Annotated in this window: 47 protein-coding genes (2 of these 47 cut by a window edge); 16 read left to right on the top strand and 31 right to left on the bottom strand. The window is 44.1% G+C overall.

Annotated features, from left to right (window positions below):
• From htpG to FRZ54_RS16600, 4 genes are all read left to right on the top strand, one after another.
• Window positions 1–1,241: the 3' portion of a molecular chaperone HtpG gene (gene htpG, locus FRZ54_RS16615; protein ID WP_147032703.1), read on the top strand. Its footprint begins 643 nt before the window's first position; 1,241 of the gene's 1,884 nt are visible here — the last part of the coding sequence; its start codon lies off the left edge, out of view; the stop codon is at window positions 1,239–1,241.
• 105 nt (window positions 1,242–1,346) lie between these two features.
• On the top strand, window positions 1,347–1,817 hold the full coding sequence (locus tag FRZ54_RS16610; protein ID WP_147032702.1) for a DUF4251 domain-containing protein: 471 nt from the start codon (window positions 1,347–1,349) through the stop codon (window positions 1,815–1,817).
• A 112-nt stretch (window positions 1,818–1,929) separates the two neighbouring features.
• Window positions 1,930–2,409, top strand: coding sequence for a DUF4251 domain-containing protein (locus FRZ54_RS16605; protein WP_147032701.1), 480 nt, complete (start codon window positions 1,930–1,932; stop codon window positions 2,407–2,409).
• Window positions 2,410–2,558: 149 nt separating this feature from the next.
• Entirely contained in the window at window positions 2,559–3,089 is a 531-nt protein-coding gene (locus FRZ54_RS16600; RefSeq protein WP_187359644.1) for a DUF4251 domain-containing protein, read from the top strand.
• 5 nt (window positions 3,090–3,094) lie between these two features.
• Here FRZ54_RS16600 and eutC read toward each other — a convergent pair whose 3' ends face one another.
• From eutC to eat, 3 genes are read right to left on the bottom strand one after another with little or no spacing between them, the layout of a single operon-like run.
• Window positions 3,095–3,865, bottom strand: coding sequence for an ethanolamine ammonia-lyase subunit EutC (eutC, locus tag FRZ54_RS16595; protein ID WP_147032699.1), 771 nt, complete (start codon window positions 3,863–3,865; stop codon window positions 3,095–3,097).
• A complete protein-coding gene (locus FRZ54_RS16590; RefSeq protein ID WP_147032698.1) occupies window positions 3,853–5,241 on the bottom strand; it encodes an ethanolamine ammonia-lyase subunit EutB in 1,389 nt (462 codons plus the stop codon). The genes eutC and FRZ54_RS16590 overlap by 13 nt, the downstream gene beginning before the upstream one ends.
• A gap of 3 nt (window positions 5,242–5,244) precedes the next feature.
• Window positions 5,245–6,597, bottom strand: coding sequence for an ethanolamine permease (gene eat / locus FRZ54_RS16585; protein ID WP_147032697.1), 1,353 nt, complete (start codon window positions 6,595–6,597; stop codon window positions 5,245–5,247).
• Window positions 6,598–6,751: 154 nt separating this feature from the next.
• On the opposite strand from eat, the gene FRZ54_RS16580 reads away from it, so the two are divergent.
• Window positions 6,752–7,033, top strand: a complete 282-nt coding sequence (locus tag FRZ54_RS16580; protein WP_147032696.1) for a hypothetical protein — start codon at window positions 6,752–6,754, stop codon at window positions 7,031–7,033.
• 9 nt (window positions 7,034–7,042) lie between these two features.
• On the opposite strand, the gene FRZ54_RS16575 is transcribed toward FRZ54_RS16580, so the two are convergent.
• From FRZ54_RS16575 to FRZ54_RS16515, 13 genes are all read right to left on the bottom strand, one after another.
• Entirely contained in the window at window positions 7,043–8,011 is a 969-nt protein-coding gene (locus FRZ54_RS16575) for a ketoacyl-ACP synthase III (protein ID WP_147032695.1), read from the bottom strand.
• Window positions 8,012–8,080: 69 nt separating this feature from the next.
• Window positions 8,081–10,681: an MGH1-like glycoside hydrolase domain-containing protein gene (locus FRZ54_RS16570; RefSeq protein ID WP_147032694.1), complete on the bottom strand. Its 2,601-nt coding sequence runs from the start codon at window positions 10,679–10,681 to the stop codon at window positions 8,081–8,083.
• On the bottom strand, window positions 10,681–11,751 hold the full coding sequence (locus tag FRZ54_RS16565) for a dipeptidase (protein WP_147032693.1): 1,071 nt from the start codon (window positions 11,749–11,751) through the stop codon (window positions 10,681–10,683). Before FRZ54_RS16565 ends, FRZ54_RS16570 begins: the two co-directional genes overlap by 1 nt.
• A gap of 50 nt (window positions 11,752–11,801) precedes the next feature.
• Window positions 11,802–12,914 (bottom strand): D-TA family PLP-dependent enzyme, encoded by a 1,113-nt coding sequence (locus FRZ54_RS16560; protein ID WP_147032692.1) that lies wholly within the window; start codon window positions 12,912–12,914, stop codon window positions 11,802–11,804.
• A gap of 18 nt (window positions 12,915–12,932) precedes the next feature.
• The gene (locus FRZ54_RS16555) at window positions 12,933–13,397 is read right to left on the bottom strand and encodes a RidA family protein (protein ID WP_147032691.1); all 465 of its coding nucleotides are present in this window, start codon (window positions 13,395–13,397) and stop codon (window positions 12,933–12,935) included.
• Window positions 13,398–13,562: 165 nt separating this feature from the next.
• On the bottom strand, window positions 13,563–14,654 hold the full coding sequence (locus FRZ54_RS16550; RefSeq protein ID WP_228462520.1) for a transporter: 1,092 nt from the start codon (window positions 14,652–14,654) through the stop codon (window positions 13,563–13,565).
• Window positions 14,655–14,688: 34 nt separating this feature from the next.
• The gene (locus tag FRZ54_RS16545; RefSeq protein WP_147032690.1) at window positions 14,689–15,510 is read right to left on the bottom strand and encodes a DoxX family protein; all 822 of its coding nucleotides are present in this window, start codon (window positions 15,508–15,510) and stop codon (window positions 14,689–14,691) included.
• A 7-nt stretch (window positions 15,511–15,517) separates the two neighbouring features.
• Entirely contained in the window at window positions 15,518–16,831 is a 1,314-nt protein-coding gene (locus tag FRZ54_RS16540) for a vanadium-dependent haloperoxidase (protein ID WP_147032689.1), read from the bottom strand.
• 14 nt (window positions 16,832–16,845) lie between these two features.
• The gene (locus FRZ54_RS16535) at window positions 16,846–18,411 is read right to left on the bottom strand and encodes a phosphatase PAP2 family protein (RefSeq protein WP_147032688.1); all 1,566 of its coding nucleotides are present in this window, start codon (window positions 18,409–18,411) and stop codon (window positions 16,846–16,848) included.
• Window positions 18,412–18,415: 4 nt separating this feature from the next.
• Window positions 18,416–19,270 carry a hypothetical protein gene (locus FRZ54_RS16530; RefSeq protein WP_147032687.1) on the bottom strand — a complete coding sequence of 285 codons (855 nt, stop codon included), beginning with the start codon at window positions 19,268–19,270 and terminating at the stop codon, window positions 18,416–18,418.
• A gap of 297 nt (window positions 19,271–19,567) precedes the next feature.
• Complete coding sequence (locus tag FRZ54_RS16525) at window positions 19,568–20,119, bottom strand: hypothetical protein (RefSeq protein WP_147032686.1); 552 nt, start codon at window positions 20,117–20,119, stop codon at window positions 19,568–19,570.
• 126 nt (window positions 20,120–20,245) lie between these two features.
• Window positions 20,246–21,352 carry a DNA polymerase IV gene (gene dinB, locus FRZ54_RS16520; protein WP_147032685.1) on the bottom strand — a complete coding sequence of 369 codons (1,107 nt, stop codon included), beginning with the start codon at window positions 21,350–21,352 and terminating at the stop codon, window positions 20,246–20,248.
• 70 nt (window positions 21,353–21,422) lie between these two features.
• Window positions 21,423–22,985 (bottom strand): alpha-amylase family protein, encoded by a 1,563-nt coding sequence (locus tag FRZ54_RS16515; protein ID WP_147032684.1) that lies wholly within the window; start codon window positions 22,983–22,985, stop codon window positions 21,423–21,425.
• Window positions 22,986–23,276: 291 nt separating this feature from the next.
• On the opposite strand from FRZ54_RS16515, the gene FRZ54_RS16510 reads away from it, so the two are divergent.
• The 3 genes from FRZ54_RS16510 to FRZ54_RS16500 all read left to right on the top strand — a co-directional run bounded on the left by FRZ54_RS16510 (window position 23,277) and on the right by FRZ54_RS16500 (window position 27,565).
• Window positions 23,277–24,668 carry a Gfo/Idh/MocA family oxidoreductase gene (locus tag FRZ54_RS16510; protein WP_147032683.1) on the top strand — a complete coding sequence of 464 codons (1,392 nt, stop codon included), beginning with the start codon at window positions 23,277–23,279 and terminating at the stop codon, window positions 24,666–24,668.
• Window positions 24,669–24,888: 220 nt separating this feature from the next.
• A complete protein-coding gene (locus tag FRZ54_RS16505) occupies window positions 24,889–25,275 on the top strand; it encodes a response regulator (protein WP_147032682.1) in 387 nt (128 codons plus the stop codon).
• A 154-nt stretch (window positions 25,276–25,429) separates the two neighbouring features.
• Window positions 25,430–27,565: a glycoside hydrolase family 97 protein gene (locus tag FRZ54_RS16500; RefSeq protein WP_147032681.1), complete on the top strand. Its 2,136-nt coding sequence runs from the start codon at window positions 25,430–25,432 to the stop codon at window positions 27,563–27,565.
• Between the two features lie 126 nt (window positions 27,566–27,691).
• Here the strand turns inward: FRZ54_RS16500 and FRZ54_RS16495 are convergent, their stop codons facing one another.
• The 6 genes from FRZ54_RS16495 to FRZ54_RS16470 form a co-directional block, all read right to left on the bottom strand.
• Entirely contained in the window at window positions 27,692–29,044 is a 1,353-nt protein-coding gene (locus FRZ54_RS16495) for a vanadium-dependent haloperoxidase (protein WP_147032680.1), read from the bottom strand.
• Complete coding sequence (locus FRZ54_RS16490; protein WP_228462519.1) at window positions 29,041–32,355, bottom strand: VCBS repeat-containing protein; 3,315 nt, start codon at window positions 32,353–32,355, stop codon at window positions 29,041–29,043. Before FRZ54_RS16490 ends, FRZ54_RS16495 begins: the two co-directional genes overlap by 4 nt.
• Window positions 32,356–32,452: 97 nt before the next feature.
• Entirely contained in the window at window positions 32,453–34,057 is a 1,605-nt protein-coding gene (locus FRZ54_RS16485; protein ID WP_147032679.1) for a SusD/RagB family nutrient-binding outer membrane lipoprotein, read from the bottom strand.
• A gap of 5 nt (window positions 34,058–34,062) precedes the next feature.
• Complete coding sequence (locus FRZ54_RS16480) at window positions 34,063–37,446, bottom strand: SusC/RagA family TonB-linked outer membrane protein (RefSeq protein WP_147032678.1); 3,384 nt, start codon at window positions 37,444–37,446, stop codon at window positions 34,063–34,065.
• Between the two features lie 164 nt (window positions 37,447–37,610).
• A complete protein-coding gene (locus FRZ54_RS16475) occupies window positions 37,611–38,687 on the bottom strand; it encodes a FecR family protein (RefSeq protein ID WP_147032677.1) in 1,077 nt (358 codons plus the stop codon).
• Between the two features lie 97 nt (window positions 38,688–38,784).
• Window positions 38,785–39,402 carry an RNA polymerase sigma-70 factor gene (locus FRZ54_RS16470; protein ID WP_147032676.1) on the bottom strand — a complete coding sequence of 206 codons (618 nt, stop codon included), beginning with the start codon at window positions 39,400–39,402 and terminating at the stop codon, window positions 38,785–38,787.
• 458 nt (window positions 39,403–39,860) lie between these two features.
• Here FRZ54_RS16470 and FRZ54_RS16465 point away from each other — a divergent pair, with 458 nt between their 5' ends.
• Both FRZ54_RS16465 and FRZ54_RS16460 read left to right on the top strand, forming a co-directional pair.
• Window positions 39,861–42,518: a glycoside hydrolase family 2 protein gene (locus tag FRZ54_RS16465; protein WP_147032675.1), complete on the top strand. Its 2,658-nt coding sequence runs from the start codon at window positions 39,861–39,863 to the stop codon at window positions 42,516–42,518.
• A gap of 45 nt (window positions 42,519–42,563) precedes the next feature.
• Window positions 42,564–44,879, top strand: a complete 2,316-nt coding sequence (locus tag FRZ54_RS16460; protein WP_147032674.1) for a family 20 glycosylhydrolase — start codon at window positions 42,564–42,566, stop codon at window positions 44,877–44,879.
• A gap of 16 nt (window positions 44,880–44,895) precedes the next feature.
• On the opposite strand, the gene mnmE is transcribed toward FRZ54_RS16460, so the two are convergent.
• On the bottom strand, window positions 44,896–46,260 hold the full coding sequence (gene mnmE / locus FRZ54_RS16455; RefSeq protein ID WP_147032673.1) for a tRNA uridine-5-carboxymethylaminomethyl(34) synthesis GTPase MnmE: 1,365 nt from the start codon (window positions 46,258–46,260) through the stop codon (window positions 44,896–44,898).
• Window positions 46,261–46,335: 75 nt separating this feature from the next.
• On the opposite strand from mnmE, the gene FRZ54_RS16450 reads away from it, so the two are divergent.
• Together FRZ54_RS16450 and FRZ54_RS16445 are read left to right on the top strand one after the other, a co-directional pair.
• Window positions 46,336–46,704 carry a hypothetical protein gene (locus tag FRZ54_RS16450; RefSeq protein WP_147032672.1) on the top strand — a complete coding sequence of 123 codons (369 nt, stop codon included), beginning with the start codon at window positions 46,336–46,338 and terminating at the stop codon, window positions 46,702–46,704.
• Between the two features lie 33 nt (window positions 46,705–46,737).
• A complete protein-coding gene (locus FRZ54_RS16445) occupies window positions 46,738–47,796 on the top strand; it encodes a nucleoid-associated protein (RefSeq protein ID WP_147032671.1) in 1,059 nt (352 codons plus the stop codon).
• 38 nt (window positions 47,797–47,834) lie between these two features.
• Here the strand turns inward: FRZ54_RS16445 and FRZ54_RS16440 are convergent, their stop codons facing one another.
• The 4 genes from FRZ54_RS16440 to proS form a co-directional block, all read right to left on the bottom strand.
• Entirely contained in the window at window positions 47,835–48,212 is a 378-nt protein-coding gene (locus FRZ54_RS16440; protein WP_147032670.1) for a DUF5655 domain-containing protein, read from the bottom strand.
• 9 nt (window positions 48,213–48,221) lie between these two features.
• Complete coding sequence (locus tag FRZ54_RS16435) at window positions 48,222–49,016, bottom strand: TIGR02757 family protein (protein WP_147032669.1); 795 nt, start codon at window positions 49,014–49,016, stop codon at window positions 48,222–48,224.
• Between the two features lie 117 nt (window positions 49,017–49,133).
• On the bottom strand, window positions 49,134–50,273 hold the full coding sequence (locus tag FRZ54_RS16430; RefSeq protein ID WP_147032668.1) for a cystathionine gamma-synthase: 1,140 nt from the start codon (window positions 50,271–50,273) through the stop codon (window positions 49,134–49,136).
• A 102-nt stretch (window positions 50,274–50,375) separates the two neighbouring features.
• Complete coding sequence (gene proS / locus FRZ54_RS16425) at window positions 50,376–51,848, bottom strand: proline--tRNA ligase (RefSeq protein ID WP_147032667.1); 1,473 nt, start codon at window positions 51,846–51,848, stop codon at window positions 50,376–50,378.
• Window positions 51,849–51,947: 99 nt separating this feature from the next.
• Between proS and FRZ54_RS16420 the strand changes: the two genes are divergently transcribed.
• The 3 genes from FRZ54_RS16420 to FRZ54_RS16410 are packed head-to-tail and all read left to right on the top strand — an operon-like array spanning window position 51,948 to window position 54,397.
• The gene (locus tag FRZ54_RS16420) at window positions 51,948–52,703 is read left to right on the top strand and encodes a DUF4905 domain-containing protein (RefSeq protein WP_147032666.1); all 756 of its coding nucleotides are present in this window, start codon (window positions 51,948–51,950) and stop codon (window positions 52,701–52,703) included.
• A gap of 17 nt (window positions 52,704–52,720) precedes the next feature.
• Window positions 52,721–53,746 (top strand): LysM peptidoglycan-binding domain-containing protein, encoded by a 1,026-nt coding sequence (locus FRZ54_RS16415; RefSeq protein WP_147032665.1) that lies wholly within the window; start codon window positions 52,721–52,723, stop codon window positions 53,744–53,746.
• A 6-nt stretch (window positions 53,747–53,752) separates the two neighbouring features.
• Window positions 53,753–54,397: a uridine kinase family protein gene (locus FRZ54_RS16410; protein ID WP_147032664.1), complete on the top strand. Its 645-nt coding sequence runs from the start codon at window positions 53,753–53,755 to the stop codon at window positions 54,395–54,397.
• Between the two features lie 21 nt (window positions 54,398–54,418).
• Here the strand turns inward: FRZ54_RS16410 and FRZ54_RS16405 are convergent, their stop codons facing one another.
• Both FRZ54_RS16405 and FRZ54_RS16400 read right to left on the bottom strand, forming a co-directional pair.
• Window positions 54,419–55,075 (bottom strand): 3-oxoacid CoA-transferase subunit B, encoded by a 657-nt coding sequence (locus FRZ54_RS16405; protein ID WP_147032663.1) that lies wholly within the window; start codon window positions 55,073–55,075, stop codon window positions 54,419–54,421.
• Complete coding sequence (locus FRZ54_RS16400) at window positions 55,068–55,766, bottom strand: CoA transferase subunit A (RefSeq protein WP_147032662.1); 699 nt, start codon at window positions 55,764–55,766, stop codon at window positions 55,068–55,070. Before FRZ54_RS16400 ends, FRZ54_RS16405 begins: the two co-directional genes overlap by 8 nt.
• Before the next feature lie 187 nt (window positions 55,767–55,953).
• Between FRZ54_RS16400 and FRZ54_RS16395 the strand changes: the two genes are divergently transcribed.
• Window positions 55,954–56,427 (top strand): hypothetical protein, encoded by a 474-nt coding sequence (locus tag FRZ54_RS16395; protein WP_147032661.1) that lies wholly within the window; start codon window positions 55,954–55,956, stop codon window positions 56,425–56,427.
• Window positions 56,428–56,480: 53 nt separating this feature from the next.
• Here the strand turns inward: FRZ54_RS16395 and FRZ54_RS16390 are convergent, their stop codons facing one another.
• Both FRZ54_RS16390 and FRZ54_RS16385 read right to left on the bottom strand, forming a co-directional pair.
• Entirely contained in the window at window positions 56,481–57,560 is a 1,080-nt protein-coding gene (locus tag FRZ54_RS16390; protein WP_147032660.1) for an SGNH/GDSL hydrolase family protein, read from the bottom strand.
• 10 nt (window positions 57,561–57,570) lie between these two features.
• Window positions 57,571–57,671, bottom strand: partial view of an endonuclease MutS2 gene (locus tag FRZ54_RS16385; RefSeq protein ID WP_147032659.1) — the final stretch only. It continues 2,260 nt past the right edge of the window; 101 of the gene's 2,361 nt are visible here — the last part of the coding sequence; its start codon lies beyond the right edge, outside the window; it ends in the stop codon at window positions 57,571–57,573.

The following is a 57,671-nucleotide window of genomic DNA, read 5'->3' as shown; positions in this document are numbered from 1 at the left end:
GAGAGGATGAAGAAGGCAAACCAAAATTCAAATCGGTCGAGGTTCCTAATATCGTCAACGATACCAACCCGATCTGGACCAAATCGCCAAACGATCTGAAAGAAGAAGATTACCTCGATTTTTACAAGCAGCTTTACCCGTTCTCGGAGGATCCTTTGTTCTGGATTCACCTCAATGTCGATTATCCGTTCAACCTTACCGGGGTTCTTTACTTCCCGAAGGTGAAGAACGATTTTGATTTCCAAAGAAACAAGATCAAATTATTCTCGCGCCAGGTGTTCATTACCGATGAAGTGAAAGACATCGTACCCGAGTTTCTGATGTTATTGCATGGCGTTATCGACTCGCCGGATATCCCGCTGAACGTATCGCGCAGTTTTTTGCAGGCCGATAGCAATGTGAAGAAGATCAACAGCTACATCACCAAAAAAGTAGCCGATAAATTGGCAGAACTGTTCAAAAACGATCGCCCGGCGTACGAGGAAAAATGGCCCGATATAGGTCTCTTTGTAAAATACGGCATGGTAAGTGAAGATAAATTCTATGATAAAGCAAAAGAATTTGTTCTGCTGACCAATACTGAAAAGAAGAATTTCACATTGGAAGAATACAAAGAGAAGGTTGCCCCTGCCCAGACGGATAAGGACGGTCGACTGGTTTATATCTACACCAACGACCCGCAAAAGCAGGATGCGTTTATTCAGTCGGCTAACAAAAAGGGTTACGATGTGTTGGTGATGAACTCGCCTATCGATAATCATTTTATCAGCAGCCTGGAGCAGAAACTTGAGAAGACCTCGTTAAAACGTGTCGATTCGGATGTAGCTGACAAGCTGATCAAAAAAGACGAAAACCCTGCCCATATCCTTACCGAGGAACAATCGGCCCAGGTAAAAACCATTTTTGACAAAGCGATCAATAAACCCGCTTACAAAGTCGAGTTGGAAAGCCTTAACCCAGACGAGTTGCCTGTTACGGTCACCATGGATGAGTTTATGCGGCGCATGAAAGAAATGGCCGCTATGGGTGGTGGAATGGGCTTTTATGGTAACATGCCCGACAATTATAAGGTGATTGTCAATGCCAACCACAAATTGGTAAGCAAGATATTGGAGCAGGAAAATGAAGAAACGCAGGCACAACTGGCCAAACAGGCGTTTGATCTGGCGCTGCTTTCGCAGGGATTACTTACCGGTGCTGAATTGACAGAATTCGTTAACAGGAGTGTAAACCTGATATAAATATCATTTTCATAAATATTTCGGGCCCTGGTTAAACCGGGGCCTTTCTTTTTTTGTCTAACCAACAGCATTGATTATCTTTAACTATAAATTCTAAACCTTACCATGAAGTCTGTCAAAATTTTACTCATTTTATTATTGGGTACTAGCGGCGTACCTGTTTATGCTCAGTCCACAAAAGCTGAAAAGGCTGCGGCATTAAAATTTGCCATCCTGAAAAGCGTTGATAGTATTGAATATACATTTGTGACATTCCAGGGAGGGCAAACTTATCACCTGCAGGTCACCAGGGACAGTCTTACATCTGTACTGCCATTCACTGGTAGTTCTATATCAGGTAATGGTTATGTAGACCAAACTGCCAACCTGAACCTAAGGTCTTTAGATTTTGGATATACTGTTAAAGCTTTGAAAAAGAACGGCAGGCAGGTTACTATTACGCTTAACGATGTGGATGACATCAATAAAATAACACTTGAGATTTATGAAAATGGCAATGCTACCCTTATCATAAACAGTGTGCGGCGTTCGCGAATGATATACCAAGGGTATCTTTATCCCGGCCGCGCAAATTAATACTAAACAGTTTCTGCAGTTGATTATAAAAAACGTTGGATAACTTGGTCAATATGGAATAAATTTTGTATAATTTTGTGGAAAAGTTCTCCGTTATTCATCTTATGAACGTATGAAAACTTTAAGAAACCTATTGATCCTGGTGCTGATAGTTGGTATAGGATCTTCTGTAGCTGTTGCTCAAAATAAAAAAGAGAAAAAAAGAGCAACCATTAAAAATAACATCGAGAACAAACACTACACCTTTAACGCTAACAATGCGATACCGCTTAGCGGCGGAACTATCCAGCTTACTTCGGAATATGATCTGAAGATAACCCCCGATAGCATAGTTTCCTTTTTACCCTATTACGGCGTGGCCCATTTCGATGTGCCCTACGGCAGTACCGATCTTGGTATAAAATTCACTTCCACAAAATTCGAATACAAAGCGGTACAAAAAAAGAAAGGTGGGTGGGAGATCATTATCAAACCAAAGGATGTCAAAAACCTGCAGTCGATGACGTTGTTTATATCTGCAGACGGTTACGGGTCATTGGCGGTAAATAGCGTTAACCGGGATAACATCAGTTTTGACGGATACCTCGAATAATCTTTAATTATGCCCTCATCATATATGATTTTGTACCCTTTTGGGTACAAAATGTTCTCTTTTTGCCCCCTTTTTTAACAATCACGTAAGCACATGTAGCGTGGTATAGTGTTTGAATGATTCTAAGCATCTATAAAAAGTTAATTATTATGAAAAGCCTAGGTAAAATAATTTTTGCATTCGCCCTGGTTTTATGGGGATCGGGTGCAGTTTTTGCACAATCATTAAAACAGGAAAAGGCTAAAAAAGCGGCAGAGGTAAAGAGCCTTGTAACCAGTGGCCGTTACACTTTTGAAGCCTCAAAAAAAGTTATGAATAACGGCGACAGCAAGTACCTCCGTCACGGTGGTGATATGGACGTTTCAAAAGATACGTTGATCGTTTATTTACCAGAGGAAGGCAAGGAACCGGGAACTCCGGTGAAGGCCATTAATGCCGGAATAACCAGCACAAATTTTAGCTATCAAATGAATGATGCCGCAAATGGAGGCTGGAACATCGACGTAACTCCGAAAGGCGATCATGCAGCCGAAATCAGAGAGATCACCCTGGCCATTTCGCCCGAGGGATATGCAACGTTGGACCTTATGCGGCCAGGGAAAAAGTCCCTGATATTTTATGGATATATTAAACAGCATATTGCCGAGTTTCCGCCGTTAAGTGCTGCACTCGTAAAATAACAAACTTAATGAAGGGCGGTAGCCTGGTAACCGGGCAGCCCTTCATTATCCTTCAGCCCCACTCCCGATATCTTTCTTCTAAAAGCCTCCTGAACCAGGTAAAATATTTTTTTCGACGCTTGTTTAACACTCAAGCCATGCGTCCTGATGTTCGAGATACAGTTACGCGATTCGTCAGTAAGTCCCGGTTTAGGGCCAAACGTCAGGTACGCCCCCATACTGTCGGCCGCACTTAACCCCGGCCGCTCACCTATAAAGATGATAGAAAGCCCTGCCCGTAGCTGTGATCCGATATCGTCGGCTATCGCTACCCTGCCCTGTTTAACCAGGCATATCGGGGCAATTTTAAACCCGGCCGCAAACAACTGAGGTATCAATATCTTCAGTAAATTTACAGCGTTGTTATTGACTGCGGTGGCCGAAAGACCGTCGGCGATGACGATCACTATGTCACTGGCGCTGCTATATTCGGCTAACAGGGTTGCCGATTCATCGCCCAATTGCCTGCCCAGGTCGGGCCGCTGAAGATATTGCTCGCGATAAGCTGCCTTGCTATGTAACTGCAGCACAGGCAAATCAAATTCCTTCAGTTCATCCGGTAACTTATCCTGGTCAAGTTCAGAATATACCGCATCGCGCGCATGGGCATGCGCCAGGTTAAACGCCAGCGATTGTTTCAACGGAATGCTGGCCCCCGTCCGTCCCAAACCTATCCTGGCGGCTGTAAATTCTTTCAAGGGCTCTAAAAAGTCGTTATCTCCGTCTATCTGATCCATAGCCTTTTCATTTCTTTCACCAGTTCAGCACTTCTGCGGCTCACCAGTTTTCCTTCCATATCCATTATCCCCTGCTTGACCAGCCACTGCTCAAATTCAGGTGCAGGCCGTAATCCCAACACCTTGCGTAAGTAAACAGCATCATGAAACGAAGTGGATTGGTAATTGAGCATGATGTCGTCCGAACCAGGAACGCCCATGATAAAATTGCACCCCGCCACACCCAATAGTACCAGCAGGTTGTCTATATCGTCCTGGTCAGCCTCGGCATGGTTGGTGTAACAAATATCAGCGCCCATAGGCAGGCCCAGCAATTTACCGCAAAAATGGTCCTCCAAAGCTGCGCGAATGATCTGTTTACCATCGTACAGATATTCCGGGCCAATAAAGCCTACCACTGTATTTACGAGGAATGGGTTGTATCTGCGTGCCACAGCGTAAGCCCTTGCCTCACAAGTCTGCTGGTCGACACCATGACTCGCGTTAGCCGAAAGCTCGCTTCCCTGCCCCGTCTCAAAATACATAACATTTCGACCAACCGTGCCGCGCTCTAATGATAGCGTTGCCTCATAGGCCTCATCCAGCAAACTTAAACTGATACCAAAACTTGAATTGCTTTTCTCTGTACCCCCTATCGACTGAAAGCACAAATCGACAGGTGCCCCTTTATTGATGAGTTCTATCGTTGTTGTAACGTGACTCAAAACGCATGATTGTGTAGGAATATCAAACTGGTACCGTAGGGTATCCATCAGCAGCAATAGGTTGTTCACCTCGGTCAGGCTGTCCGTTGCGGGGTTGATACCGATGACGGCGTCACCGCTACCATATAATAAACCGTCGATAATACTGGCTGCTATTCCTTTTGGATCATCGGTGGGGTGATTAGGCTGTAAGCGTGTTGAGAAGTGTCCCTTTAAACCGATTGTATTTCTGAACCGGGTAACTGCTTCGCACTTCCGGGCCACGGCTACCAGGTCCTGGTTACGCATTAATTTTGATACCGCTGCCGCCATTTCAGGAGTTATCCCCGCTGATGCGACCTTCAATATCTCACCCGTAACATCATCGCTTAAAAGCCAATCTCTTAACTCACCAACAGTTAAAGTATCTATTAACCTAAATGACGTAATATTATGACTATCAATAATTAATCTTGTTATTTCATCCTCTTCATAAGGTATCACTGTTTCTTCAAGAAAAGTTTTTAAGGGAATATCAGCCAGCGTTATCTGAGCTGCTACCCGCTCCTCGTAACTTTCGGCAGACAGACCAGCCAACACATCGCCCGACCGGTGTGGGGAGGCCTTGGCAAGGAGGGTTTTCAGATCTTTAAACTTGTATGTTTTTCTGCCGATGGTATGCTGGTATGACATGGCTTATAATTGGTTGATCATTACTTCGGCCTGTTCAAGCAGCACATCGTCCTTTATCTTCACCTTGTGCTTGCCCATAAGCATAAACAAGACAATTATGGCAACCAGTCCGCCGAAAAACCAAAGGCTTAGCCATGGATTAAAATAAATTATGGCAAACAGGCATAATGCTGACAAAACTAATGCTATCGCTGGGAAGTAAGGGTAAAACGGCGAAGCAAACGGCCGATCAAGCCCGGGTTCTTTTTTTCTGAGGCGGAACAGGCTTACCATGCTCATCATATACATTAGCGTGGCCCCCATCACCGAAATAATGATGATCTGCGCCGTTGTACCTGTTAAAAGCGCTATAGAACTTACTATTCCAGATGCGATTAATGCCCAATGCGGTGTTTTAAAGCGATGATTTACACTTGCTAATCCCCGTGGCAGGTAGCCGCTCCTGGCCATAGCAAAAACCTGCCGCGATGAGGCAAGTATGATACCATGAAAAGAGGCTATCAACCCAAACAAACCAATACCCGCAAAGACCTTGGTTAAGCGGTTCGATTCTCCCAATACAAGGCTAATAGCTGCAGGCAATGGATAATCCAGCCTGCTTAGTTTTCGCCAGTCTGTAATACCGCCGGTTAATATCATCACTCCCAAAGCCAGGAAAACAAGTGTCAGGATGCCATAAATATAACCTCTCGGAATGTTGCGCTTTGGTTCCTCCACTTCCTCGGCTACCGAAGCAACCCCTTCTATCGCCAGGTAAAACCAAACAGCGAAAGGCAATGCGGCAAACACGCCGCTCCATCCAAATGGCATAGGATTGCTCACATAATTGCTCATTTTGAACGATGGCCCTATAATACCCATAAACAGCAGCAACTCCCCTACAGCCAGGATGGTAATGAATACCGAGAACGCAGCCGATTCCTTTATACCCATGATATTAATGCCAATGAATACAATATTGAATATGATCGCCGAGCCCACCACCGGAATTGCAGGATATAAAAAATGCAGGTAGCTGCCAAGCGCAAAACCAACGGCTGGTGTGGCAAAAAGGAAGTCGATCAAAGTAGCGTAACCCGCTACAAGCCCTGCCACCGGTCCCATTGCACGGTAGGCATAGGCAAACGCCCCTCCGGCATGTGCAATGGAGGCGGTTAGTTCGGTATAACTAAAGACAAAGGCAATGTACATTATCGTAACCACCAGGGTTGCTATCAGCATGCCTATGGTACCTGAAACCGCCCATCCGTTGTTCCAACCGAAATATTCACCCGATATCACCAATCCAACCGCAATGGCCCATAAATGGATCGGTTTAAGTGCTTTTTTTAGTTTTTCGGGCTGCGTATTACTCATGAACGATGAGGTAGAATAATTTCTGCATTAAAATACTTAAAGGTGTCGTTAAATCAAAATTGCCCTTGTTATCATATTGTTAACAGTTAAGCCGGCACTGAATTGAAACATACTTGTGCTAAAGCTGTTACCTTACTGAACAACCATATTTAATATGTTACGAATAGAGGTTTCACCCGGCAGTTTGTCGGAACTTGATTTTACAAAATTAGTCCAGTTTGATATACCAAAACCTGCGGCAGGTGTCGCGCAGGAAATCAATAATAACGCGATCCTAATATTTGAAGATGAACAGGAAGCGATAGATTATGCGCACCTGGTAGATGGTTATGCTGAATCATTGGAAGATCATAATAGCACGGAATACCTGGCAGCTAACGATATCATTAAGGCTATCGGCGACGACGAATTTGTGCAGGCTTACATTCAAAGTTGATGAATTTTGCTAAGCTTCGATAATGACACCTGCAAAGGTTAATCCCCCGCCAAAACCCAACATTAATATTTTATTCCCGGGCTTTATTTTGCCCGCATTTTTAGCAATGTTCCAGGCAAGCGGTATAGATGCTGATGATGTATTGCCAAAATATTCGATACTGCTCAGCATTTTATCCATCGGCGCACCGATTTCAGCAGCGACGCCCTCGATGATACGCATATTGGCGCTGTGTAAAATTATCCAGTCAAGGTCATCCAGCGTAAGCGAATTTTTCGCAAGCAACTCTTTCACTTTCACACTTACTGTTTGAATGGCCCACTTGAATACAACTTTCCCGTTCTGATGGATCTTACCATTGGATTCTATCGCTTCGCCATTGATCACTGAAGCATGCTGCGATAAATAAAGGTCCTTCCCATGGCTTCCGTCCGACCCGGTAACGGCATTGAATATTTTTGACCTTTCTGAAGGTTCAACTAACGCGACTCCTGCCCCATCGCCAAAAAGTATACATGAGGTGCGGTCATGGAAATCAGTGAACTTCGATAAAGCTTCAGCGCCAAACACCAACACCTTTTTGTGCGTGCCGGATGCTATCATCCCTTTAGCTAATATTAGCCCGTATACAAATCCGGCACAAGCTGCCATAATATCGAGGCAGCCGCAATTCTGAATATTTAGACGATTCTGTATCTGGCTGGCCATGCTTGGCATCACCTGGTCGGCGCTGGTGGTGGCCACCAAAATAAAATCAACGTCGTTAAATGATGTTCCCGGGTTTTCTGCTAACAGATTTTGTGCCGCTTTTACGCACAAATCGCTTGTAAATTCATTCTTGTCGGCAAACCTGCGTTCTTTTATCCCCGTCCGCGAGATTATCCATTCATTATTGGTTTCGATAAACTGTTCAAAATATTCATTGGTTATCCTGTTTGAAGGGGTATAAACAGCAATAGCAGTTATTTTGGATTCCATGTTTTAATTTGGTGTTTCTGGTTAAATCAAAGATACTAACTGTTTAATATGATTTAACGAAAAGTGAATTTAAAGTAAACAGTTTGCAACCAAGCCGGTCCAGCCGGTTTGATGTGACGCTCCCAAACCCCGCCCGGTATCTCCGTCAAAATATTCGTGGAAAAGAATATAATCTTTGAAATTCGGGTCATTTTGCAGCTTTTCGTAATCGCCATAAACCGCCCGGCGACCATTCTCTTCCCGCAGGAATATTTTCAAAAGGCGATAATAAAGATAATCGGCTATCTCTTTAAGGTTCATAAAATTGCCCGAATTTGTAGGGCATTCCACTTTATAGGCATCGCCGTAGTATTGATGGAAGCGATGCAGACTGTCTATGATCAGGTAGTTGATCGGCACCCACACCGGTCCGCGCCAATTGCTGTTGCCGCCAAACAAACCGCTGTCACTTTCGGCAGGTGTATATTTAACGCTGAATTGCCTGCCATCTACCGCCACCGTGTATGGGTTGCCAAGATGATATTTTGACAGCGCCCTTATCCCGTGCGGACTAAGAAATTCATTTTCATCAAGCATATATTTCAGCAGCGATTTCATCCGGTGCCCGCGCAGCAAACTCAACAGGTGTTTACCTTCACTATTTTTTTCGTTCCAGCGCGACACCAGCCCGGCGAGGTCAGGCCTGTTGTTCTCGAACCATTTCATACGGTCCTTGAAGACAGGGCTGTTCATAATATACTCGTCGTCAAGCACCTCGGTGGCAAATAGTGGAATCAGACCGACAATACTTCTAACCCGCATTTTCTGAATTGCTCCGTCCGGCGAACGTAACTGGTCGTAAAAAAAGCCATCCTCATTATCCCAAAGACCCTCCTGGTTATTTCCCAGGTTATCCATCGCACCGGCAATATAGATGAAGTGCTCGAAAAACTTGGAAGCAATATCAGCATACGCAATATCGTGCGTTGTCAGTTCCGCGGCTATCCGCACCATATTAAGCGAATACACGGCCATCCAACTGGTGCCGTCTGCCTGCTCCAAATGTTGCCCATACGGCAATTGCGCATTCCGGTCAAACACCCCGATATTATCCAGCCCCAGGAAGCCGCCTTCAAAAATATTGTTCCCCTGTGCATCTTTGCGGTTAACCCACCATGTAAAATAAAGCATCAGCTTATGGAATATCCTTTCGAGGAACATGGTGTCACCTTTGCCTTCATTATCACTTTTGTCCCTGTTGTAAAGCGACCATGTAGCCATTGCAAGCACAGGCGGGTTTACGTCGCCAAAGTCCCATTCATAAGCAGGCAGTTGACCGTTGGGGTGCATATACCAATCGCGGGTCAGTAACAACAATTGTCTCTTTGCAAAACTCATGTCCACGCTACCCAGGGCCAGGCAATGAAACGAAAGATCCCAGGCCGCAAACCAGGGATATTCCCATTTGTCCGGCATCGAAACGATATCGCGCGTATTCAGGTGTTCCCATTTGCTATTGCGCCCGTTCAATCTTTCGACCGGTGGCTTTGGGCCGGCAGGGTCGCCATGCAGCCATTTATGAATATTATAGTGATAAAATTGTTTGCTCCACAACATGCCGGCAAAGGCCTGGCGCTGTATCATACCATGATCTGTAGTATCGCTTGCGTGCTGCTGTAAATTGTTATAAAAGTCGTCAGCCTCAGCCTGCCGGGTCCTAAATATCTCGTCAAAGTCATCGAATGATCTTTTGGCCTCTTTGGTAAGCCGAAGCCGTAACGTCACACTTTGCTTTGCCGGTATTAAGAGATCATATTTTGCGGCGGCCTTGGTGCCGGTTTTCTTTGGGTTGATGGTTTCTGCGCCGTTTACAATAAAATCGTTTATGCCATCCTTGTAATATTGCTTACCATCGTCATAATTGTAAAAACGCTTAGTATTTGTTTCGTTATCACAAAACAGCAGTTCAGGTTCCCCTTCGGCTTTTAACCAGAATTGTCCTAACTCTTTATGGAAGATATCAATGATCCCATGCGAGTCGTCCTCAAGAGCAGGTTTGTAATCATTATTTCCCCAGGCCCACCGGTTGCGGAACCAAACCGTAGGCAGCACAATCAGCGGTCCAGCTTCAGCGCCACGATTATAAATAGTGATCTTGATCAGGATATCATCGGCAGTGTTCTTGGCGTACTCGGTGAATACATCAAAATATTTGTCCTCATTAAATATCCCGGTATCAATCAGTTCAAATTCCCTTTCACTTCTCGACCGGCGCTTGTTCTCATCCAGCAGCCAGGCATAAGGATATTCAGACTGGGGATACTTATAAAGCATTTTCATGTATGAATGTGTCGGAGTGCTATCAAGATAATAGTAGAGCTCCTTTACATCCTCGCCGTGGTTCCCTTCCGGGTTCGACAGGCCAAAATAACGCTCCTTAATAATAGGGTCTTTTTTGTTCCACAAAGCAATGGCAAAGCAAAGCAATTGTTCATCATCGCAAATACCGGCTATACCTTCTTCGCTCCAGCGGTAGGCCTTACTGCGAGCCATGTCGTGGGTGATATAGTTCCACGCATCGCCGTTTGCGCTATAATCTTCCCGCACGGTCCCCCATTGACGATCGCTAACATAAGGCCCCCACTTTTTCCAGCCGTTGCCCTCCTTTAATCTCGCTTTTTCTGCATCCATTATTTTGTCCACACCCTTCTTAAAAATCTCAACCAATTACCATGCATCATGTTTTCTATATCCTGCTCAGTGTATCCCCGGTTTACCAATAATGCAGGCACTTTTTGAAGATCAGCAATGGTTTCGAGATCACACGGGCACTGTTCCCGCCCAAACGCCCCGTCGAGGTCAGACCCAATACCTACGTGCAAAGTATTTCCGGCCACCTGGCAAATATGATCTATATGGTCAATCATGACTTCCAGGTCACAATTCATCTCTTTTGGGGTCGATTTAAACCTCACCCAGTTGGGCACCATCATCCAGGCATCAAGCGCCGCGCCGATCACCGCATCACGGCTCACGAGTTCTTTGATCATCTCATCGCTGAACTGACGGTTGTGATTCACCAAAGCGCGGCAGTTGTTATGGCTGGCCCAAACATGACCGTTAAATTTATCCATGGTCTGCCAAAAGGCATCGTCGCATAAGTGAGTGGCATCCAATATGATGTTAAGGCGTTCTATCTCTTTCAATAGCTCCAATCCCTTTGGCCCCATTTTTCCGGTTGCATCTGTACCATTGGCATACCGCCCCGGCCCGTAGTGCGCAGGGCCGATAGCCCTTAAACCATAATTGTATGCCCTTTCCAAATGGCCGACTGTAACGATCGAATCTGCTCCTTCTAAACTTAGTACATATCCTATCGGCTTCTTTTCCAGTTTATTATTACGCCAAAGTTCAACGTGTGCTTCAAGTGAACGAAGGTCTTTGATCTGCACCATTTCACCGTCGTCTTCCATGGCTTTGTACCAGGCTGCCTGTCCCTGTGTTTGCGCCCAGGCTTGTTCGGGCGAATGCCATCCAGGAAGCGGGTTGTCCGGCGCTACATAGCGGCCTATTTGGGTGGCCACCACCAGCCCGATGTTTCCCTTGCGCAATTCATGCAGCGAAACTGTAGCGTTGCCGCGGTCGGGCTTATCGGTTAATCCGTTTTCGCGTGCATTAATTTCACAGGCCGGCCTGCGTAGGTCGCGGTTCCATTCCAGCGCGTTCATACTCAGATCGAGGTGGGCGTCTATAGTAAACATTGGGATAATTTCTTTTATGTAGAGACGCAAAATTTTGCGTCTCTACGAAGTTAAATATTGATTTTCCTGTCCCTCGCCACATTCATCCACTCCCCGACAATGTAATTGTCTTTAATTGTTATTGCCCGTTCATATAATGCTACTGTAGGGCATACATGATATGGCAGCCCATACAACACATCGCCTGGTTTGTAGGTATGGCCCTCAACTGCTTCCACCACCAAATGCTCTTCGCTATGTGCCACTGGTATAAGCTCTGGTGCGTTTAAAAACCATATACGTTTTGCCAATTCATTTTCAGCAGAAACAGATTTATGTCCCACATCAAGACAAATCTTTGAAGCATCGGGTAACGAGATCGCCCTTGATATAATAACAGCTGCCGGCAAAAACGGCTGCTCAGGGCAGATCAGCAAATATCCCCTGTCCCAATAAATGAATGTTCCCGGGCTGCATTCAATATCTTCCCTTTTTGCATGTATAGGAAAAGTCGGCGACCCACCCGCTACAATAACCGGCTCGGCATAGCCGGCTGATTTGATGTCCTGTTGTAACTGCCGGGCTTTTTCAAATGCCTCATTACATCTTTTGATGCGGGATTCCATTTCAGCGTCATGGATATGCCCATCATACGCGTGCAAACCAACAATCGTTATTCCTTTTAATCGCTGGGATTCGGTATAAAGTGATAACGCTTTACTGGGAACTATCCCTGTTCTATTTTGTCCGACATTCAAATCGATATAAATTGGAATTATAATGCCATTTTCGAGTGCAGCTTTCGAAATATGTTTTGCTGCCGCGATGTTATCAATTAAGCAGGAGTATTGAGTATCGGGATAAGTTTTGATAAGCTTAACAAAGCGCTCAAGCTTCGGCCCGATGGGTTGGTAAGCCAGTAAAGCATCCGGCGCTTTGCATAGGCCAAGCATTTCGGCCTCAGCAATGGTGGCGCATTTGAATTTGGTGATACCTGCATCGATCATCAAAGTACACACCTCGCGGCATTTATTGGTCTTAACATGCGGCCGCAGGCGCGAAACATCATCGATCATACTTTTCAGTATGGATATGTTTTGCTTTACTCTTTCAGGGTAGATTACCAATGCAGGCGTATCCAGCTTGTCGACATCATCAATTATATACCAATTTGAGTCATCCATGGTTTTCGGACTAAAAAACTAAACCAGCTCGAACATCGCCTCTATCTCTACCGGTATATTATCCGGCAGCGAACCCATACCAACAGCGCTTCTTACCCCTATCCCGTTATCTTCGCCCCAAACCTTAGCGAACAACTCGCTGCAGCCATTAATGATAAAAGGGTGTTTCTCGAAATCGGGTGTGCAATTAACCATACCCAAGACTTTTATCACGCGTTTGATCTTGTTCAGGCTGCCTAAATTAGCTTTAAGTGTTGCCAGTATAGCAAGCCCGACCTGTTGCGCTGCCAGTTTGCCTTCCTCAGAAGTAAGGCCATCGCCTATACGCCCTATTATAAGTGTTCCGTCGTCCTTTACCGTTCCGTGTCCTGAAACAAATACGTGTTTTCCGTCAATTAAAAAAGGTTTGTAAACGCCGAGCGGCTTGGGTGCGGGCGGCAGGTTTAGCCCAAGCGCCGCGAAATTTTCATCAGGTGTGTTCATACCGTAAAACTATGAAGTTATGGCAATACAATCTGGATTTTTGCATAAAAATATTCTTATGGAAGATGATTTTGGGGGCTATAAAGATTTTGTCGGCAGCAAAAAAAAGGCCGGGTATCTCACGCCCGGCCTCAGCTAAATCAATCTCAAAGTATGTATGTTCAGTTAAAATTTAAAAGTTAAGCCGATGTTTACCACGTAGTCGGCAAATGCTGCATCGCCGTGGGTATAAGTTCCAGTTAGCTGCGTAGTTCTTATGTCCGGTACGCTTTGGGTACGGTCACGCATAATGGCTATCGGGAAAAAGCCATATATGGCAAAATTCTTAAACCGGTAGGTTACGCCGGGTTCAGCTGACAAAATATAACCGGGCCTCCTGAAACCATCACTATTACCCAAAAGGTCCTTAACTGGTAAACAATCATCGCGCACACCAGCCGAGAAATCAAAACGATTAACTGACCAGCTTGCGCCAATGCGGACCAGGTATTGATCAGGAACACTTTCAACATCACCAGTCGCAGCAATTGTATTAGCGCTTGGTGTACTAAGCGACCTTGGTGTTCCATTGACATCTCTTGGATTCGCCAGGTAGAAAAAATTACCGTAGAAACCGAACTTGTGTGTGATGTTATAATAGGTATTTATTTCGAGGGCTATACCGGTGCCACCGTCACCCAATTGGATCGACTGGTCAACCGGACCCAGTAATTTGGTGGTGCCATCTTTCTGTAAAAAATAGTCCTGCAAGTTATATGCACCTGTTGCAAACTTAGCGCCCAAACCAAGCTGGATATTGAAATTGTGGATCTTTGCAGGATTTAGCAGCCAATAATAACCTGTTACCCGTATATCACCTAAACCGAAGGTATGCGTACTGAAACGGGTCCCAGGCTTATTATTCAATTGTGAGCGGCTGTTATCGGCAAAAGGGATATCTACAGCTAATGCCCAGCGATCATTAAATAAACGGGTAAAAGTAAAATCCTGGGTCACTACTTTATTTATCACGTTGTTCTTGTCGGCAACGCGTTCGGTTTGTTCTGCCTTCCCCACGAAGTGCCGGAACGACTTGTAATAACGAGTGTTGCTGTTGAACAACCAGGCGCCTGTCTTTACGGCGCTGTCGGGGTGTTCGTCCATCGTGCAAAGTCCGCCTGTGCTCCTAATGGCCACACATCCCTGTGCGAAAACGTTGGTTTGATTAAGCAATACGAGAAATACTATTGTGGTTAAGAATTTTAGGGTTGATTTCATGATATTATTTTTAGGTGTCTGTTGTTGTGTGATGTTAAATCATTTTTATACTTGCTGGTACTTTTACTCTTTTACCGGCAAGTAAATTTGATGCGGGCAGCGCAAGCCATAAAGCCAGTATGGCGCCGTAGCTTCCCCCGCGCTCTATAAATTCAAATAGTTCCCAATGAGGGTAGAACAATTCGCTGCCCATTTTCCATACCAGGAAAGCTAATAGCAAAGGACGTAACGGTTTGATGAGCACTGAAATGGCGGCCAAGATTTCGAAGAGGCCAACAATGTGTGCGACATTAACGGGGTTTGAAAAACCAAGTGATGTATATTGCTCAACTATTCCTTTCTTTTCGATAAGATTGAGCCACCCGTGACCAATAAAAAGCAGGCAAACAATTATTCGTAAACAAATGACCATGCGTTTCCGGGTATCGGGGCTTATTTTTACATCCGGACTAACCCTGGTAAACCAGCTTTTGATATCTCTCAGGTTAAAGCCGCTTAATAATAACAGAGTAAACGGAGCGCCGAAATTCCCCGCCCTTTCGATAAACTCGGCAAACGGTTCGCCCGACATTGGCCTGCAAAATGCAGTAACTGCTCCCCAAATCATAAGCCATCCTAAAACGGCTCTGGTAGGATATAGTAATATGGATATTCCCATGAGAATGTCGATAGCGCCAAGCCATGGCATTAACTGTGTCCCTAAGACAGAATTGATCCCGAATACGGCAAAATAGTTCAGCCATATTTTTTTACCGATGATACCAAAAGTTCCATGACCGATAAAACACATGGCCGAAGCAAAGCGCAGGGTGTAGTGTATTTTAGTTTCGTTATGTTGTAATGTTAATTGGTTCATGCTTTTATCAGTTATTCAGTTTTAGTTTTTGCCAAATGAGTTCCCCTACCTGTTTACCTTGTTTGGCCCCCAGCAGCGAACTGTTCAGGTAGTGTATGCCGCCATAGAACCGGCTCATTGCCGTCTCGTCCGAGGCCTTGATGAACGATTTGAAGTCCCGCTGCAGGCCGATGTATTTCAGGTCGCTGGTGTCATGAAAAGCATAGTTGTCGCCAAATTCATGCGTCAGTACCACCGCCGATGCTGCTGATATGGTGCTGTGCCCTGCCGTGTATTCCGGGAAGGGCGGGGTTTGCAGCAGCGGCAGCCAGTTGTGGTCCACCTTTTCGTTGATCACCGTTACCGGCCTTACATAGGCATAGGTGTATTTTACTTCCCAGCAGGTGATGAACGATTCGAACAGGGCGATCGAGGTCAGGGCATAGGCCTGGGCCGTTTTGGTGGCGCTGGCTTTGCTTTGCCTGCACGCTATCGTGGTGATGCCGATCCAGTGGCCTCCCGGGGTGATCTTCTTGTCGGCAAACATCATGTGCCCGTTGTGCATTACCACAAAGGGGTTATCGTCCCAGTAACGGGCTATCGTTTCCTGTTCTTTGGTCAGGTGCTTGTTGGTGTCGTAAACCTGTTTGGCCTGTTTAAAGAAGGCGCTTGTCGTATCCTCGCTGTAGGGCGGCGGCGGTGGCGGCATCAGTATTTTGGATGATTCGACCAGCAGCGGGCGCATATCGCCCCAGCAGTATTCTACCCCATCCATATAATCGGGTGGTGTGGGGCGCCATTTGCCCGGGCTGTTGCTGCCCAGGTATTTGGGTTTGCCACGGGTTTGGGGGTAATCGTCCTTCATGGCCCGTTTCAGTACCGTGTTGCCGATCTGTTCGCCCAGCTGCATCGAATTGGTATAGGTGGAATCGGGCAGGGCGTCTTTATATTCTCCGTATACCTTGTCCTCGTATCTTTTCAGCGTATCGATGGAGAAGGTGACCTTATGAGCAACGGTGAAAAAGGCTTTAGTGGCTGCCAGCACATAGTTGTAGCTTTTGCCTTTCTGTGGTTCGGGCATTTTCTCAAAGTCGCGCAACTGTGCGGTGATCGAGGCCAGTTTCGGGTCGGCATAACGCATGGCTTCGTAGCTGGCCAGGTTGGTATAGCCGTAAATCCGGCTGGCTACAGGCGGGGTGAATACATCGTAGATGATCACCTGTGTCAGCGCATCTTCATTGGCATGCAAAACATCGGCACCCGGCGGTAAGGTGCTCTTGCGGGTGCAGGAGCCCAATACCACACAAATGACTAATAACCCGATCTTATTTAGAAACTTCATTACAAAATAGTTTATTAATTACTGCTTATACCGGCCCCGTCCGACATTCCCCTCTGAACCGCATACTGGCCGACTTCCGCGCCCGTCATCAGGCCCACTTCTATATCCTGGCGTGTATGAATACCACTAACAAATCTTGAAAGTGCTGCCTGCTGCGCCATATTGGTAAATTTGTTACCACGGTCGGGTAATAAATACGTAAGAACGGTAGCCGCAGCAGCGCTAAAATTGGAGTGACCTGAGCTATATGACGGGAAATTGGGTATGCCGGTCAGTGTTTTGATCTGATCATTTATTTGGGTTGGGCGCGGATTAAAATAGAAATACTTGGTGTCCCAGCAAACGATGGCTGCATCCATTTCGGCCATATTCAGCAGGGCAAAATTTCGCGCCCAACGCACTTCGCTGTAATTTTGCTTGACGAATTCATCAGCAGCAATAGCATTCCAATGTCCCGGTGGAGTATAGGTACCTATACCATCGGCCCAGAAAGCTGTCAGGTCTTTATTGGCCCTTGTAGCATTTTTAGTATAACTTAGTACTTCATCATTGTCCTTCTTAAATTCTGCCGAACCAGTAGCATGTGGCGGCCCCGGCCTTAATGCAACAACTGTCAGCGTATCAAACAAAAATGGCTTCACTTTAGTAAACAATGGAAGCATCGGCGGCCTCCTTGGGCTTTCCAAACTTATCCAGGCTATCTCACCTTTTGCTGTAGTTTGTGTTGCCAATTGCGCCCAGTAAGCAGGGGTGCCAATTGCCGCTCCGGCTTTATCCGTACGTGCACGGGCCGTAAATACATCAGCTACCTGTTTTCCCAGTGATTCACCAGCATCCAATTCACCTCTCACATTTGCACCGGCCATAACGCGGTATTGTTTCTCTTCAGCTGCTTTTTGTTCTATATAAGCTATCTCCGTTGGGAAAAGTAATTTCATCATCTCAACAGCTGCGCCAGATACAACAGCGTCCTCGCTTGGATACGAAGGCAGATCGGATTGCGGAATTAATGCCTGGATACCCGCATCATTTTTATAAGGTGCCGGCCTGTTATAAAGTTTCTTGAAATGATAGGCGGCGATCAAAGCGTCATACTGCGCTGCGCTCACATAGGCATACGCCCTGGCTGCAAACGGCGGGTTTGAAAATGGGAATTGCGGGTAATTAAATGGATTAGCCGAGCTTGGAGCCGGGTAGGTACCATCTGGATTTTGATACGGTGCAAGATTGTATTTTGCCACCAATTGGCGCAAAATTTGATTCCACCGTAATACTGCACCGGCGCTCCAATACTTGATTATTGCGCGTTGATCACTCGTCAGGTTTCTCTGGTAACCTTTTATCTCGTTCAGATCGGCGATATATGCTGGTGAATTAACTGCATCTGGCGCAGGAACGCTGAATGCCTCCGGATCGGTTATAAGTACAGGTTTCCATGTATCGGCATTCAGGTCAAGATTTGACGGTGCAAGGGCCGGGTACACAGTGGTCCGGTCGATAATATCCTTTTTGCATGAAGTGAAAAAGGAAGCCACAACCGCAAAAAATAAAATAATAGAATATCGTAAAATTGTTTTCATCGCTTTAGTTTTTATTGTAATTAACCTGCGGTTGTTTTTTTGAAAGACCGAATATGTAAGTGAGGCTACTGTGAATAATATTACTTTGGCCAACATTTCTCCCATTGGTTACATATTGATCGCCTGCGGTCAGCTCGAGCCCATAGAAAGATTTCAATCGAAACCTCAGGTTTATCCCTACACTGGTCATATTCATCCTGTTACTTGGAAAAGGCATATCGTTCTTGCGGATATCAAAGCCACCTAATGAAGTGCTTATATCGCCAACCGCCTCTGCAATAAAATATTTGCTGCGATAACCTGCCCTGAAATTGTAATCGCTCATATTAGGTAATTCTACCTGGTCGCTGTAAATAAGATGCGTAGTATAGTATGAATTCCTGTCGATCGTGATGTTACTCCTTGTTGTATATGCTCCCGAGCCGGTGAAAAATACCTTGCCATGGAGATAGTCGACCACCAACCGGCCGGTGAAGTTTTTACTATGACTGCCCAGCGCAAGCGGAACAAAGTCAGCTTCGTAATTATTGACAGGGATAGAACCTGTCACACTGGCAAAAAAGGTCAATTTATTACTTCCGGATTTAAACTGATAGGCCTTCCATTTTACATTGAGGGACAGATCCTGTATACCTTTTTCGCCATGAAGCGTTCCCGCCGATGCATGTGTTGTAACGTACGGCACGCTTAAGGTGGCTATTACATTGTTGGTAATGCCGTAAGTGGCCCCGATACCGATAGCCTGGGTGTTAAGCGTTCCTATATTGCCGTTGTCTCGTTTAAAAGTTCCCTCCCAGTAGTTTGTCCAATTGGAAGTGCTGTAGGATACTCCGGCGCATATATAATTTTTAGGTATCATTATACCGTCGTTTTCCATTTGAGCCGATGCGGAATAACACCATAATAAAATACAGCTAAAAACTGCGGTGCATTTATAAAAATGCTTGTAAAAAGATTTCATTTATCTTTTAATTAATTATTAAATTTTGATTTTAATGGATGCAAGTTCAAACAGCCACACATGCCGGGTAAAGGCAAGCCACGAAAAGCTGTTGCGTGTAAAAACCGCTATATGCTACATTTCCTATCGTAAATGGAAATACATATCAGTTACCTGAAAAAGGTAAATGAAACATGTTTGAAGCTAACAGCAGTTTCAGCAGGAAGTGTTTGGCGGTTTGCCAGGCGACTCGATATAAGGATGGTCGGGGTGTTGTACTGAATGGTAAGCTATGGGTTTAGCCAGCTCTGTAAATGACCGGTTGTCGTCTTTTAACAGCTGGTAAGGTTCGTTGTATAACTCAATCAATTTTTTAGTGACCGGCGCAGCGCCCTTTTTACTCAAAGGCACATCGTTAATGTCTTTGGCAATAATCAGGTTAGCTTTTACAAGCTTATCTTTAACATGGTTTGGTAAGCAAAGCAACGACATGGTATCCCTTGTCATTTTTATGCCTACGTAATTGTAATAGCCGTCGCTCAGTTGAATCTGACCAGTAATGTGCTCATAATCAGCCCAGTCCTGTATGGTTGGCATATGAACGGGCACTTTTAATTCGATAAGTTTTGCTGAACTTTCCTTGTTGTCGTACATCCGTTTTACGATCTCGACATCCGACCGTTGAATGAAATACTGGAACACCAACGTGTAACCTCCCAACATAAAAAGATGGGCTCCGAGGAGTACTATGGCAACCAGTTTTTTCAAGAAAAGTTTATAATCAATGGTTATTTGACGGTGAAAATATGGAATCAAAAACTTAAATGCAAGTAATTTGTTACAATTTGCCAATATTTATGACGGTCAGGCTGGCCTCAACCCTGTTAATGAAGCTTAGAATAAGCTAAGCTGACCGGGATCTGAGATATTTCTTTCCCTGGTTTGCAGTTCTCCAAAATTAGATAAGGTAACACCCAATAGTCGTATCCTCGCATCTTCGGGTTGTGTATTCAGTAATAGTTTCTTGGCCGTTTCGCCTATGGTGGTCAAATCGCCTATGGGTTCCGCAAATGATTGGTTACGGGTTATCTGCCTGAAATCGTTGTATTTTATCTTAAGGGTGACGGTTCGTCCTTTCAGATTGTATAGCTTAAGCCGGCTTGCAACAGTTTGTGATATCTTGTCTATCTCGTTGTACATCTCATCAATTTCAGTGAGGTCGTACGGAAAAGTGTCCTCTGCCCCTATCGATTTGGTTTCGCGGTTAGGCTGTACTTCACGGCCGTCAATACCACGTGTAATCTGGTAATAAAATCGCCCGGCCTTGCCAAAATGTTTTACCATTTCATCTTCACTTAGCTTTTTCAGATCAGCGCCGGTATGCAGGCCCATCCCTTTCATCTTATCTGCTGTTACCTTACCAACACCAAAGAATTTTTCTACCGGCAACTTCTCCATAAAACTTTCTACGGATGACGGGCCAATAAACGTCATACCGTCGGGTTTATTGATATCAGAAGCGATCTTGGCTACAAACTTATTAATGGATACGCCGGCGGAAGCTGTTAACTGTAATTCATCTTTAATAGCCTGTTTGATCTGCTTCGCAATATCAATGGCCGAGCCAACGCCCTGTTTATCTTCGGTTACATCAAGATAAGCTTCATCAAGTGACAGCGGTTCGATCAGGTCGGTGTGGCGCCTGAATATCTCTCTTATCTTTTGCGATACTTCTTTATACGCCGCAAACCTTGGTTTGACGAAGATAATGTATGGACAAAGCTGCAATGCTTTTTTGGACGACATTGCCGACCGCACGCCAAATTTCCTCGCCTCATAACTGGCAGTGGCAACTACCCCGCCCCGGCCTTCCGGCGAACCGCCGACGGCTATCGGCTTGCCACGATATTCAGGGTTATCCCGCTGCTCCACTGATGCGTAAAACGCATCCATGTCGATGTGGATGATCTTGCGGTATGAAGTATTTTGCCTGGCTTCCATTGTTAATTGATAGCCGAAGATAAATAATCACTTACTGATTAAAACCCGAAACGTAGTCGAAATCTTCTTATTACCACTCAAAATCCACCTCTCTCCCATTCAGCTTCCACTTTGCCGGTAACTGGTTATTCATCCAGTCCAGCGGCTCGCCGGTTGGCTGTACTTTGGCTGCCTGGGTAAAACTTAGTTTGATAAAAGCTTTCTGTTCTTCGTGCAGTGCCGCAGGATCTGGCGAAACAAATAAAGGCGTCCCGCTTTCAGCTACCAATTGCATCCACTGCTTATTCTTTTCCCAGGGGATATCATTGGTAAGGCCCACACAATCGGCATCAGTCGCATAAAAAGCGTTATGCTGCGGTATCCTGAAACCAAGTGTATTTACCCCCATTTTACGCGTTCGCTCCCATTGCTTCCCGCTTGTATCGTCGCCTATACGGTTCAATTCAAACACACCTGCCGACAAATGACTCACCGTATTGCATCCTATAACATACATATCATCGGCCGCCTCGCGAATAGCGCCGTACAGCTCATTCATTATTTCAGCTGTCGTTTTTGTTTTATCATAAAAACTCCATCCCGGCGCAGTAAGTGTGTCCGTCATCTGGAAACCCCACTTGCCCATAATATCATAGGTAGTATAATCATGCTTCACCAGTTTGTAGCCCCATTGTTTGTACAGCGAGATATTATGTTTCACTCGCGCCGTATTTTCAGCAATGGTCGGATCGAGTATAGGCGACTTTGGGTCATCCCTGCCGGGGATGGATGGCAGTAATAAGGTTTTTGGATCATCATGTTTGGCACAAAGCGCCCGGGTCCATAAACCGGGCTGCATACCCAGTTTCTTGATATCATCGGCCATCTTGGTCATATCTCCGAATTTTTCATTCGGTTTGGAAAAATCATCCATAAAACCGCCATCGCCCGGTAACAAAGGCGAGTACGTGGCCCAACCGGCATCGATCACCGAAAAAGGCCGGTTACCGGTATCTGTCGCCAGGTCGGTCATCAACCCAGTTATCTGCTTTATCAGTTCAGCCGAATTATTGCCATAAGCAAAATACCAATCGTTAATACCGTAAACAGGTTTTTGCGTTAATCTCGGGTTTGGGCACATCGTTTTGCAAAAACGCTGCGTTGTTGCAAATGCAGATTCACCATGGGCGCTTTTTGTTGTAATAATATCAGCCGCGTGCAGTTCGCGTTGTCCCAACTGCACCCCCACTCCACCCGAAGCGGTATCCATAACCAGTTCGATCGAATTACCGGTTAGGGCCCACCAGCATATCGTGTTACAGCCGGTCTTCACACCATATCCTGTCGTCGATATCCCGTCATTGATCATCATGTACCACGGGCACTTTTTCATGATATAATTCAATGTCCATTGCAGGTCACCATACGAGCGTTCCCAATGGTCACCAAATATTTTAACCAAAGGAGCCTCTTGATGGCGCCATTTGGCACGTACTGCATTCAATTCCATCGCCGGTGACGAAACAAAGGCTGATAACGCCCCGCTGTTGTGACTGAGTCTAACCCGGATATCCTTATAAGTAAATACCGATCCGTTTGATGATTTAAGCTTAAACCAATTGGTTCCCGATTTCCCCCAAATTTCGTCGGGCATATTGACTACTGGAAGATTAGTATCCGCATAGGAGGTTAAGCGATTAAAAATAAGCACCGCACCTGTGGCTGTGGATAGTTTTACGAAATGACGTCTGTTCATCAGGGGAAAAAATTGGCAGGTGAAATTAACAAAATCGGTAAATCTTTTGCTTGCAAATTAAATTTAATTAATTTGGAAAAGAGCTGATCAAACTTTATATATTGCGTTTGCTTAGCTAAATGCGCCGTTGCTTCACGGTAAAGCATCATCAATTGTAAATTTTACGGGTTTTAATCAAACAAAAAAGTCATGGCATCCGACCGCAGGAAATTCTTGAAACAATTAGGCAGTACAATAGTGCTTACGTCAGCAGGCCTCACCTCTCTGGCCGCGCAGGAAGAGCATGAACGCAGGATATTACAGGCGCAAAAGCGTGTAATGCCTAATGACAAGATCCGTATTGCTACAATTGGCATGGGCATAATGGGTTTTAACGATACCCGTGCTGCTTTAAGTGTACCCGGTGTTGAACTTGCTGCTTGCTGCGACCTGTATACCGGCAGGTTAACGCGCGCCAAAGAGCTTTACGGCAACGACCTGTTTACTACCAGGAATTTTCACGAAATACTCGACCGCAAGGACATCGACGCAGTGGTGATAGCCACAAGCGATAACTGGCACAGCCGTATAGCTGAAGCCGCCATGCGAAAAGGCAAAGCCGTATACAGCGAAAAGCCTATGGTGCATTTGCTTAGCGAAGGGCTTAACGAAATAAAAGTGCAGCAGGAAACAAAAATGGTTTTCCAGGTAGGCAGCCAAAGGGTAAGCAGCCTGGCATTTGCCAAAGCTAAAGAACTTTACCAGGCAGGTGCTATCGGGAAGTTAAACAGTATCCAGGCATCATTTAACCGGCAAAGTGCCCTGGGTGCCTGGCAGTACACCATCCCGCTTGATGCATCTCCGCAAACCGTCGATTGGGATACCTTTCAGGCGCCGGAGGGCACAAAACTTCCGTACGATAGTAACCGGTTCTTCCGCTGGAGAAATTACAGGGAATACGGTACCGGTGTTGCCGGCGACCTTTTTGTGCATTTGATCTCGGGCATCCATTTTATAACAAATTCCAAAGGGCCGGACAAGATCTATTCCGTTGGCGACCTGGTTTACTGGAAAGACGGGCGCAATGTTCCGGATGTAATGAACGCCATCATCCATTATCCCGATAGCCCTGAGCACCCCGCTTTCCAGGTATCACTGCAGGTTAACTTTATAAGCGGCGAAGGCGAGGTTGGTTACACGCGGTTTGTTGGCTCCGAAGGTGTTATCGATATTTCGGATGATACGGGTTTCACCATACATAAAAACAAAATGCCGGTAGCACCTGGTTACGGCGGCTGGGATTCGTTCGATACTTATCCAAAAGCAATGCAGCAGGCTATAGCCGACGATTACAATAAAAAATATTCAGACGCTGATAAACAAACACCAAAATCCGAAACTACGACTTACCATCAACCCGAAGGTTCCGATTCATCCCACGACCATTTCGTGAATTTCTTCGATTCCATGCGCACAGGCAAACCGGTAGTTGAAGATGCAATATTTGGGTTTAGGGCAGCGGCACCTGCACTGGCCTGTAACGAAAGCTATTTCCAGAACAAAGTGATCCATTGGGACCCTGTAAATATGAAACTGGTCTGATACAACTTATTATAGCAAAACAGGATCGCTGCAGGCTAATATTACAGGTATATTATGCATCTTTTACGATATCTTACTTTATATAAGCACTGTAATTCGTTCAGGTTCAATTTTTTCATCAGAGTTAAAAAATGTTGATAAATATTTATTAACTTATTGATGTTTAATTACTTAACTTAGTATCGTATTTTCGTACTTACGCCACCCTATTAAATGAACTATGAGCAAGCTGATTTTGATAGACGACGAACCTATCTTTCATAAGATAGTTCAAATGACGCTTAAACATAGCGAACTTTCAAACAAAGCCACTTATAGCATGGATGGCGAGGCGGTACTTGACTATCTGGAGGAGAAAAGTTCCGAGACTACCTCATTACCTGATTACATTTTCGTCGACCTGTACATGCCCCGTTTCAGCGGCTGGGATTTTTTGAATCGTTTTCAACAGATTTATCAAAGCCTGAAAAAGAATGTCAATATCTACATTGTATCCTCTTCGATAGATCCACGCGACATCGACCGTTCTAAAACCTATCCATTTGCCACCACTTTTATTTCAAAACCTGTGATGAAAGAGGTATTTGAAGGCATCAGCATAGCCTGAACCCAAACCAATTCCTGATTTTTCCCTCTGTTACACGTACTTGCCGGGAGCGACTATTTTTTACTAAATAATTTTATATTTTAGCGGTCCGATAACAAACCAGGCTTACATTTTTTAGTCAACCAAATCCATTTAACTGTTTAACATCTATTTGATGAAACTGATTACTACTTTTTTGTTATCGCTGAGCTTAGTGTATAATGTACAATCACAGGATAACAAATCACTGAAGACGAGTCTGGAAAAGGTAAGCCTCGAATTTTCCCTGAACAACGAGGGAAGGCCCCTTTATTCAGTTTACTATGCCGACAAGATCGTTATTAAACCATCCGCATTGGGCTTTACATTAGCCGATAATAGCGCCTTTGATAAAAACTTTGAAATAACCGGTTCAGAAACGTCATCATTTGACGATACATGGAAACCTGTTTGGGGCGAGGTTAGCAGCATCCGTAACCATTACAACCAGCTTACTATTCACCTGAAACAAAAGGGCTCGAATAAACTAATGAATATCATCTTTCGGGTATTTGCTGATGGCATTGGCTTCAGGTATGAATTTCCGCGACAGACCGGCTTAAAATATTTTATAGTTTCAAACGAGCTTACCTCCTTCAACATGGCCGGCGATCACAAAACCTTTTGGATCCCTGGTGATTATGACAGCAACGAATACTTGTACACCACCTCTAAATTAAGCGAGATTGACAACAAACCTGTTGTCGACGCCGCAACATCCATCGCCGTGCGCGTAGCACCTGATCGTTACGCCGTACAAACCCCTTTGATGATGAAGAGTGCGGATGGTCTTTACATTAATATTCATGAGGCCGCCCTGATCGACTTTCCGGCCATGCAATTGCATGTTGACCGGAGTAATTACAGCCTCACCGCGAATCTCGTTCCTGACGCCGTTGGCAACAAAGCTTATGTACATGCTCCCTTCAAAACGCCCTGGCGAACCATTATTGTAAGCGACAAGGCAGCAGATATACTTTCGTCAAAATTGATACTGAACCTAAACGAGCCATCAAAAATTGAGAACACGTCGTGGATAAAACCCATGAAATTCGTTGGCGTTTGGTGGGAAATGCAGACCGGAAAAAGCACCTGGAATTACGCCAACGATGCCGACACGCTGGATGCGTACGGGCGGTTAATACCAAATGGCAGGCATAGCGCCAACACAACCAATGTAAAAAAATATATAGATTTTGCTGCTGCTAACGGTATAGCCGGCGTTTTGGTAGAAGGCTGGAATACCGGCTGGGAAGATTGGTTTGGCAATTGGAAAGAACATGTGTTCAGCTTCGTGACCCCCTACCCTGATTTTGACGTTAAGGAACTTAGCCGCTATGCGGCATCAAAAGGTGTTAACATCATTATGCATAATGAAACATCAGGTTCGGCAACGGATTATGAACGACAAATGGATACTGCTTATCGCTTCATGAATAAGTTCGGCTATACCTCAGTTAAGACGGGTTACGTAGGAAAGATCATCCCCCGCGGCGAGCATCACGACGGGCAATGGATGATCGAACATTACCTCAGGGTAGCACAAAAGGCGGCCGACCACCATATCATGCTCGACGCCCACGAGCCTGTGCGGCCAACCGGCTTACAGCGTACTTATCCTAACTGGCTGGCAAGTGAAGCAAGCCGCGGTAACGAATACAACGCATTTGCCGAAGGCAATACGCCCGAACATGAGACCATAATGCCGTTTACCCGGTTCATCGGCGGGCCGATGGACTACACACCGGGCATTTTCAAAATAAAAGGTTATTCCAACGTTCCCGGTCGGCAGGTACACACTACATTAGCCAAGCAACTGGCTTTATATGTGGTATTGTACAGTCCACTTCAAATGGCTGCCGACCTGCCAGAGAATTACGCGCAACACATGGATGCATTCCAGTTTATAAAAGATGTAGCTGTTGACTGGGACGATACCAAAATATTAGAGGCCGAACCCGGCGATTACATCACGACGGCACGTAAAGCAAAAGACACACCCGACTGGTACATCGGTGCGTTAATAGATGAGAACAGCAGAAGCAGCACCATATCTCTTAACTTCCTTGATAAAGGCACTAAATATGTTGCCACTGTTTATGCTGATGCAGATAATGCTGACTGGAAGGATAACCCGGAAGCCTATAAGATCACCAAATACCTTGTTGATTCAAATACCAAAGTCAAGCTAACGCTTGCAAAAGGCGGTGGTGCGGCAATAAGTATCAAACCCGTTACTACTACAGATAAGGGGTTGAAAAAGTACAAATAGATACAATATAGTTTTATCATTTGGGAAATGATATAAAAAGAGAGCCCCGGCATTGCCAGGGCTTCTTATCAACTAAACCTCAGGTTATCTCACGACCAGAAGCGTCTTTACGCGGTGATTTTCCGCTTATTTTTTTTCATTTTGCGGCGTAATGCCAGCTTGTTTTATTTTGGAAACCACATAATTTCCAACCATTTGCCCCTCGGTCACACCGCTGTTCACACTTTCTAAATAATGTATACCACCGTAATAACGAGAGACCGAAGCTTCGGCAGCTGCATCGCGGAAAGACTTAAACGAGCGCTGTCCGCTTCCAAAAGGTATTTCGGTAACATCAGTGTACGAAAAATTATCCCCCAATAAATAAGTTAACACTTCCGCCGAGGCATTGGAAATAACAGAATGTGCACTGGTATATTCAGGGAATGGCGGCGTTTGTAAAATCGGGCGCCATTTGACATCCATATACCGGTTGATATAAGTCTCAGGCCTGATGCGGTTGCTGCGATATTTTTCATCCCAACTGCTGATGAAGGCATCCATGATCGTACTGCCTTCAATGGTTAGAGACTCAACGGTCTGATCGAAACTGAGTTTCGCCTGGCGGCAGGTTAGCCCTGTTACATTCATCCAGTGCCCGCCGGGGCTTATCTTTTTAAAACCGATCATCATATGGCCCGATGTGGTTATTGCAAACGGATTACAATCCCAAAACAGGGCTATATTAATTTGTTCGGTTGTTAAGTGCTTTGATATATCATAAACATCTTTGGCATGCTTAAAAAAAACTGAAGCGGTATCTTTACTAAAAGGTGTAAGCGCTGCCGGCCGGAACTGGTTTGCCGAATCGATCAGCATCGGTTTAATGGTTTTCCAGTTAGGTTCAACAGCTTCAAAATATCCCGGAGGAGTCGGATACCAATAGGCATCCCCTTTTAGCGGTGTATACCTTTTAAGCGTGCTCAGTTTATTGTAATGATCTGTTTTCGAAAAATTGACGATAGATACCGTCGCCAGCTTTGCAACCTTTATCGAATTGTCAATAATATCTTGTTTTATCCCCAATCTTTGAAGAAACTCGACAAAACTATCCTGGTCATCCTTTAACATATAGCCTGAAGGCAGCAATTGCCTGCCAATTTCCAATATGCTGTAATATGCAGCTACGCGATAATCATATTTGTAACTTATCGTGTCTAGCGTATTATCGGGATGATAGCTTGTGATAAAACTTTGTAAAGGAGGAATATGTTTATTATTGGCACTTACGATATTGTAGGCCCCCTGCATACAATAGGCATAATAACGCGCAGCAACGGGCGGGCTTGTTACATCATGTATCATCACCATCGTATTGGAGTTGATGGCATGATCGGGCCGCAGATAATCAGGATAAGCGTTCTGATCGTCCTGGGCGAAACAAGGCATAGCCAGTGAGGCCCAAACTGTTATCAAAACTAATTTAAAACAAGTTTTCATTCTTTATAAAATTGTAACGGCCCATCGGTGAGCCCTACCAGTAAATAAATAGCATTACCGATACTGGTTTCAACCGCTGATTTTACATCTCCAATAACCGATAGTCCGGACGCAGGCTGATCAATGTATTTAAACCCTCCCTTTCCGTCTCCTTTTAACAGGCAACCATAATTGGCATCGAAACTTCCCAATTTAAGGCGGTTATCAGAATGATTACCCAACATCAGTATATCCGTAAAGCCATCGTGATCAAAATCCCCTGTAACTATCTGGCTAACCGGCGAAAATTGGGCCTCCACAGGCAACGGGGCAGGAGTAAATTTTCCGTCATGATTAATGAAGAGTGTTGTTTCGGTTGTATTCACAACTAATTTCCCGGCTTTCGAAAGCTCCTCAGGGCTGAAAATATCATTGATCGTAGCGTCGGCATACACCTTATATGAAGGGAATTTTTTGCGCATAGAATACATTTGTTCGTTCAACTCGTCGCGGCTTACAAACGGATAACTTTTACCTTGTATATAGAAGCTAAAGAATGGGTCGATGGAACCATTGTTGTCAAAATCGGCATAATAAAGCTCGGCAGGTTCCTTTTCAGATGCACGCACCTGTGAGTTTAAACCCAGGTTACCAGCTACCAGGTCGGGCTCCCCGTCGCCATTTACATCCGCAAAAGCCATAGAAAACCAAAAACCACTTTGCGGTTTGCCAAAATAATCAGTTGTCTTATCCTGGAAGCCGGCAGGCGTATTAACAAATAATGAGATGGGCATCATTTCGCCGCAGACAACCAGGTCTTTGCGGCCATCTTTATTAAGGTCAACCCATTGCGCATCGGTAACCATACCTAATTTATCAAACGCCATTTTTCCTTTGGTAAATTTTCCTTTGCCGTCATTTATAAGCAGGTAACTTTCAGGTGCAGCCGGGTACTGACCAGGTATAACCCTGCCACCTACGAAAAGATCAATATCACCGTCCCCATCAAAATCACATGGTCTGACACACGATTTGCTGTCAGCATTCATCACCGGCAATGCGTTTGGTGATAATACAAAGCCACCCTGGCCATTATTCAGGTACAATTCGTCCTGCAAATCAGGAGTATTGGGCTCATACAGCGAATAACCACCTTTAGCTATGTACAGATCAGGGTTTCCATCCCCGTTAGCGTCAAAAAAGACGGCGGCTGATACCGACCCAATATTTTCATTGCTGCCCCTGGTAAGTCTTACAATTCTATACTTTGCTCCCGGTTGCTGCAAATATATTGTGCCCGGACTGCCCTGTTCGCCACTTATAAAAAGGTCTTCTAACCCGTCGTTGTTTACATCGGCTTTGGCAATTACCGGTGATGTTTTTGAATACATAAATAACATCAGCAACTGTCGTTTAAAGTCGTTGATGGTTATATCTTCAGGTTTAAAGTCGATCAGGGCATCAGAACGTTTAAATATAGGCTTAACAGCGACAGCTACAGGCATATAAGGTTTTGAAGCGGCGGGATAAGTAATTGTTAATAATTGATCTGCCTTAACAAAAGTCAGGAGTTCGGAAGTTTGGTCGGGCCAGATGACGCGAACAGAATCAACCGTTTTATTATTTCCTAATCCAAAGTTCAATGTGGTTGAAACACAGGACAAGTATCCCCTGTTGGGATTAACTTCCTGGTACTGTAGATTTTTCTGAGTATATACATAAACCTTTGCACCTATGGCATCGGTGTTTTTCGCAGCCCCCTTTAATTTTACGGCGAGGTAATTGGTATGATTGTTTTCGCGGCTCATGTTTTGATAAACCGACGCGGGCTGATTGGTATTATTGATCACCAAATCCAGGTCCCCATCGTTATCCAGGTCGGCGTAAACAGCGCCGTTTGAAACTGAACCATCATTTAAACCCCATTCTGTCTGTTTATTTGAAAAAGTCAGATCATGGTTATTCCTAAAAATGTAGTTAGGAAGTATTGTTGAAGGCATGGCCTTAACCAGGTCCATCAATAAGAAAGGCTCGCCGGCAACAGCTTTTTTTATCTTATAATCGCCCCAGTAACGCAAAAAGTCCTTATTGGTATAATCTCTCAAATAGCCATTGCTGATAAAAATATCCTTATAGCCGTCATTATCAAAATCGGCAATAAGCGGGCACCAGCTCCAATCGGTATTGGATAATCCGGCCAATTGCCCTATTTCGCTGAATGTGCCATCGCCGTTATTTAGCTGTAGCATGTTCCGCATATATTGTTTATACAGTCCCTGCGTTTGCATCAGGGCAAAGGACTCGTAGTTTTCTTCTAACTGAAGTGATTTTTGACGGTGATTGTCCTCCGGTAGCATATCCAGTGTCATCACATCCGGCAACCCGTCGTTATTAAAGTCGGCTATATCTACACCCATCGAAAAGTGGGACATGTGCCTGAATAGTTGTTCCGATTTTTCGGTAAAAGTACCGTTGTGATTATTGATGTATAAATAATCCGGCTCGTTATAATCGTTGGTAACGTAAATATCGGGCCAGCCGTCTTTGTCGATGTCCGCTATGGCTACTCCAAGGCCGAATGTAAGCGGATTCTGAACGATACCAGCTTTATTGGAAACATCGGTAAAATGCCCACCATCGTTGCGGTACAACTTATTACTTGCAAGAGCATCGGTCTGATCCTTATACCTTGCCAGTTCCATATTGTCTATCTTTTTTACATTATGATTCAACAGGAACATATCAAGGTCCCCGTCGTTATCATAATCAAAAAAAACAGCCTGGGTGCTGTAGCTTGGGTCGTCCAACCCATAAGCTTTCGCCTCTTCTTTAAATTTATTGTTCCCTTGGTTAATAAACAACTGATTACGGCGGGCATCATCACTCGTTTTGCCCGAATAACAAACGTAAATGTCTATCAACCCATCGCCATTTACATCAGCCATAGTGACGCCTGTCTTCCAGCTTCCGCTCCGGCCGGAAAGATCGGGGCAGGCATCTTTGGTGATATCCTTAAACTTCATTTGCCCCAGGTTCAGGTACAGTTTGTTTGCACCCATGTTACCTGTAAAGAATATATCGGGCAGACCGTCATTGTTTATATCGCCTACAGCAACCCCGCCGCCATTGTAAAAATATTCGTACGACAATACATTTAGCGACTCCGTTTCATTGATATCGTTGCTGAATTTAATATCAGTTTCTTTTGATGACAGGAGCTTAAATAAGGGCTGTTGGGAATAGGCAGCGATGCTGTTTAAACTTATAAATGCCGGGATTAAAATGATCTTGGAAACGTACCTGGAAAAAATTGAAATAGCAGCACCCATCATAACCTGTTGATCTGATATATAAAAGAAGAAACGCCTGTAAATTTAACAAAATAAGGAGGGAGACAATATTGTCTCCCTCCCTGATAATTAGATCGTCTTATTTATCCCACCAAACTCTGGAGGTGAATAGATCGCCGCCGGTAAGTTTACCAACAGCAGCGTTATAATTTGCGCCATTTGTTGACGGCAGACTAACAGGATATTCCATTCTTCTTGGGATACTACCATCAGTAAACTGACCCGGGTAAGTTACAGGAGTAAGTACCGGGAAGCCCGATCTCCTCCAGTTGGCCCAGGTTTCGTTGAAGTTGAAAGTAGTTGATGTTTCTACAAAGTACTCCATGTTGATCTGCTGCAATGCAGTTGCGGGAACCAGCGGATGCGCTGCAACATAAGTGGTTATAGCAGTTGGGTCTACAACAGCCTGTGCAGTTTTGTTCAACTGAGCAAGCGTCAGCATATCAGCAGTAAGCGCATTAGCATAGTGCGTAGCTGCTGTTCCGGTATTCCAACCCAACGTAGCTGCTTCTGCAAATAACAACTCGGTCTCCCCATAGGTAATAATATAGTTCGCCCTGTTACGGTCGTCATACACCGCAAAACGGGGACGTGAATACTTACCATCTGGTGCCGCAGCGTCTCCGCTTACGGAAGGATCGGCCGGGCTCGTGCCAGGGTAATTTGGGGCGTGTGATATATCAGTGGCGCCGCCATTCTGATCGTAACCATTCGGCATACCAATTTGCAAGGCAGCTGTACTAACGCCAGGCGCTTCGTTTTGGTTAGCCGCCTTACCGGTACCAGCAGACACTTCTCCAACCGCGCTTATGCGCGGATCGTTTGTCGATTGTAAATAGTTCATCAATGTTGCAGACCAGCGAACTTCCCTAAAGTCGTCGGTAACCAACAAAGCTGCAGCATCCGAGTTACCGTTGCCATTGGAGTAGTCGGTATATACTTTGGCGTCGTCAGCAACCGAGGACATAGCTCCGCCGGCATAAGCCATTTCAGCATATTTCTGAGCAGTTGCTGCATCGACTTTGGTTAAGCGCATGGCAACCCTTAACATTAATGAATAACCCAGCTTTTTCCATTTCGATATATCACCGCCATAAAATAAGTCGGCGGTAGGCGCCGCTTTTGTCGCGTCAAGTGCAGCTGTTGCTGTAGCAAGCTTATCTAACATATCCTTGTAGATGCTCTCTTGTGTATCAAACACGGGCTGAGAAACACCTGCTTTCGCCTGCAACGCCTGCGAATAAGGAATGTCGCCATAGGCATCAGTAATCCGTTCAAACATCATTACCAATAATATGCTACCACAATTGTCAAGATTACTGTAAGCTGCATTTCCGGCCACTAAATTCTTCATTTCATAAACCAGCGTAGCAGCTCCATAGCTTGTGTTCCAGGTACGGCTTTTATAATCCTGGAAACTTCCGCCGTATACATATTTATCACCGTTGCTATAGTAGTTATAAGTACCGGCAAGTGATTGCGACCACATGCTTTGATACAACAACTGGTCATAACCGGTATTTGAGAACTGTATTTGAGCCTGCGACATCAGGAAGTTTGGATTGAACAGGCTCGAGCTCGTAGCATTTGGATTAGTATTTAGTTTATCGAAGTTTTTCGTACATCCAACACTAAGAGAAACGCCCGCCATTACGAGGCAACTATATATAAGTCGTTTTTTCATGTCTTTTAGTTTTTAAATTTGAAGTTTAAGTTTAAGCCAAAGGTCCGGGTAGATGGTAGGCTTGTGCCTTCGATTCCGGCATACCTGATGTCAGGAGAGAAGCCGGATTCCGGATCGATATTATCAGTATGCTTCATAATGGTCCACAGGTTACGAGCTACGAAAGACAGCTGAACTGTGCTAAATGGAGTTCCAACCATCAAGCTTTTTGGAAGAGAGTAACCAAAAGTTACCTGGCGCAGTTTTATAAAGCTGCCATCCAGAACGTTCAGAGCCGAAACTCTTTGGGCCAAAGCCTGATAATAGGTTTGTGCATTAACATTTGTAGTATTTGCTGAACCGGATTCAGTCACACCTGCACCTACAACACCACCATCACGACCGGGAAGAGTCATTTTGTCTAAACCGCGGTAAATTGCGTAATAGTTGGTTGCAGACAGTATCTTGTTACCAAACCGGTAATCAACAAGGAATGATAAATTGAATTGCTTGTAATTAAAGCTGTTGTTCAAACCACCATAAATTTTCGGTACTGTACTACCCATTGGTTTCAACCCGGTTGCTTCAGGCAAGCCGCTTGAATCATAAACTATCTGGCCCGATGCATCGCGCTTGTAATCGTTAGCCATTACCTGCGGGCCTGCCATACCTACAACAAGTGCAAGGCTGGCATTCAACGGACGATACGTTCCGAAACCTACATTATTGTTCTGCACGTCGGTGTGCAAAATTTTGTTGGATACGTAAGTGAAGTTAAATGATGGTGTCCAGCTGAAATCTGATGTCCGGTACGGTGTACCATGAATTTCTAATTCGATACCCCTGTTTTGAGTAGATCCTGTACCCAGATACTGGTTTGTATAACCGCTCGAGATGTCGATACTGCCGTTGATTATCTCATTATGCGTTTTACGTGCAAAATAGGTCAGGTCAAATCCAAAACGGTCGCCCCAGAATTTCATTTCGGTACCAGCTTCAATTTCGTCCAATGTATATGGTTTTAAGAACAAGTTTGGTAACTGCTGGCTGAAACCACCTGCGGGGATGCCGTTAATGGAGTTGTTGATATTATAATATACCGCAGTTGCATACAGGTTTGCAGGCTGACCGCTGGTTTGTGCATAAGATAAACGCACCTTACCAAAGTCGAGGCCATTGATGTGATACAGGTCAGAGAAAATAAAGCTACCTGAAACAGACGGCGAAAATATACTCCGGTTGCTCGATGGCAGGGTGCTGTAAACGTCATAACGGCCTGTTGTACTTAGCACAAGGTAATCTTTGATGGCAAAGTCAGCAGTATAGTAAGCCGAGTTTGTCTGCAACTGACCAGGTGTACCCGAATAACCACTGCTTCTGCTTGGAAGGTTGGTCAAACTGTAGAAGTAAGGGATAATAAAGTTACCACCGTTGATATTGGTGCCGTCAACCGTATTCTTACGGATGTTACCACCCACAGACAGATCTAAATTAACCCAGTTTTTGATCAGGTCGTGCTTTGCATTGATCAGCACGTCAGAGTTCAATTCTGTTATCTGGCTGTTGGTCTGTGATATACTACCGTTTCCGCTTACATAAGCAGTTCCGGTCGGCGTAATGTCAATTCGCTTGTCGTTGATATTGTCATAACCCAAACGGCCCTGCAGGTATAACCAGTTAAGGATGTTGTATTTACCCGACAACGAGCTTATCAAACGTGTCCTGCTTGTTACGCTCGAGAATTTGTAAGCAGCAAAGTAAGGGTTTGTAACATAGATATCGTTCGTAAACGAGGTTTCTTTACCTGTAGCGTCATAACCTGGCGCAAGAATACGGTAATCTTCGTTCGGAGCTATAAACTGAACGTTATTCGGGTTACCCGGACCGTCGCTCAAACCTGGTCTGTTGTTTTCATTATCAACGATGTAGTTTGCCACTACGTTTACATCGAACTTTTTGGTTACCGATTGCGAACCGTTGAAGTTGAATGTTTTCCTGTCCAGGCCACTATTAGGTACAATAGAATGGTTATTCAGGTCGGATACTGATAAACGGAAAGCACCTGTTTCACTACCGCCTGTAAATGAAGCTGTGTTAGTGAAAGTGTATCCTGTTCTGTAAAAACCGATATAGTTTTTCGATGGCAATGAATATGGATGGTCTTTACCATCAAACTGCGGCACCATAGAGCCGTCGAGTTTGGCACCCCATGCAAGGCTGCCATCATTCAGAGCGTCGGCAGCATTTAATGGTTTGTTGCCGAATTGGCCCTGGCCGTAAGTAGTTTGGAAATCGGTGTTATCTACCGGTTTATCTGCCTGGTAGTTGGTGTTAAATTCAACACCGAAATTAGAATTCTTCTTACCACCTTTGGTAGTTATCAGGATAACGCCGTTGGCAGCACGAGAACCGTAAAGAGCCGATGCAGCCTGTCCTTTCAGAACGGTCATGCTCTCAATATCGTCCGGATTGATGTTGGCTATACCGTCCCCATAGTCAGCACCGCCCCATTCGCCCGATGCGCCTCTTTGAGTGTTATCCATTGGCACGCCGTTAATAACAAATAAAGGCGAACCTGCGCTGAAACTGGTCACACCGCGTAACAAAATACGGGCTGATGAACCAGGACCACCATTGGTACCGCTGATACTTAAACCTGCAACGCGGCCTTCAAGTGAATAGGCTACGTTGGATTCTTTAGCTTTATCCAGATCGCTGCCGTTTACCGTAGATACTGAATAGCCTAATTTTCTTTCATCTTTCTTGATACCCAAAGCCGTCACCACAACTTCGTTAAGGCTTTTGCTTGATGCAACGAGTGTTACGGTAATAGATGTCTTACCGCCTACAGGTACTTCCTGAGTCTCGTAGCCGAGGTAAGAAATTACCAATACCGCGTCATCCGGCACATTGATGGAAAACCCACCGTTAATATCAGAAACTGTCCCGGTAGTAGTTCCTTTTACCTTAACGGAAACGCCGGGTAACGAAACTCCTTGTTCGTCAACCACTTTACCGGTAACCACTTTGTTGTTAACAACATCATTTTTACCGGTAATAACTATCAGGTTATTACTCAATTGAGTGTAGGTAAACTCGGAATTCGCGAGCAATTGATCAAGAACAGAGGTAACATTTTCATTCTGTACATTAATCGAAATGTTTTTTGCAGGGGGTATTTTACGTTCACTAAAAACGAAATGGTAATTCGTTTGATCCTGAATAGCAGAGATGATCTTTTTAAAATCGGCCGATTTCAGGTTTATGGTTACTTTTTGCTGGGAATAAACATTAGCTAATGATTGCAGGTTGAATATTACCAAAAACACAAATATCAATTTCATTATCAATAGAGACTTAAATAGCCAATATTTATCTCTTACACCCTTCAGGTGTTTAAAATATTTCATACTTTTACTGTTAAAGGTGAATGATTAAATAGCTACAGTCGGTTCCAGAGACCGTAGCGTGATTAATTATCGGATTTTCATCTTTCACGGGAGTTACTATCAGTAGCTCCCGTTCCTGTTTTTGAGTATTTTTTTCAATCCATATGCTCTTAATTTAATTAGGGTTAATAGATATAAACTGTTTCGTTTTTATACTTGTAATTAAAAGATTCTATCAATTTCAGCGCATTCAATGCCTCGAAAACATTCTCCTTCACAAATACGCCCGTAAAATGATAGTCCCTGGTGTCGTCGTTTTTAAATTTGAATTTTATGCCATACCATCTTTCCATCTGGTTGGCAAGGTCGCCAAATGCTTCATCCTTAAACACAAGCTCGTTATTAACCCACGAAGTTTCCACAATAGTTGTGTCATTTGATTTTAAATGGGTTAAGCGGGTAAGCGAGTAATTGGTATTAACCTCTTCAGGCAGCGCGGTCAACCTTTTAGTCCCCTCCTTTTGAAAAGTCGTGTTATTTAATATCAGTTTTTCGTTGGGTTTTAGAATGATCCTGTCCGACGGTCTGTCAGATAAAGTCACTTCTATCGCACCTCTTATCAATGTAGTTTCAATATTCTTATCGTTGGAATATGATTTGACATTAAATGCCGTACCTAACACCTTGATATTCATTTTACCGGCATGCACGATAAACGGATGGGTATGATCTTTAGCTACGTCGAAAAAAGCCTCGCCGCTTAAATACACTTCGCGGGTTGGACCTGTAAAAGCAGAAGGATACTTTAATACTGTTTCCGAGTTCAACGTAACTACCGACCCGTCTGTCAAATAAATTTTCGACTTAGAACGGCTTGGCGTTTTAGTAACTGTTATGGTTGGTGCTAAAGTGCTTTTATAAGAGTAAGCGGAATAATAATGATACAAAAAAACGCAAAGACCCAACAATAATATTGCGGCGATACTGCGCCATATGATAGGCATTCTTTTCACACGGCCTGTCTCTTGTTCAGGATCATCCTGAATTTCTTCTATATCAATACGGCTTTTGACCCGCTGAAATATCAGTTCATCGTTAGAATATTTTTCCTGGTCCTGTATCCAATATCCTTTGAAGAAATTGTACTGTTGCCTGCATTCCTCATCCTCAGCCAGAATCTTATTCAATTCTGCCAATTCACTTTCGCCGATCTCGTCTGAAAGTCTTTTACTGAGTAACTCAATAAATCTGTCGTTTACCATTAAATGGAATGCCTGTTTTGAGCTAGGACAAAATTTTATTGCAAATTGCCTACAGGTTTTAAAAAAATATTTTTTTTGCCGATTGCGGGGTAAGTTATCAGGACGTCAACCCGATAAAAGGCACATTCGCAGTGGGTTCAATTGTAGACCTTGACGTTGATTGGTGAGCCGCAAGAATTACACTTAACTTTTTGATAGCCCTGAAAAGTTGTGTTTGAACAGTACGCGGCGAAATATTCAAAATTTCGGCTACCTCTTTATATTTCATGCCGTCTTCTTTGATAAGCCTGAAAACGATGCAGGCTTGTTGCGGCAGTGACGCGATCGCCTGGTCGAGCTGAAAATGAAGCTCTTTTCGTTCCATCTCTTTTTCAGGGTCGAAAGTATTTACAAATTCAACCCTGTCCGACGATTCTATTTGGACGAGGTGAATATTCGAGAATTTTTTAAGGTAATTAAAAGACTGATTTTTTACCGCAACGAATAGATAAGTTTCAGGGTTATCGATATTAATCAGCTCTTTTCGGTTATTCCAGCATTTTACGAAAATATCGGATACAATTTCTTCTGCTGTTTCTTTCTGCCCGATATAAAACACGCAGAATTTGATAAGCCGTGTATTGAGCATATGAAACAATAACTCAAACGCCTTGAGATCGTTCTCAAAACACACCTTTTTCCACAGGCTTAAAGTATTTGTTTTATCAATTTTCAAGAAACAACCAATTTACATGCCCCAAACAATCTTTGCTATGCAATCTAATTGCGATGCAATGTAACAACTTTGCAACAAAATTTAAGATATATTTCCAACTTTATAAAAAATAATGTTAATAAAACATTTATTGAAGATTATTTATCGCCCGTGTAGGCAAATTGGCCCCAAAAATTGTCCAATCAGAACATAAAACTGATTCACTATGGCTTATTTTTCACCCCAGAACCTATTATATGTAGACTAAAAACAATTTAAACATTTTTTTGCCAGGAATTAAGCAAAATCATTACCTTAAAAAGTCATTTTTTGAATTTATTGCTGGTGTTTTAAATACACTAAGTACAATGTTTTATATTTTCTACCTGCCTGATTATTAAATGATATACCGATATTTCACCCCATCTATTCTAAAACCACTAATCCGCACCTTACAGATAATGCCACAACAAATATTTATGAAACTTAAAAAGTCAAAATTAATTCTTGTCAATCTTTTGTTTACACTATCGCTGTCCACCGGCTATGCCCAAACCAGTTATGAGCTAAACAGCGGGTGGAAATGCGCACCGGCAGGCAATTTAAAAAATACAGGTTACGAGCTTTCAAATACAAAATTCAGTATAGCCGCCTGGATGCCCGCTGTCGTACCCGGAACTGTCCTAACGACGCTTCTGTATAATCAAAAAGTTCCCGATCCATTTTTCGGAATGAATAATCAGCAAATACAAGATATATATAAAACAGGACGCGAATATTATACATACTGGTTTGTTAAAGATTTCAGAGAAGCGCCTGTTCAGAGAGGCGAACAGGTGTACTTGAACTTCAGGGGGGTAAATTATTCATGCAACATTTACCTGAATGGCCATAAGCTCAATAAAACGGCACAAAAGGGCATGTTTTTAAGGTTTAATTATAATATCACGTCTTATTTGGGAAAAACCGGCAGCAATCGCCTTGCTGTTTTGGTTTACCCTCCGGATGTAGCAGGCAACCCGAATGGCGGGCAGGGAGGCGACGGCACTATCGCCAGGAACGTTGGCTTGCAATACACTGCCGGGTGGGACTGGATTCAGCCGGTAAGGGACCGTAACACTGGTATATGGGATAAGGTTACTATCGAAAAAACAGGACCTGTTCGCATTACAGATACACATATCATCACCTTAGTGCCTGGTATAAGGCTTCCGCAAGGCCCGCAAAAACCTGCCATAATTCAAGTTTCAACAGAGCTTAACAATGCATCGGCCGTCGCTGTAACCGGTGTATTGAAGTACGAACTTGACGGCAAGATCATTTCTAAAAGGGTTTCCTTAAAGCCGATGTCTTCCCAATCTGTAAGCTTTGATGATTATAAGTTACAAAATCCAAAACTTTGGTGGCCTAATGGCTATGGCCCGCAGGACCTGTATGATATAAAAGTAAGCCTTGTAACAAATGGCCAAAAAGTATCTGATCGGCGTGTCCTTAAGATCGGGGTACGACAATTAAGTTCTGAATTTAACGAACATACCGGGAGCCGGCAAATAGAAGTAAACGGTCAGAAAATTTTTATAAAAGGCGGTAACTGGATCATATCTGACGAAATGTTGCGTCTGTCAGACAAACGATACGATGCAGAAGTACGTTTTCACAGGGACATGAATCTGAACCTGATTAGGGTGTGGGGTGGTGCAATGATTGAACGTCCGGAGTTTTATGATGCCTGCGATAAATACGGTATACTGGTTTTCCAGGATCTTTGGGGCTCCGGCGATTGCAACGGGCGCTGGCAGGACCCGATGAAGTTGGACGATCAATGGGCCAGGAGAAAATACCCTGATGACCATAAATTATTTCTTCAGTCAGCAGAAGATCAGATTAAAATGGTACGCAACCACGCTTCGCTGGCAATATGGTGCGGAGGCAACGAAATAACACCTCCCGAGGATATTCTGACCGCTTTACGGGATACGATTTTACCCCGGTTGGATAATACCCGCTGGTTTGTAGATTATTCCAATTCCGACAGCATGTCTCATAATACTTTAGGTGGAAATGGAGACGGGCCCTATGGTATTCAGCCTTTATCTATTTTTTGGGAGCATCGAACCTTCCCTTTCAACTCTGAAGTGGGATCGGTTGGATTAAGCGATTATGAATCGCTTAAAAGATTTATTCCTGCAAACAACCTTATCTCACCGGTGTATGATGAGGTTACCCGGAAAACGACGACCGATTCGGTTTGGGATTATCATAAATACATTGGCTACGATACCAGCATAAGTAAATATGGAAAAGCAAAGAATGCCGAAGATTTCGCGTTCAAGGCACAATTGGTCAACTACGACCAATACCGGGGCCTGGCTGAAGGGTTCAGCTCTCACATGTGGGATTGGTACACGGGTTTCATTATCTGGAAAACACAGAACCCATGGACGGCCATGCGCGGGCAAATGTATGATTATTACTTAGACCCTAATGCCTGCTTATACGGGCTGCATAACGGGAGCGAGCCATTACACATCATGTATAACCCTGTAAACGGTATGGTAATGGCCGTTAATAATACTTTTAAAGCAAGGCGAAGTATGATGCTGGTGGTGAAAACTTATGATATGGCCGGCAGGGAAAACCTGTTGACACAAGTGTTTGCAGACATCGGTCCAACTACGAGTAAAAGATATTTTTCAATTAAGAGCGAAATTGACAAGATAGCGGCCAAAGAAGGGGTATTCCTTTCACTACAACTCCTTGATGAAGAAAAAAAGCCGATCACAGAAAACCTGTATTGGATAGCCGATCATACAGGAAATTATTCGGGTTTGCAAAAAATGAAGCAAAGCAATCTGCTTGCTAAAGCCCGTTCAATACATCCGGGTTTGGTGGAAGTAACTCTTGAAAATGGAAAGAATAACACGTCTGCATTTTTTAACAGGATATCGCTGGTAGATGCCGGAGCCGGGTCGCGGCTGTTGCCTGTATTTTACAGCGATAATTATGTAACCATATTACCTGGTGAGAAGAAAACGATAATTGTAGATTGCAAAAGCATCAACGGAAAAAACAAATCGGCAATAGCCATAAACGGCTGGAATACCGAACAACGCCTGGTGCCTATTGACACAAACTAATTTATCATAAACAGCCAGGCAATATTTAACGTAAGAACATTCTTGATGAAAAACACCATAAATACCATCATTCTTTTGATCCTGTGTACAATTTTCGGGGCGTCTGAAATAACACACGCACAATCAGTTGGGGCAAAATACGACCTCATCCCCTATCCTCAATCACTTATTCCTGGAACCGGCGCGTTCAGGGCAACCCCGGCTACCACAATTATTCGGGGCGACCACGATAGATTCGCTAGTGAGGTCAATCAACTAAATAACCTCTTTATAAAAGCTTTTGGTACACCGCTTAAGAAAACGAGTAACAAGACAAACGCCAACGCCATAGAAATAAAGTACAACCCAACACTCGAAGGCCCCGAAGGGTATACGCTTACGATAACCGGAAAAATGATAACTATTTCTGCAAAAGAAAGTGTCGGCATATACAGGGCAATAGAAACAATAAGGCAGCTTCTTCCTGCTGAAATTGAGAATAAAAGTGGTAAAAAAACCAAGAGTGTAATACTGCCAGCTTTAAGCATTACCGACTATGCAGCCTATTCGTGGAGGGGTATGCACCTGGATGTTTCGCGGCACTTTTTTTCTATGAGCTATCTCAAAAAGTTTATTGACATCATGGCACTTTACAAGATGAATAAACTGCATCTGCATTTAACAGACGACCAGGGCTGGCGCATCGAGATAAAAAAGTATCCCAAATTGACTGAACAAGGCGCATGGCGCACCTTTGACAAAAACGATTCGGCCTGCATGAAAAGATCAAAGGATAATCCTGATTTCGCTATCGATACAGAGCATATTATTCATAAAGACGGTAAAACACTATACGGGGGCTTTTATACGCAGCAGCAAATGAAAGGCCTTGTTGTTTATGCTGCGGCCAGACATATCGATATAATTCCAGAAATTGATATGCCGGGGCACATGATGGCTGCCATTACTGCTTACCCATTCCTGACCTGCAATGGTGAAAACAAATTTGGTGAACTTTTTTCAAAACCCATTTGCCCTTGCAATGAAAGTACTTTTGAATTTGCCGAAAACGTATTTTCCGAGATAATGGACATCTTTCCTTCCAAATATATCCATATCGGCGGTGATGAGGTCGATCGGTCGGACTGGGCAAAATCAGATGCTTGTAAAGCCCTGATGCAGCGCGAGGGAATTAAGGACCTTCCGGCACTCCAAAGTTATTTCATTAACAGGATGGAAAAATTCTTTAATTCAAAAGGCCGTAAACTTATTGGCTGGGACGAGGTTATTGAAGGGGGCATAAGTCCTACGGCACTCATTATGTACTGGCGGGGCTGGGTGCCGGATGCTCCTGTAAAAGCAGTAAAAAATGGCAACACGGTAATAATGGCGCCTGGAGAGCCCCTTTATTTTGATAACCAGCCTGATCAATATTCGCTTTATAAGATATATCATTTCAACCCAATCCCTGCTAAACTGAACGAACAAGAAGCGAAAAACATCATCGGCGCGCAGGCTGAATTATGGTCCGAAAACCTGCCTTCGGAAAAGCGAACCGATTATATGTATATGCCAAGGATGACAGCTCTTTCTGAGCTGCTTTGGACGAACAAACAAGGAAATTATGACTCCTACGTGGAGCGTTTGCAGTTAAACTATAAACGCCTTGATGTATTGAATGTTCATTACCGGTTGCCCGACCTGCCTGGGATAATCAATGAAAATGTTTTTACGGATGCAGACACGCTAACCATTAAAAAACCGTTACCGCAAATGCGGATATTTTATACAACGGATGGCACCCTTCCAAAAACTTCGTCGCAAGAACTGAAGGCGGCGCTAATTATCAAACAATCCAAGGTCATCAAACTGGCTGCTTTTATGCCGAATGGCCTGCGTGGCGACATTTATACGCTTAATTACAAAAAACAGGAGTACGCTCCGGCAATACAACTAAATAACCCGAAACCCGGTTTGATTTGCAATTATTACAAAGCCTTTTTTAAACAAACCAGTCTCATCAGTGCAGCGAAAAGTGATAGTACTTTTGATACCAACACGATTACGGTGCCCGCAACTGTGAAAGCTCCATCGTTTGCCATAACCTACAGGGGATATATTGACATCCCTGCCAACGGAGTATATAGCTTTTATTTAACATGCGATGACGGGGGCGTACTTAAAATAGCGAACTGCACGGTAGTTGACAACGATGGCCTGCATTCCGCTATCGAAAAAAACGGCCAGGTTGCGCTAAGTAAGGGCTTACAACCCTTCGTACTTGATTTTATTGAAGGCGGAGGCGGCTTTACGCTCAAATTAAAATACAGCATCAACGGATCGGAGCCAAAGGAAGTTCCTTCGGACTGGTTCAAGAACTAATTGAATCCTTCAGCTTTTACTTGCCGATACAAAACTTCGAAAAGATATTATCCAGCAGATCATCCGTTGTAACGGCGCCTGTTATTTCACCAAGGTAATGCAGGGCCTGTTTGATATCCATTGCGAGGAAGTCGGAGGTAACCTGGGTTTCCATGCCATTTAATAACCGGGCTAATGCAGCTTCTGTTTTTTGCAGCGCCTCCAGGTGGCGAATATTGGTAACCAAAGTTTCGTCGCCGCTTAATTGATGTTTTACTGCTGAACTGTATATCTTACGTTTCAATTCATCAATATGACGCTTCAATTTGGCCGAGATGATAATGGCGCTTTGGCTATGGGGTAGCGATAGTAGCTGTTCCTTTGTCAAGAGATCTGCTTTATTGGCGACAACCAGCATGGTTATGCCCGGCTTTTGAAGACGTTTAAGGTCATTATTCAGTTGTTCGATCGTTATCTCCACTGCATCAAAAACGTAGATCAGCAAAGCTGACTGGCTGATCTTTTCCATGGTCCGCTCCACTCCCATCTTTTCAATCGCGTCGGTCGCTTCGCGTATTCCGGCGGTATCTATTAGTCTGAAGTTGATCCCATTGATATTTAGAATTTCCTCAATGGTATCCCTCGTAGTACCGGGTATATGGCTTACAATGGCACGCTCCTCGTTTAGGAGGGCATTCAATAAAGTTGATTTACCGGCGTTGGGCCTGCCCGCTATTACTGTATTTACCCCCTGCTTGATAACATTTCCCAATTCAAAAGACTCGATCAGTCGGCTTACTACCTGGTTTATATTGATGATAAGTTGCTTTAGCTGGGCGCGGTTAGCAAACTCAACATCTTCTTCCGAAAAATCCAGTTCCAGTTCCACCAGCGAAGCAAACTGCACCAACTGGTCCCTCAGCTGTTGCAACTGGCTGCTGAAACCGCCGCGTAATTGTTGTATAGCAACTTGCTGGGATGCTTTAGAGTTTGATGCGATCAAATCGGCAACAGCTTCCGCCTGGGAAAGATCAAGCTGACCATTCAAAAATGCCCTAAGCGTAAACTCCCCCGGCTTCGCGCCTGTTGCACCTTTTTTTATCAATAGTTTGATAATAGACTCAATTATATAACCCGACCCATGGCAGGAAATTTCCACCACATTTTCTCGGGTGTAGGATCTCGGTGCGATAAACAAGGAAACCAAAACTTCGTCCAGCACAATGTCGCCATCGATGATCTGCCCGAAATGGATGGTGTGCGATTCTTGCTTGGTCAGGTCTTTCCCTTTAAAAACGCTACCAGCTATGCTAATAGCATCCGGGCCGGATAGCCGGATAACGCCAATAGCGCCGACACCGTTCGGAGTAGCAAGAGCAACGATGGTTTCTTCTTTGTTCATTCGATCGCAAAAGTCGCCATTTATCGCCAATCTTTTTATTCGTTTAATGTAAAATGTTATGGCTTAACTTTGTATATGCCAAAAGTTATCCCTTTTGATTTTGTATTTGATTACCTGCCGCACAATGTGGTTACCAAATCCATGTTCGGGATGCAATACATTTACCTCGGCACGAAACTTATGCTCATGCTTCGTAAGTCTGTTAAGGAGGTGGAGATGAACGGCGTTTGGGTAGCGACCGCAAAGGAGCATCATCAAAGCCTGGAGAAAGACATACCGGCTATGGTGGGCTATGTGCTGGATAACGGTGAAATCTATGAGTCGAACTGGCGGCTGATCAAAGATGATCGCGATGATTTTGAAGAGGCTGCGATAAAAGTGTGCGAACTGATAGCCCGCAGCGACCCACGTATAGGAAAACTGACCAAAAAGGCGCCGCTCTGAAGCGCAACAATATTTCCTTACTTTCGCCCCATTATGGTAACTTATTTCGAAGCATCACTGGAGTCAGTGTCTGTTCATCACGTCGGCAACCAATCGCAAAACGAATTTTATGCGCTATCTAACGAACCTCTTACTTTTAAGAATGAGGTAATACCGCAATTACTCAAACAATATTTTCTGAAGCCGTTTGAAAAGGCTACCGAAGTTTATCACCTTACGCACACAAGCGGCGACCTCAGCCTGAACGAAGTACATCACTTTATCACGCAAGCCTTCGAGGATAAAGACAAGTTCCATGAAATGTCCGAACAGGTGGCCAAACATTTGTACAATGTATCTAATCATCCGAGTATCAAACCTGGGGAATTGTATGTGGCTTATTTCAGCCAGGTACAGATAGAAGGTAATTTGCTGGATGCGATGGGTATTTTCAAGTCGGAGAACAAGGAAATTTACCTGAAAGTTTATCCTGACCAGGGTGGCTTTGGGATAGATTACGAAGAGAATGCCATCAATATTAATAAACTGGATAAAGGTGTGTTGATATTCAATATTGAAAAGGAGAATGGCTATAAAGTTGTGGTTGTCGATCATACCAGCCGCGGGCATGATGCTGCTGCCTATTGGAAGGACGATTTTTTACAGTTGAAGATCAGGAACGATAGCTTTAATCAAACCAACAATGCCCTGGGCATCTATAAAAACTTTGTCACTCAAAAGCTGGATGATGAGTTCGAATTAAGCAAAGCCGACAAGATCGACCTGTTGAATAAATCAATGAAGTATTTTAAGGAGAAGGATACCTTTGATATGGATGAATTTGCCGGCGAAGTAATCGGTAACCCCCAGGCTATCGAGTCGTTTAAAAACTACAAAAGCCAGTACGAGCAGGAGTTTGAATCGCCTATTGCCGATGTATTCGAGATATCATCCAACGCGGTAAAAAAACAGCAGCGTGTGTACAAAAGTGTGCTAAAGCTCGACCGGAATTTTCATATTTATATTCACGGCGACAAAGAACTGATAGAAAAAGGTTTTGACGAGGGCAAGTCGATGAATTATTACAAGGTTTACTTTAAGGAAGAAGCTTAGCGTATGATTACACCGATTTTGATTGTTGATTTCACCGATTAGCTGTCGTACGCTATTTTCATAAATTTTCGCACCTCATCGTTCACATCATCTGTATGGAGCATCCTAAAATGGTGGTTGCATTGCACATCGCCTGGCACTTGAGCTATTTTCTGGAAGCACAAGTTATCCTCGAATCGTTCTTTGAACGGAAACACCACGTGAATAAAATTCTTTCCTAACTGGGTAATATAAACGACCCGCTTATGCGAATTGGCTAAGCCGATCATGGTTTTAGCTGGGTGAACGGTGACTGGGCCTATTTTTTGGAATTCGTTGATTAAATGATCGAATAATGCCAAAGTTTCTACAGATTTCCCTATCAGAAATCGCCTCAGTTCTATTTCTTCCGCGTCTGTTCCGGTATAGTTTCGCATAGCATAAAATTAGAACAAATCCTGCAAAACTGCCCCATCACCCCAACGTTCCTCAATCCCCAACCCAAACAAAGCAAAATCATATTTAACCGGGTCTGATGGATCAAACTCTTTTAGTTGTTCGGTTAGTTCTATTGCCGTTTGCCAGTCGGTCTGCTTGCGGGTGATAAGATTAAGTTTTCGTGCCACACGGTCTACATGCAAATCGCAGGGCATGATCAGGTCAGCAGGTTTCAGTTTGTTCCAGATACCGAAATCGACCCCGGAACTATCCTTGCGCACCATCCACCGCAGGAACATATTCAGCCGCTTACATGTCGACTTTTGTGATGGTGCGGAAACATGCTTTTTAGTGCGGTTTGGGTAATCTTGTAATGAAAAGAAATAAGAACGGAAATAATTAAGCGATTCCTCTACTCCTTTCAGGGGGCTGGGCGGTATAAAAGCATCCTCAAGTGAATCATGTTGGCTATAATGATGCTTGAAAAATGAAATGAAATACAGTGTATCGATATCGTTAAAGGTGCGGTGTTTAAAACGTAATAATTTCTTTAAATCCGGCTCCTGGTGATTTATAATAAAATCATGGGGTGCGCCGTCCATCAAGCCAATTAATTCTTTACATTTATTGATGATAGTGAACCTTTGCCCCCAGGCTAAGGTTGCCGCCCAAAAACCCATGATCTCGATATCCTGCTTTTTGCTGAACAAGTGCGGTATGGATACCGGATCATTTTTGATAAAATCAGGCTGATTGTATTGCTCAACTTTGGAATCGAGAAAAGCTTTGAGGTTTTGTATCATGTAGTTGATTGAGTTGACTAAGTTAGATTGGTTGATTAAGTTATTTTTAATTATTTGGCAGAGATAAGCTCAGCGAAACACCATTCTAACTTAATCAACCACTCACACAATCAACTATCAGGCTAAAGCCTGACTTAAATCGGCTATCAAATCCTCAATATCTTCCACGCCTACGCTCAGGCGCAGCAAGTTGTCCACTACACCTGCTTTTTCGCGTTCTTCTTTGGGTATAGAAGCATGTGTCATCGTTACCGGGTGATTGATCAATGATTCGACCCCGCCCAGTGATTCGGCTAATGAAAATACATGAAATGAAGATGCTACGCGGAACGTTTCTTGCAAATCAGCATCTTTCAGCGTAATAGAGATCATGCCGCCAAAATCAATCATCTGTTTTTTGGCGATGTTATGATTAGGATGATCTGTAAAGCCAGGCCAGTATATCTTATCTACTTTGGGGTGTGTCTTTAAAAACTCTGCCACTTTACGGCCGTTCTCGCAATGCGCCTTCATGCGCAGGTGCAGTGTTTTGATACCCCGCAGCACCAGGAAACTATCCATTGGTCCAGGTGTGGCGCCGCAAGCGTTATAGATGAACCAGAGCTTTTTGTAAAGCTCCTCGTCGTTCAGCATTAGACAACCCATTACTACGTCGCTATGTCCGCCGATGTATTTGGTAACCGAGTGCATCACAATATCGGCGCCCAGGTCTATCGGGTTTTGCAGATAAGGCGAAGCAAAGGTATTGTCAACCGCAAGCAATAAACCTGTAGTTTTGGTGATCTTGGCAACAGCCTCTATATCAATAATCTGCATGGTTGGATTTGTCGGTGTTTCTATCCAAACCAATTTGGTATTTTCATTGATATAGTCATTAATTATCTGGGGGTTCGACAAATCAAGAAAATGGAATTTGATACCGTAATTAGCAAATATCTTTGTAAATATCCGGTACGAACCACCATATAGATCGTTCCCGGTGATCACTTCATCGCCCGGTTTCAGCAGTTTCATCACCGCATCGGTAGCGCCCATGCCGCTCGAGAAAGCAAGGCCGTATTTGGCATTCTCTAATGCCGCCAGGCAACCTTCCAATGCTTTACGCGTCGGATTCGTACCGCGCGAATACTCAAAGCCCTTATTATCTCCCGGCGATTTCTGCCAGTAGGTTGAGGTTTGATAAATAGGCGTCATGATAGCGCCGGTAGACGGATCGGGCTCCTGCCCTGCATGTATAGCTTTAGTTGCAAATTTCATAGCGTGCTTTGGTACGGTCCATAGTCGATAGTCAATGGACCATGGTGAAAACTTAAATGTTCAAAGCCATGGACTATCGACCATTAGCTATGGACTCCGCGTTTAATAAGCGCGTGCAAACAACACCCTTTGCGTCGACGGTTTGCCGGTGCGGATACATTTACCTTCTTCCAGTTTATTATCCAAAGGTATGCAGCGAATAGTTGCTTTGGTTTCGTCTTTTATCAGTTGCTCGGTTTCGGCGGTACCGTCCCAATGGGCTGACAGGAAACCCGGCTCTTCATCCAGCATTCGTCTGAAGTCTTCGTAACTGTCAACTTCCTTCGTGTTTTCTTGCCTGAAGCTTAATGCCTTTGCATAAATGTTAACTTGGATATCTTCAAGTAATTGTTCAATAACTGCAGCCAAACCTCCCTGGTTTACGGTTTCTTTTGTTTTAGTATCTCGACGCGCCAGCTCCACCGTGCCATTCTGCATATCCCTGCTGCCGATGGCTACCCGTAATGGCACTCCCTTTAACTCATACTCCGCAAATTTAGCACCGGGGCGGTGCGTATCGCGGTTATCAAACTTAACGGTGATGCCCTTTGCTTTTAATTCTTTGGTTAACCCCTTCACGTAAGTCGCGATGTTTTCCAGTTCTTCTTCATGCTTGTAAATAGGCACCACAACCACTTGTATCGGCGCCAGTTTTGGAGGCAATACCAACCCGGCATCATCGGAATGCGACATAATTAATGCACCTATCAGCCTCGTGGACACGCCCCATGACGTAGCCCAAACATAGTCCAGCTTATTTTCTTTGTTAGTAAACTTCACATCAAATGCTTTGGCAAAGTTCTGCCCCAAAAAGTGCGAGGTGCCTGCCTGCAGGGCCTTACCATCCTGCATTAAAGCCTCAATGCAATAGGTGTCCAAAGCTCCGGCAAAACGCTCATTTGGTGTCTTACGGCCACGTACCACCGGTAAGGCCAGCCAGTTCTCCGCAAAGTCAGCATAAACGCCAAGCATTTGCTCAGTTTCTGCGATTGCTTCGTCAGCGGTAGCATGGGCGGTGTGCCCTTCCTGCCACAGGAACTCACTAGTACGCAGGAATAGACGTGTACGCATCTCCCATCTTACCACGTTGGCCCATTGGTTTATTAACAGTGGCAGATCGCGATAGGATTGAATCCAACCTTTATAAGTGTTCCAGATGATGGTTTCCGATGTTGGGCGAATAATTAACTCTTCTTCCAGCTTGGCATCTTCATCAACAATAATATTACCGTTACCGTCATTTTTTAGGCGATAGTGGGTTACAACTGCACATTCCTTGGCAAAACCTTCAACGTGACTTGCCTCTTTCGAGAAAAAGGATTTCGGAATAAAAAGCGGGAAATATGCATTAGAATGACCGGTTTCTTTAAACATGCCGTCTAATACCGACTGCATTTTCTCCCAAATAGAATACCCATACGGCTTAATGATCATGCAACCTCTAACCGGCGAGTATTCTGCCAGGTCGGCTTTGATCACTAAATCGTTATACCATTGCGAGTAGTCTTCCTCTTTACTTATTATCCCTTTGCTCATATAATTATATAAATGTTAGAGCGCCAAATTTATGAATTTAAAGCTAACACCTTGCTACTTTCTATATAAACCTAAGCACCGAAATGCCATATTTGTAAAATGCTGTGGCCGTTCATTCTTCATTCATTCAAAGCCAATGTGTGGCGATTGGAAATCGACAGTCTGACCGACACCATATTTATTGAAACCCGCGACCCGGCCGATAAAAAAGTATTTTTCTCTTCCATCAGCCTAAAAACCGGAAAGGTAAACTTCAAAGACATTCAAACTGAAGAGCGGTGGCTTACCGGCATCGAATGTGGTTATGACGGTGTTTTGTTGTTACATAATTATCAGTCGGAATCTGCCCCAACTCACAAAGGATTAATTGCTCTTGATGCTTTTACCGGAGCGTTATTATGGCAAAATTTCAATCTTGCTTTCGATCATTTGAGCATCAGCGGACCAGTAATATATGATACGCGGCTACAGCCGCCCAAAATGATGACAGGCGATATAAGAAGTGGTAATATGCTAAGGAAATATGAGCCGTTAGCGGACCTTGAGCTGGCAAATTTTTTTGCTTTCCCGTCAGATGCTGAGCCAGAATTAATACCATCATTTCACTTGCCAGTACATCCTTTAGAAAATACAGTTCATTATCTTGACCACAATAATTTGAGAATTGTATCTTTGCACGCGATTGCAGAAGGGACACTGCAGCAACGTTTGTATATTATGAAGAACAGTGAGATGGTATATGAAGATTTGTTGAATGATTATATACAAAAATTGCAGCCCGAATCGTTCCTACTACATAAAAGTCAGCTGATCTACCTAAAAGACCGTTCACAATTAAAAGTTTTAACCCTATAAATGCTTTTAAAAATACGATGAAATTCAAACTGTTACTGATAACCGCAATACTCACCATATTTTCAATTAATGTTTTTGCCAAACCTGTTGTCGATTCTATCGGTGTTGAAAACCACAATGGTAAAAAAGTGATCGTTTACAAGATCAAAAAGAAAGACAACTATTACTCATTAGGCCGCCGTTTCCATGTACCGCCGAAGGAGATCATTGCTTATAACGATAATGCCAAAATGACCATCGGTCATGTTATAAAAATACCTACCGACAGGCCTTTTAAAGAACCGAAACACGAAACCGCTTCTTCTGAAAAGAAACATAAAAAGAAAGAAATAGAGCAACCAACCGAAGCAGAACAGCCTGAACAGCAACAGGTAGTCCAACATGCCAATCCGGTTCAGCAACCCCCTCAACCGCAACCACAGCCGGCAGACAACACTCCGCCAACGCAGTACAAAGTATCACCCAAAGAGACGCTGTACAGTATAGCAAAACGCTTTAATACTACGGTGGATGACATTATGAAGCAAAATAATCTGACTTCTAATAACATACAGCCGGGCCAAATATTAAACATCAAAGCCAATGTTCAGGGCGCTCCGGCTGCGGCAGCTACCACCCAAACAACCGCTGCGCCGGCACAGGCTTCTAATACAACAGATAGTATTGTGGCAAAACGCGACTCTACAACCATGGTTGTTTCTACACAGGACAGCAGCAATATAGAAGCCTACCACGCCAGTGCCAATAAATTCGGCTTATATGAAAAAGACGAAAAGGGTGCCGCTACCTGGATAGACGACGAAAATCTTGACCCTAACAAAAAGCTGGTATTGCACCGCACTGCTCCTATCGGTACGGTTATCCGCATAACCAATATCATGACCAACCGTACTACGTTCGCAAAGGTTGTGGGCCGATTTGCCGATAATGAGCAAACCAAAGATGTGATCATCGTTATGACCAAAAATGTAGCTGAATCGTTAGGTGCGTTGGACAAACGCTTCCAGGTGACCTTAAGCTATGGTGTACCAAACGAGCAATAATTTTTGATGGGAAAAAAGCCGTTCATAATAGGAATAGCCGGGGGAAGCGGGTCGGGTAAAACTTTTTTCCTGAAATGTTTCCTTGAACATTTTACAGCTGATGAGGTTTGCCTGGTTTCCCAGGATGACTACTACCATCCGGTTGCAGCCGGCATGACGAAGGAGGAAATCGCGCTCTATAATTTCGATCTGCCCAAAACGATCAACAACGGTCAATTAATAGACGATATTAACCTGCTGATCAATGGGCATACGGTTTATAAGGAAGAATACACCTTTAACAATCTCGATATCGTTCCGCAGATACTGGAAATAAAACCTGCCCCGATCCTGATCGTAGAGGGCCTTTTTATTTTTCATTTCAAAGAGATCGCCGAAAAGCTAGACCTCAAGATTTTCATCGAAGCTGAAGAACAGGTAGCATTATCCCGCCGCCTCAAGCGCGATCTGGAGGAACGCGGCTATTCGCACGAGGATGTGTTGTACAGATGGGAAAACCATGTAATGCCCGCTTATAAAGAATACCTGCTGCCCTACCGCGACGAATGCCACCAGGTCATCGTGAACAACACACAACAAGCGGATGAGATCATTATGGTGACCGAGGTAATATCCAGGGAATTAAGGGAGAACGTACTTAGTGGCGAATAGTTCATAGCAAAATTACTATAGCTATATTACCATCTCAGGTACGTCACCTTCAATTATCAATTTACCCTCTGTCGCATCTTTTATATGTTCCACGCTTACACCCGGCGCCCGCTCTAACAGTTTAAAACCGCCCCCGGGCAACACATCAAGAACCGCCAATTCAGTAACTATCTTTTTAACGCAGTGGACGCCCGTTAAGGGTAGGGTGCAGTTTGGCAATAATTTTGATTCCCCCGCTTTGTTGACATGCTGCATCGCTACAATAATGTTCTCGGCTGATGCCACCAGGTCCATGGCCCCGCCCATACCCTTTACCATTTTTCCCGGTATTTTCCAGTTCGCTATATCGCCGTTTTCAGAAACTTCCATTGCGCCTAGAATGGTCAAATTAACCTTCCTGGCCCGAATCATCCCAAAACTCATTGCCGAATCAAATATCGCCGAACCCGGCAGCGTAGTAATAGTTTGCTTTCCTGCGTTAATGGTATCCGGGTCTTCTTCACCCTCGAACGGAAATGGGCCCATTCCTAAAAGCCCGTTTTCAGATTGTAATACGACGCTGATACCATCTGGGATGTAATTGGCCACCAGCGTGGGTATGCCTATTCCCAGGTTCACGTAGTAACCGTCTTTTATTTCTTTAGCAATTCGCTTTGCTATTCCTTCTTTATTAAGCATGTTTTCTTACCGTACGTTGTTCAATCCTTTTCTCATAATTGGCACCCTGGAATATCCGATGGACGTAAATCCCTGGCGTATGAATGTGATCCCGGTCCAGCTCGCCTGGCATCACCAGTTCCTCTACTTCAGCAATTGTTACCCTGCCGGCCATAGCCATTACCGGGTTAAAATTGCGGGCCGTAGATCTATATATAAGGTTACCCATTGTGTCCCCTTTCCAGGCTTTTACGATAGCAAAATCCGCATCAAAGGCCATTTCCATCAGGTAATCCTTACCGTTAAAATTACGGACCTCTTTACCTTCCGCTACTTCGGTCCCGATACCCGCAGGAGTAAATATCGCCGGCATGCCATAACCTGCTGCCATGCAACGGGTTGCCAGGGTGCCTTGCGGTATTAATTCAACTTCCAGTTCGCCACTCAATAGCTGGCGTTCGAATTCAGCATTCTCACCCACATACGACGAGATCATCTTCTTAACCTGTCGCTGCTTCAGCATCAGGCCGATGCCAAAATCATCGACACCTGCATTATTGGAGATACAGGTAAGGTTTTTTATGCCTTTTCTTACCAGTGCAGCAATACAACTTTCGGGCAGGCCACATAATCCAAACCCACCGACCATTAGGGTCATGCCGTCCTGTATATCCCGGATTGCTTCGTCGGCATTGCTAACAATTTTATTCATATAAAACATGATCGAATGATTTAAGCGATCAGCACGATGCTTCTTTGGTCACAAACATAAATCGCTTACATAATAATTGGTGGATAAAACTAAGAAATAAATCCTATGCATGCATAATAATAAAAAGGCGGTTTTTTAAAACAATTGAAAATATCTGCGATTGTATTAGTATCAATTACTCTAAGATATGTTAAAGGAAGATGAAACACCGCATTCTGATCGGCGCGAACGCGATGCGCAGCACAACGAAAATTCAGCTAAGCCCGACGCCTACCGTGTTAAAGATGATAACAACCTGGAAGAAAAGGATCTTAAAACGCACTACATTTTCGGCGATAGTAAAATGAAAGATACTAATGCTCCGGGAATGGAAGGTCAGGGCATGGGTGGACAGGCTTTCGGCCAAAATAACCTGACGCCATCCGGTGATGATAAAGATAACCCGTCCCGAAACGCAGGCAAAGGCAACGCTTATTTTAACCGCACCCAGCCTGCCGAGGAACATCCTGAAAACTCAAACTTTAAGCCTGGAGACGACGCAAATAATTACCAGGAAGGTACAGCTGACAATGATGGAAAGGGCGATGCTCAACCCAATATTCCTGGTCCGAACGAACTGCCGGATCAGCAGAAAGTAGGCGAAGATAAGAACACGATTTAATGATTTAAGCGATCAAATGTGATCCTGCAAAACCATTAAAATCCCCAATAGTGTCACCATTTAATATTTTGCTCAATAAAAGCGATCAGGTCGTCGGCCATTGCCTGCTGTTCTTTTACGCTGGGATGACCGGGTGTGTTTTTGTAAGGGAAAAAATGTGTTAAAATATTTTTATCACCAATTTGTTCCGCGGCCTTTTGTATATAACCGGGCCAGGGCGAATCCGGGCTTACGGCATCCATACTACCCAATGCACAAATGATCTTTGCCTTCGGGTACTTGTCGCGAACAGTCTTCACAAACTCTTTATAGGCTTTTATTATTTGTTCTTCCGTTGGCGCCTTGTCGCCAAACCTAGCTTTAAACTGGCCATTTTGTGGTATTTTAGTTATCCACTTGTCGTTCTGAAACAGGTTGATAACCACCAGATCAGGGGTGTATTTTGAAAAATCCCATTTACTTTCAGAATCGGTCGCGTCGATCCGATTATACATTTCCGGCATTATCAGCGGGTCCCAACTTACCATGATACCAATTCCGCTGCGTGCCGTAAGGTTGAATTCGGTGTCAAAATGTTTAGCGGTTAGCGTAGCATAGCTGAAATAGGCATCTTCGAAAGGCGCTGTGCCCCTGTCGCGACCAGACGAATCGATATCCGCATAGCCGCACGTGATCGAATTGCCAAAGAATTCCATTTTACGTTTTTTAACCGGTGGCGCGGGCAATATCGATGCGCCCTTGTCGAGTGAGAACTGGTAAAGCCAGGTTTTTCCCATGGCCCATTCAGTACGTTTAAACAATTCAATGCTGTGATTACCTTCGGGTAGGCCGCTTGCAAGCGTGTAATCCCTGCGGATGCTATCTGGTTGCAATACAGAAGTAACTTTCCCGTCCAAAATGACATCTATATAATTTATACCGTGTTCATCCTTTAAAGTAGCCTTTAGCCCCGTACCCCTGAAATTTATTTTAGCGGATGAAGCAGACCATGAAAGTTCCGCAGCCTCATCGAGCATTTTTATACGGCCCATATATTTGATATGAGTGTCGTGGCTCCTGATAACAACTGTTTGAGCGTGGCATATAAAACTGCCCAGACTAATAAAGAAAAGAAAAAGGAATTTAGGTTTCATGGTCAATGGTTTATTTCAAATATACGTAAGTAATGCCGTCTCCGCCCCTGTCTGCGTGTTCATCTTCTATGCGGCTCACGGCATCGTATTTTTTTAAATAATCGCGAATTA

It is taken from the genome of Mucilaginibacter ginsenosidivorans (assembly GCF_007971025.1).
GTDB lineage: Bacteria > Bacteroidota > Bacteroidia > Sphingobacteriales > Sphingobacteriaceae > Mucilaginibacter > Mucilaginibacter ginsenosidivorans.
The sequence above is the reverse complement of the archived record's forward strand: the minus strand, read 5'-3'. Positions and strand labels throughout refer to the sequence as shown.

Coding starts and splice junctions, on each gene's coding strand:
- FRZ54_RS16570 (WP_147032694.1), bottom strand. CDS start 10,681: ATGGATGCAGAAAAAGCGAGATTAAAGGAGGGCAACGGCTGGAAAAAG.
- FRZ54_RS16495 (WP_147032680.1), bottom strand. CDS start 29,044: ATGAAAACTTGTTTTAAATTAGTTTTGATAACAGTTTGGGCCTCACTG.
- FRZ54_RS16545 (WP_147032690.1), bottom strand. CDS start 15,510: ATGAACCAATTAACATTACAACATAACGAAACTAAAATACACTACACC.
- FRZ54_RS16420 (WP_147032666.1), top strand. CDS start 51,948: ATGCTGTGGCCGTTCATTCTTCATTCATTCAAAGCCAATGTGTGGCGA.
- FRZ54_RS16510 (WP_147032683.1), top strand. CDS start 23,277: ATGGCATCCGACCGCAGGAAATTCTTGAAACAATTAGGCAGTACAATA.
- FRZ54_RS16450 (WP_147032672.1), top strand. CDS start 46,336: ATGCCAAAAGTTATCCCTTTTGATTTTGTATTTGATTACCTGCCGCAC.
- FRZ54_RS16485 (WP_147032679.1), bottom strand. CDS start 34,057: ATGAAAAAACGACTTATATATAGTTGCCTCGTAATGGCGGGCGTTTCT.
- FRZ54_RS16565 (WP_147032693.1), bottom strand. CDS start 11,751: ATGTTTACTATAGACGCCCACCTCGATCTGAGTATGAACGCGCTGGAA.
- FRZ54_RS16410 (WP_147032664.1), top strand. CDS start 53,753: ATGGGAAAAAAGCCGTTCATAATAGGAATAGCCGGGGGAAGCGGGTCG.
- FRZ54_RS16610 (WP_147032702.1), top strand. CDS start 1,347: ATGAAGTCTGTCAAAATTTTACTCATTTTATTATTGGGTACTAGCGGC.
- FRZ54_RS16445 (WP_147032671.1), top strand. CDS start 46,738: ATGGTAACTTATTTCGAAGCATCACTGGAGTCAGTGTCTGTTCATCAC.
- FRZ54_RS16395 (WP_147032661.1), top strand. CDS start 55,954: ATGTTAAAGGAAGATGAAACACCGCATTCTGATCGGCGCGAACGCGAT.
- mnmE (WP_147032673.1), bottom strand. CDS start 46,260: ATGAACAAAGAAGAAACCATCGTTGCTCTTGCTACTCCGAACGGTGTC.
- FRZ54_RS16515 (WP_147032684.1), bottom strand. CDS start 22,985: ATGCCCGACGAAATTTGGGGGAAATCGGGAACCAATTGGTTTAAGCTT.
- FRZ54_RS16600 (WP_187359644.1), top strand. CDS start 2,559: ATGAAAAGCCTAGGTAAAATAATTTTTGCATTCGCCCTGGTTTTATGG.
- dinB (WP_147032685.1), bottom strand. CDS start 21,352: ATGGAAGCCAGGCAAAATACTTCATACCGCAAGATCATCCACATCGAC.
- FRZ54_RS16540 (WP_147032689.1), bottom strand. CDS start 16,831: ATGAAGTTTCTAAATAAGATCGGGTTATTAGTCATTTGTGTGGTATTG.
- FRZ54_RS16535 (WP_147032688.1), bottom strand. CDS start 18,411: ATGAAAACAATTTTACGATATTCTATTATTTTATTTTTTGCGGTTGTG.
- FRZ54_RS16405 (WP_147032663.1), bottom strand. CDS start 55,075: ATGCTTAATAAAGAAGGAATAGCAAAGCGAATTGCTAAAGAAATAAAA.
- FRZ54_RS16605 (WP_147032701.1), top strand. CDS start 1,930: ATGAAAACTTTAAGAAACCTATTGATCCTGGTGCTGATAGTTGGTATA.
- FRZ54_RS16560 (WP_147032692.1), bottom strand. CDS start 12,914: ATGGATGACTCAAATTGGTATATAATTGATGATGTCGACAAGCTGGAT.
- FRZ54_RS16555 (WP_147032691.1), bottom strand. CDS start 13,397: ATGAACACACCTGATGAAAATTTCGCGGCGCTTGGGCTAAACCTGCCG.
- FRZ54_RS16575 (WP_147032695.1), bottom strand. CDS start 8,011: ATGGAATCCAAAATAACTGCTATTGCTGTTTATACCCCTTCAAACAGG.
- eat (WP_147032697.1), bottom strand. CDS start 6,597: ATGAGTAATACGCAGCCCGAAAAACTAAAAAAAGCACTTAAACCGATC.
- FRZ54_RS16580 (WP_147032696.1), top strand. CDS start 6,752: ATGTTACGAATAGAGGTTTCACCCGGCAGTTTGTCGGAACTTGATTTT.
- proS (WP_147032667.1), bottom strand. CDS start 51,848: ATGAGCAAAGGGATAATAAGTAAAGAGGAAGACTACTCGCAATGGTAT.
- FRZ54_RS16530 (WP_147032687.1), bottom strand. CDS start 19,270: ATGATACCTAAAAATTATATATGCGCCGGAGTATCCTACAGCACTTCC.
- FRZ54_RS16430 (WP_147032668.1), bottom strand. CDS start 50,273: ATGAAATTTGCAACTAAAGCTATACATGCAGGGCAGGAGCCCGATCCG.
- FRZ54_RS16400 (WP_147032662.1), bottom strand. CDS start 55,766: ATGAATAAAATTGTTAGCAATGCCGACGAAGCAATCCGGGATATACAG.
- FRZ54_RS16505 (WP_147032682.1), top strand. CDS start 24,889: ATGAGCAAGCTGATTTTGATAGACGACGAACCTATCTTTCATAAGATA.
- eutC (WP_147032699.1), bottom strand. CDS start 3,865: ATGGATCAGATAGACGGAGATAACGACTTTTTAGAGCCCTTGAAAGAA.
- FRZ54_RS16465 (WP_147032675.1), top strand. CDS start 39,861: ATGAAACTTAAAAAGTCAAAATTAATTCTTGTCAATCTTTTGTTTACA.
- FRZ54_RS16390 (WP_147032660.1), bottom strand. CDS start 57,560: ATGAAACCTAAATTCCTTTTTCTTTTCTTTATTAGTCTGGGCAGTTTT.
- FRZ54_RS16460 (WP_147032674.1), top strand. CDS start 42,564: ATGAAAAACACCATAAATACCATCATTCTTTTGATCCTGTGTACAATT.
- FRZ54_RS16590 (WP_147032698.1), bottom strand. CDS start 5,241: ATGTCATACCAGCATACCATCGGCAGAAAAACATACAAGTTTAAAGAT.
- FRZ54_RS16490 (WP_228462519.1), bottom strand. CDS start 32,355: ATGATGGGTGCTGCTATTTCAATTTTTTCCAGGTACGTTTCCAAGATC.
- FRZ54_RS16440 (WP_147032670.1), bottom strand. CDS start 48,212: ATGCGAAACTATACCGGAACAGACGCGGAAGAAATAGAACTGAGGCGA.
- FRZ54_RS16435 (WP_147032669.1), bottom strand. CDS start 49,016: ATGATACAAAACCTCAAAGCTTTTCTCGATTCCAAAGTTGAGCAATAC.
- FRZ54_RS16475 (WP_147032677.1), bottom strand. CDS start 38,687: ATGGTAAACGACAGATTTATTGAGTTACTCAGTAAAAGACTTTCAGAC.
- FRZ54_RS16480 (WP_147032678.1), bottom strand. CDS start 37,446: ATGAAATATTTTAAACACCTGAAGGGTGTAAGAGATAAATATTGGCTA.
- FRZ54_RS16415 (WP_147032665.1), top strand. CDS start 52,721: ATGAAATTCAAACTGTTACTGATAACCGCAATACTCACCATATTTTCA.
- FRZ54_RS16500 (WP_147032681.1), top strand. CDS start 25,430: ATGAAACTGATTACTACTTTTTTGTTATCGCTGAGCTTAGTGTATAAT.
- FRZ54_RS16550 (WP_228462520.1), bottom strand. CDS start 14,654: ATGAAATCAACCCTAAAATTCTTAACCACAATAGTATTTCTCGTATTG.